The sequence below is a fragment of the Streptosporangium nanhuense genome (genome assembly GCF_059358815.1).
Genome location: NZ_JCADBG010000016.1, coordinates 171,434 through 228,945, shown reverse-complemented (window position 1 = coordinate 228,945; position 57,512 = coordinate 171,434). Strand labels below are relative to the sequence as shown.

Sequence of the window (57,512 nt, the reverse complement as noted above, 5' to 3'; positions counted from 1 at the left end):
CTACGACACTCACCAGCCCCAGCGGCTCCTCGCCATCCCCCGCGCGCCTGTCGGCTCAGCCTTGGTTCTGCCTGGCTCCCGGCCTCACGTTCTTTACCACACCTTTCACGACTGCCTGGCCCTGATAGCCGATACGCATCTGGCAGAGCATTGCGGGCACGGAACCCGAGTCACCGTGTCCAAGCTCAGCCTTCTCCGTACGATGGACGATCGGGTCGGATGTGTCCTGTGTCTGCCCTTGGAAACCGACTACACGAAGATCAAAAACTGCTTGATATCGACCGGCTCGGGATCCAAAGAGGGCATGCTCCTGCAATGGCGGAAAGACCGAACGGGGCGCTGGCACGGGATCGTGGCCTATAAGCGGCGAGCTCACCTCGTCGCAGACATCTGGGCGGCTGAAAAGCTAAAACTGGCACCGGATCCGCAGTAGCCGGACGGCTACTGCGGCATCGGAGCGAGAGTGGTGCAGCGACGCGTGGACCGCACTACTGCCGCGCAGGACATACCCGTGGCAAGGATCATCGAGGTGACCTTCGCCAACCCGGATCGAGTCGACGACGCCATCCACGACTTCGGCACCCACAGACCGGCTCGCTGTGGCCCGGACACCGGGGTGGACGCCTGAAAGCCTCCATCCCCGGGTGGGGTGTGCACCCTGGTCTCCATCGAAGCCGGAACACCTCAGCCCCGGCCAGACACGTGCTTGCCCTACTGAACGGCTTCGAAAGCGTCCTCAGACGCGCCAGGGCATGTACTAAAGGGTCCAGGTGTTGCCGTCCGGGTCGGCGAAGGCGGCGTAGTGGACGCCGCCCCGGTCCTCGACCGGGCCCACGTCCACACCGCGTTCGATGAGTGCCGCGCGGGCCTCCTCGATGTCGCTCACCACCAGGTGCAGGCCGCGCAGCGTGCCGACCGTCATGTCGTGGGCGACGTTCGTCACATCGTCAGGTCGCGGGCTCTGCTGTCCTGCGGCGCTCGCTCCGCCGGGCTCCAGCTCGCCGAGCAGGGCGTCCAGCCTCTGGTAGCTCTCCTCCCAGTAGGAGCGGTAGTTCGCCAGCCAGTCCACGGCGTCCCTGAGCGGGGCGGCCTCCAGGCGGCAGGGTCTGCGCTGCGCGTCGCGGCCGCGGGAGATCAGGCCGGCGCGCTCCAGCACCCGCAGGTGTTTGGAGATGCCCGGCTGGCTCATCGCGAAGGGCGCGGCCAGCTCGGTCACCGTGGCCTCGCCCTCCATCAGGCGGGCCAGGATCGCTCGCCGGGTCGGGTCGGCCAGCGCGGCGAACGTCGCGTCGAGAACGTCGGCAGCTACTTTCATTACCTTTCGGTTCTATAACTAGGTGGTTTTCCACCGTGCCGGGCTCGGCCCCGACAAGGGCTCTGGACCTGGTACGACAGCGGTAGGCGTTCGCCGGCCCAGGGGGTGGCGCCGGGGATCCCGAACCGGCGGACACCGCTGATCGTTGGTCGCCGACCGGTTGCCGTGTGATCACTCTTTTGACCTGGTGCTCGGGCGCCGTAACCATCCCGTAGCAGTCCAGCACCGGTCCCGTGTTCCCCCATGGCACACCGATGGATAGTCGGATCGTCCAGCCATACCGCCGTTTCCACCATTCCTGCGGCTCCCGGCTGGACTCATAGTTACCTCACCCGAGCGAATACGCCATGGTGACGTCCAGTCCCTCGTCCTGACCGGAGGCGAGATGCCGCAACGAACCGGGCCTCGCCGCCCAGTCCTGGTCGCCGTGGCGGCCAGGACGGCGATGCTCCTCGACCTTCCGGCGGAACCCCCGGGTGGGGCGACGCGGCCGGACGCCGCCCCACCTGAACCGTCGAATCGTCCATCCCTTACCTACAAAAGCCCATTTCACGAGGAATTACCCGGCCGATAGCGTCATTGATATGTGGCGGTGGCTCTGCACCGCTCAAGCAGCTGGACGGCATCTGATGGAGAACGTGGTGACCGACGAAGTACGCTCCCGACCCGCGGCGAACGCGGGTCCGGTCGACGCCCGGGTCGAGAACACCGGCGCGGGAGTGCGGTTGACCGTCACCTGGCGGGAGGAGATCGTCCTCGACGGGGTCCGGCTCGGGTTCGTGCTCGACGGCACGGAGCTGGGGACGGCGGACGCGGAGCTGACGCGTGTCTCGGAACGTACGGTCCGCGACCGGTTCCGCGCCCGCTCCGGCAAGTCGGCCGGCGAGCACGACTACGAGCACCGCGAGAGCGTGTACGCCTTCCGCGAGGCGGGCGGCGTCGAATGGCAGGTCGTCCTGCGCGTCGCGCGCGACGGCGTCGCGATCCGCTACGCGCTGCCCGCCCTGGACGGGACCGCCCGCGTCACGGGCGACCGCACCGCCGTCACGCTCCCCCCCCGGGTCGCGGAGCTGGGTGCTCGACTACCAGACCTGGTACGAGACGCCCCGCTTCGGGGCCGGCAGCGCCGAGCTGGCGAGCGGCGCGTACGGGCTCCCGTTCCTGGCCCGGCTGGACGGGACGAAGCACGTGCTGATCACCGAGTCGGGGATCGACGGCCGGTTCGCGGGCGCGCACGTCGAGGCGGACGAGCCTGAGACAGATGGCGGGCGGACGCTGCGGTTCACTCTCGCCGACGAGAGTGTCGAGGTCACCCGGGGCGTCGTCACGCCGTGGCGGGTCCTCCTCGTCGGGACCCTGGCGGAGCTGGTGTCCTCGCTGCTCGTCGACGAGCTGGCGCCCGCGGCCTCCCCCGAGCTGGAGGAGGCGGCGTGGGTCCGGCCGGGGCGGGCGGCCTGGTCGTGGTGGTCGGACTTCTACTCGGGCGCGCAGCTGGACAAGCAGCGGCACTTCGTCGACGTCGCCGCCGACCTCGGCTGGGAACACCTGCTCATCGACTGCGGGTGGGAGGAGACCTGGGTGCCGGAGATCGTCTCCTACGCGGCCGGCCGGGGTGTCCAGGTGCACCTGTGGACGATCTGGCGCGACCTGAACAGCCCGGAGGACCTGCGGAGGCTGGCGCTGTGGCGGTCCTGGGGCGTCGCGGGGATCAAGGTCGACTTCATGGAGTCGGAGTCGAAGGACCGCTACCGCTGGTACGACACGATCCTCGCCGAGACCGCGCGGCTCGGCCTCATGGTCAACTTCCACGGCTCGGTCATCCCGCGCGGCTGGTCGCGCACGTTCCCGCAGGTGATCGGGTACGAGGCGATCCGCGGCGCCGAGTACTACGTGTTCTTCGAGAACCAGGCGCTCACCGCCGCGCACAACGTCGTCCAGCCGTTCACCCGCAACGTCGTGGGCGGCATGGACGCCACGCCGGTCGCGTTCGGCGCCGCGAACCGCACGACCAGCGACGGGCACGAGCTCGGGCTGTCGGTGGCGTTCGAGTGCGGGATCACCCACTTCGCCGATCATGTCGACGCCTACGCCGGCCGCCCGCTCGCGGCGCGGTTCCTGGCGGAGCAGGCGCCGTACTGGGCGGAGACGGTGCTGCTGGCGGGCGACCCCGACAGCCACGCGGTCATCGCCCGCCGCTCCGGCGACCGGTGGTTCGTGGGCGGCATCGCCACCGGTGAGGCCCGTACGATCCACGTGCCGCTCGACGCGCTCGGGGTGGGGGCGGACGCCCAGGTGTGGATCGTCGGCGACGCGTCGCCCATGACCGGCGAGGTGCCCGCGACCGGGCTCGTCGAGACGACCACGACCGCCGGCGGGGCGATCGACGTCGAGGTCGCCCGTGACGGCGGATTCGTCGCCGTCGTCGCCCCGGCGGGCACCGAGCTGTTCCGGGCCGGGCCCCGGCCGCGCCGTGCCCTGCCGGCCGCCTACCCGGCCGTCGCCGAGGTCGGCGCGGACGGGACCGCGTCGATCACGACCGACGCCGGTGTCCGGTTGCGCCTTCCCCCCGGCTGGTCGGCCGGCCGCGTCGGCGAGACCGGCTGGGCCGTCCGCCCCGACGCCTCGCTGCGCCCCGGGCGTCTCGGCGTCGTGACGGTCGAGCGGGACGGCGAGCGCGGGGAAAGCGGCGGCGACGCTCAGGTGCCTGTCGTGTCGCACGTGCGTGTCGTACGACCCCTGACGCCCGGCGACCACGCCCTGTCCGACCTGCCGATGATCGCCTTCGTCAACGACGACGGACCCGTCGAGCGGGACCAGTCGAACGGGGCGGGCAACCCCGGCGACGGCCGCCCCATGCGGGTGGCGGGGCGGGGGTTCGAACGCGGGCTCGGCACGGCGCCGTACTCGGAGGCGCGCTTCCACCTCGGCGGGCGCGTGGGGACGTTCACCGGCGCGGTCGGGGTGGACGACGAGTCGACCGGCGGTGCCAGGGTCCGCGTGCTCGGTGACGACCGTGAGCTGTTCACCGCCGTCGTCGAGGCGGGCAGGCCCGTCACGGAGTTCAGCCTGGAGGTGCCGGGCGTCCGGACCCTGTGCCTGCGCAGCGAGACGGCCACACCGGACGACGCCGGTGTGCACGTCGACTGGGTCGACACGACCCTGCACGTCCCCCCTACGAACCGATGACGCCCGGCCGGCAACAGCACGGCACGATCAACGGCACAACCAGAGGAACACCATGAAAAGCACGTGGATGGCGGCCGTGGCGATGGTCACGGCGACGACACTTCTCACGGCCTGCGGGTCCGGATCCGGGTCGGGATCGGCTGCCGCGCCGGGCGAGAAGGTCACCCTCACCTACGCCAACTGGAGCGAGGACCAGACCCCCGCGATGGAGCAGATCGCCGCGGAGTTCCAGAAGGCGAACCCGGACATCACCGTCAAGGTCCAGACGCTGCCGTGGACCGAGTACTGGTCCACGCTCCAGGTCGGCGCCGCGGGCGGGACCGCGCCCGACGCGTTCTGGATGCTCGCCGACCACTTCCGCGAGTACGCCAGGGGCGGCCAGCTGCTCGACCTGTCGGAGACGGTGAAGGCCGGTGGCATCGACACGGGCGTCTACCCCAAGGCGGTCACCGACTCCTACACCTACGAGGGCAAGCTGTTCGCGCTGCCGAAGGACTTCGACACCAACGGCATCTGGTACAACAAGGCGCTCTTCGACGCCGCCGAGGTCGCCTACCCGGACGACACCTGGGGCTGGCAGGACGTGCAGGACGCCGCCAAGAAGCTGACCGACAAGGCCAAGGGCGTGTGGGGCGTCGCGGCGCCGATCGACCCGCAGGGCGGCTACTACAACACGATCCTGCAGGCCGGCGGGTCGATCATCAACGACGAGGGCACCGCGTCCGGCTTCGCGAGCCCGGAGAGCGTCGCCGGCCTGAAGTTCTGGACCGACCTGCAGGCGGCCGGCTCGTCGCCGACGCTGCAGCAGCTGTCGGACACCGAGGCTGTCTCGATGTTCGAGAACCAGAAGGTCGCCATGTACTTCTCCGGCGCGTACTGGGCCTTCCGCTTCCACAAGAACGCCGGCCTGAAGGGCAAGGTCGACGTCGCGCCGCTGCCGCAGGGCGTCAAGCGCGCCACCGTCACCAGCGGCATCGGCAACGCCGGGTACGCGGGCAGCAAGCACCCCGAGGAGCTGAAGAGGTTCCTCGCCTTCCTGGGCGGGACCAAGGCCGCCGAGATCCAGGCCGCCACCGGGACGGTGCTCCCCGCGTACAAGGGGACGCAGCAGCCGTGGCTCGACGCGATGCCCGAGTTCAAGCTGCAGGTGTTCATCGACGCCATCGAGTACGGCGTCCCCCTCCCGGTCGCCGGCAACGCGTCGGAGTGGCAGGGCCTCGCCGCGCAGTACCTGGCCCCAGCGTGGGAGGGCAAGAAGCCCGTGCAGGAGGCGGCCACGGAGTACCAGGCCGCCGTCGACGAGGTGCTCGCGAAGCGATGACGTCCGTGACGACGAAGCCCGTGAGGGCGACGGAGCCCGTGCGGCGGCCGGCCGGCCGCCGCACGGGCGTCGGTCAGCCCAGCGGCTGGTGGGCGGCCGCGTTCGTCGCCCCGGCGGTGATCGGCCTGGCCGCCCTCTACCTGTGGCCGTTCCTGTCCACCATGATCAAGAGCTTCCAGGACGTGCCCGCGTTCGGGCCCGCCACCTTCGTGGGGCTGGACAACTACGCGAACCTCGTCGGCGACGAGGACTTCTGGAAGGCGTTCGGCAACTCCGCCCTCTACACCGCGATCATCCTGCTCGGCATCCCGGTCGCCATCGTGCTGGCGGCGCTGGTCGAGCAGGTCGGCCGGGGGCGGGCGGTCTACCGGGTGCTCTTCTTCCTGCCCGTGGTCACCCTGCCGGTCACGATCGGCATGGTCTGGCGGTTCATCTACAACGGCGACTTCGGGCTGCTGAACTCGGTGCTGTCGTGGTTCGGCGTCTCCGGGCAGTTCTGGGTGGCCGACCCCAGGTTCACGATCTACGCGTTCGGCGTGGTGGGCATCTGGATGGGCCTCGGCATCAACCTGATCATCCTGGGCGCCGGGCTGCAGGCCATCCCGAAGGAGCTCTACGAGGCCTCCGCCCTGGACGGCGCGGGCCGCGTGCGGCAGTTCCGGCACATCACCGTGCCGCTGCTCAGCCCGAGCATCTTCTTCGTCACGATCCTCAACGTGATCGCCGCCCTGCAGATGTTCGACCTGATCTTCGTCATGTTGCGCGGGGTGAACAACACCGCCCTCGCCGACTCCAAGACGATCGTCTACCTCTTCTACGAGAAGGCGTTCGTCCAGTTCGACCAGGGCTACGGAGCCGCGATCGCGATCGTGCTGCTCATGGTGATCATGATCGCCACGGCCCTGCAGTTCCGTCTCCAGAGATCGTGGGTGTTCTATGGCTGAGACCACCACCCTTTCGAAGCCACGCCGGAAGAAGGCCACCACCTGGCCGATCCACGTCGTTCTCGTCCTCGCGGCCGTGATCATGGTGGTGCCGTTCGTCTGGCAGATCCTCACCCTGTTCAAGTCGACCGCCGAGGCGACCAGGATCCCGCCGGCGATCCTGCCGGAGAGCTTCGGCCTGGACGCGTTCGCGACGTTCTTCACGACCGTGCCGTTCTGGTCGATGTTCGCGGTCTCGGTCGGATCGCTGGTCCTGCGGGTCGCCGGTCAGCTCGCGGTCGCGGCGCTCGCCGGGTACGCCTTCGCCCGCATCCCCTTCCGCGGCCGCGGCCCGCTGTTCGGCCTGTTCATCGCGATGCTGATGGTGCCGAGCCAGCTGTTCCTGATCGGCCAGTACGAGCTGATCCGGGGCATGGGGATGCTGGACACCCTCCCCGCGCTCGCCGTTCCCGGCCTGTTCTCGGCGTTCGGCACCTTCCTGATGCGCCAGGCCTTCCTCACCATGCCCAAGGACTACGAGGAGGCCGCGCGGCTCGACGGCGCCAACACCTTCCAGGTGTTCTGGTACGTCATGCTCCCGATGGCCAGGCCGATGCTGGCCGCGCTCGCCGTGCTGACCGGCCTCTACTCGTGGAACGACCTCCTGTGGCCGCTCATCGTCTCGCCCTCGGGGGAGAACCGGCCGCTGCCCGTCGGGCTGGCGGGGCTGCAGGGACAGTTCGGTACGGACTACCCGACCCTCATGGCCGGGGCGTTCGTGTGCTCCGTCCCGCTCGTGATCGTCTTCCTGCTCCTGCAGCGGCAGTTCTTCGCGGGCATCGCGAGCAGCGGGCTCAAGGGATGACAGTGAAAACAGGGAAGATCACACAGTGAACAACGAAACGAACGACGTACCGGTGCACCTGCGCGCGGGAGGCACCAGCCTCGTCGTCGCCGTCGACGGCGGACGGCTCCCGCGCGTCCTGCACTGGGGAGCGGACCTCGGCGCGCTGGCGGACGGCGCCCTGGCGGACCTGCACCGGGCCGCGCTCCCCGCCATCGGCGACAGCGCGGTCACCTACCCGCAGCCCGTGCCGGTGCTCCCCCAGCTGGCGGAGGGCTGGCTCGGGCGCCCGGGGCTCGTCGGCGACAGCGACGGCCGCCGCTGGGCGCCGAAGTTCCGGAACGCGACCTACCACCTCGACGAAGACGGCGCGGCCACCGGCGGCCCGGTGCTGCGCTGCACGGCGCGCGACCCGGAGTACGGCCTGAGCGCCGACATCGAGATCCAGGTGCTCGCCGCCGGTGGCCTCGTACGCCAGCGGGCCCGGATCACCAACGACGCCGAGACGCCGTACCGCGTCGGCGGCCTGGAGACGGCCCTCCCCGTGCCGTCGGACGCGTCGGAGGTCCTCGACCTGACCGGCCGCTGGGCGCTCGAACGCGTGCCGCAGCGGCGCCCGTTCCACGTCGGGGAGTGGGTCCGGGCCTCGCGGGGCGGCAAGCCGGGCCTCGAACACACGCTGCTGCTCGTCGCCGGACAGGAGGGGTTCGGGTTCCGGCACGGGGCGGTGTGGGCGACCCACCTGGCCTGGAGCGGCAACCAGGTGCTCGCCGCCGAGCGGACACCGGCGGGCACCAGGCATCTCGCGGCGGGAGAGGCGCTGCTCGCGGACGAGGTGGTGCTCGGGCGGGGCGACTCGTACCTGAGCCCGTGGCAGTACGGCTCGTGGGGCGTGGGGCTGGACGACCTCGCCTCGCGGTTCCACCGGTACCTGCGGTCGCGGCCCGAGCATCCCCGCTCGCCCAGGCCCGTCGTGCTGAACACCTGGGAGGCCGTCTACTTCCGGCACGACCTCGCGACCCTGGCCGCGCTCGCCGAGCGCGGGGCGGAGATCGGCGCCGAGCGGTTCGTGCTGGACGACGGCTGGTTCCTCGGCCGCAGGGACGACACCACCTCGCTGGGCGACTGGACGGTCGACCCGGCCGTCTGGCCGCAGGGCCTCGAACCGCTCGTCGCCCGCGTGCGCGAGGCCGGCATGGACTTCGGGCTCTGGTTCGAGCCGGAGATGGTGAACCTCGACTCCGACCTGGCCCGCGAGCACCCGGAATGGATCTTCGACGCGGGGCACGGCCCCGGCCTGCCCTCCCGTCACCAGCACGTCCTCGACCTGGGCCATCCGGACGCGTACGCCCACCTCCTGGAGCGGATGAGCGCCCTGATCGGCTCGCTCGGCATCGCCTACGTCAAGTGGGACCACAACCGGTACCTGCTCGACGCCGGGCACGGCCCCGACGGGCGGCCGGGGGTGCGCGAGCAGGTCCGGCAGGCGTACCGGCTGATGGCGGACCTCAAGGCCGCCCACCCTGGGCTGGAGATCGAGTCGTGCGCCAGCGGCGGCGGCCGTATCGACCTCGGCGTGCTGGAGTACGCCGACCGGGTCTGGCCGAGCGACTGCAACGACCCGCACGAGCGGCTGGAGATCCAGCGCTGGACCGGGCTGCTGGTGCCCCCGGAGATGCAGGGCACGCACGTCGCCGCCGAGGAGACGCACACGACCCACCGCACGCATCCGCTCGACTACCGCGCGGAGAAGGCGCTGTGGGGGCACCTCGGCGTCGAGGTCGACCTGCTCGGCATGGACGACGGGACCCGCGCCGCGCTCGCGAGGTGGATCGCGTTCCACAAGGAGCACCGGGAGTTGTTGCACTCGGGGGAGGTCGTGCACGCCGACCTCTCCGACGCGGCGCTGCGCCTCCAGGGTGTCGTGGCGGCCGACCGGAGCCAGGCGCTGTACGCCTTCAGCGTCGTCGAGCGCCCGTCGACCTGGCCGCCGGGACGCGTCCGGCTCCCCGGGCTCGACGACGAGCGGACCTACACCGTCGAGGCCGTCCACCCGGGCTCCCCGCCCGCGCCCGGCACCGTGCTCCCGCCGTGGCAGCGCGACGGGGTGACCCTGCCCGGCCGGGTGCTGCGGCTCGCCGGTGTCGAGGCGCCGTCGCTGGACGTGGACCGCTCGGTGCTGATCCGCGTCACGAGCCGTCCGGTGGCGTCGTGACCCGGGCGTGCGGCCGGGCTCGCGTCGTGAGCCCCGCGGCGGCGTCGTGACCCGGGCGGCGGTCTCGCCTCCCGAGCTCGCGGCGGCGTCGTGACCGGGGCCGGCGCCCGGGCTCAGCCCTTGGCGCGGTTGCGGTACTCGGTGGGGCTGGACTCGTGCATCCGCTTGAAGTGGCGGGAGAAGTAGAACGGGTCGGGGTAGCCGACCTCGCGGGCGATGGTGGCGACGGTCGCGTCCGTCGTGTCGAGCAGGTGGCGCGCCTGCGCCATCCGCAGTGCCGTGTGGTGCGCGAGCACCCCGCCCCCGGTCGCGTGGCGGAACATCGCGCTCAGGTGGGAGGGGGAGACGCCGACCAGCGACGCCAGGTCGGCGACCCGGACCGTGCTGTCCAGCCGCTCGGCGAGGTAGGCCATCGCCCGCTGCAGGGGGTCGCCGGGCGCCGGCATGGCGCGGTCGACGACGATCTGCGTGAGCAGCTTCCAGGCCGCGCCGGCCGCTCCCATCCGGCTCGCCGGTGAGTGGTCGCGTTCGAGGATGGTGACGATCTCGTCCAGCAGCGCGACCGCCCGGTCGAGACGCCGGATGGGGACCAGCGGCCTGGACGCGCTCGCGCCGATCTCCTCGACGAGCTCGGCCAGGTCGCTGCCGCGCAGGTGACACCACCAGATCGTCCAGGGGTTGTCGGCGGACGCGCCGTAGGAGTGCGGGACGCCGCGCGGGATCACCAGCGCCGTGTTCGACCCGACGCGATGCTGGGCGCCGCCGACATCGGCCCATCCGGTGCCGGCCACGCACAGGATGAGAACGGTCTCCTCGGTGCCGTTCGGCCTAGCCATCAGGTGGTCCGCCGCCTTGGGGTAGTAACCGCAGTCGGTGACCATGAGGCGTCTGGTCACCGGGCCGACGTGTGCCTCGGCGACGACGCGGCGCGGCACGACGGTGAGCCGCTGGTTGAGGAACCCCTCCTGGATCGGCATCGAAGCAGTATGGCACACGCCGTCGGATCGTCCAGGCAGTACCGCGCAATGGACATTCCTCGCGGCCGGTCGCCGCGTGTTGACTGGTCCGCAGTGAACGACGACATGACTGGTCCGCGACGAACGACCGCTCGCGTGCCCGGCCGATCGTGGAGGTCGCCCGGCCGGGCGGGCTCCACACCATGTGGGGGATGTAGATCATGGGACGGGGATTGCTGTCCGGGAAGGTCGCCGTGGTGACCGGCACGGCCTCCGGCATCGGCGCCGCGGTGGTGGACCGCTTCCTGGACGAGGACGCGCGCGTGATCGCGGTCGACCTGGCGGGACAGGGCCCCGGCCGGCCCGGGGTGCTGGCGATCACCGGCGACGTGGCCGACGCCCGCACCTGGCGGCGGGTCGCGGACACGGCGCGGGCCGGGTTCGGGCGGCTCGACGTGCTGCACAGCAACGCCAGCACGGTGACGCGGGCACCCGCCCACGAACTGGCCGAGGCCGACTGGGACCGGCAGATCGCGGTCAACCTCAAGGCGACGTACCTGGCGGTCAACGCCTGCCTCGGGCTCCTGCGGGCGAACCGGGGCGCCATCGTGCTCAGCTCCTCCGTGCACGCCCTGGCAGGCCTGCCCTCGCACCCCGCCTACGCCGCGGCCAAGGGCGGCCTGGTGTCGCTGGGCCGCCAGCTGGCCGTGGAGTACGGCCCCGAGGTTCGGGTGAACACCGTGCTCCCCGGGCCGATCCTCACCCCCGCCTGGGACGACATCGGCGAGGAGGACCGTCTCCGCAGCGTGGCCGGCACCGCCGCCGCGCGCTTCGGCAGGCCCGAGGAGGTGGCGGCCGCGGTGACCTTCCTCGCCTGCGAGGAGAGCTCGTACGTCACCGGGACGTGCCTGGTCGTGGACGGCGGCTGGAGCGCGGTGAAGGACTCCGCGTGACCGGACAGAGCGACGAGAGGCTCCGCACGGCCGGCCCGAGCGGTGAGGAACTCCGCGCGGCCGGCCCCGGCGGCGAAGAACTCCGCGCGGCCGACCCGAGCGACGAAGGCCCCCGCCTGCCCGGCCGCGATCGGGCGGGAGACCGGGGCGACCGGGTACGCCGGAAGGTGGCGGTCCCGGTCCCGCTGCGCCCCCTTTTCGATCTCGGACGCGGCGGCAGATGGACCTCGCTGGCCGGTGGCGGCCGCGAGTGGCTGTGGTCACGCCCCGACCCGGCCAGGGAGAGCGTGGTTCCCGGCGCGGACTTCGTCGACGCGGGCGGCCTGGAGGAGTGCCTCCCCACGGTGCGCGGCCTGCCCGACCACGGCGACGCGTGGAGCCGCCCCTGGAGCGGGTCGGCGGGCGAGGGCTCCGTACGGGGCGACGGCTTCGAGCTGCGGCGCGTGGTCACCCGGGAGGCCGGGGCGGTGGTCGCCGAGTACCGCCTGTCGGCCGACCCGGGGTACGCGTTCGTCTGGGCCGCCCACGCCCTGCTCGACCTCGGCGACGGCGCCCGGCTCGTCGCCCCAGCCGGGACACCCACCCGGATCTTCCCCGAGGCCGCGGGGATGCTCTCCCGTCCCTGGCCCCCCGGCGCCCCCTACCTGGAGGGCCGCTGGCCCGACCCGCTGGGCCTGCCGCTCGGCCGCTTCGGCCCCTGTGACGGCACCGCGGCCGGAGCCGTGCTCCGCTGTGCCGCCGTCCGGGTGGTGGACGGCCCCGACGTCCTCCACCTGCGCGTGGAGGCGCCCGAGGGGGTGCCGGTGTCCACCGCCCTGTGGCGCAACCTCGGCGGGTTCCCCGCCCGCGCGCCGTACCGCAGCATCGGGGTGGAGCCGATGCTCGGCGCGGTCTTCGACCTGGCCGAGGCGGGACCCGGGGACGCCGCGATGGTCCCCGCCTCCGGGGAGCTGACGTGGCGGCTGGTGCTGGCGGCGGAACGGACGAGCGAGGACTGAAAGCCCTGCGGGGGCGCCCTCAGGACCGGGGAGCGGGCTCCTCCGCGGCTGCGGTGGTCATCGACGCCAGGATTTCTCGGCGGCAGTTGAGGTCGTCCTCGGTGAGCGCCGTCACGAACCGCTCGTCCCCGGTCACCTCCACCAAACGCAATGTCGCTGGTCGCCGGGAAGCCGGTCCTCGATCGCCGCCGCCACGGTGGTCCCCACCATCGTCACGATCACCAGGACGAATCCGAACAGGATCCTTGTCGTCGCCGGCCTCATGTCTCCTTCCCCGGACAGCCGTGCAGCTCTCCCCCCTCATCTCAGGATGGTCCCGGCGCCTCCGGCGGGAACAGGGCTGTTCGGCGTATTGGATCAGGACCAAAGTCCTTCCCCGAAAGGCCGTACGCCAGGTGATCCGCTCCCGCCGGTTCTCGTCTAGGCTCTCGAACGTCCTCTCCGGAAAGGATCGCCATGGCCGACCGCACCCCCGTCGACGCGTTGCAGGAGGCCGAGCGACGCCTGCAGGCGGCACAGCTCTCCGGGGACGTCGAGGCGCTGGACCGGCTGCTCGACGATCGGCTCGTCTTCACCGGACCGCCGGACGGTGCGTGTCATCCGGGGGCCAAACAGCTCGATCTGCACAACCACCGCTCGCGGACCCAGATCATGACGAGACTCGTCCAGGAGGACCTCACCGTGCTCGTCGAGGGGAGCACGGGTGTCACCTGCTTCCTCGGCACGCTGGAGGGCACGTTCGCCGGTGAGCCGTTCGCGGGACGGATGCGCTACACCCGGACCTGGGTGCACACGGACGAGTACGGCTGGCGCGTCCTGGCCGCCCACGCCGGCCCGGCCTGACGGCCACGGTCTCCTTCGCGATAAGTCCCGTTGTTCGGGAAAGCGGCCCGGAAGGCCTCCGCTCGGGTACGTTGGGGCCGATGAACGATCAGCACGCGGAGGTTTCACGGCCGGAGCGTGGCCACCGGCCGGGCGGGCGGACGACGCCCGCGCAGCCGGACGTCCCGGAGGGCGGGCCGCCGGGCGCGCGCACGGGCCGGTCACGTGGCAGGCCGGTGGTCGCCTCGCTCGTCGGCCTGGTCGTCGCGATCTCAGGCTGCGCCACCTCGCAGGGCGCCACCTCGCAGGGCGACGCCTCCCAGAACGCCGCCTCACGGAGCGGCGCCTCTCAGGACGCGGCCTCGAAGAGCGGTGCCGCACCGGCGACTCCCGCCCCGAAGAGAGAGCCGCTGTCGGCGACGGACCCCGCGGGGCAGACCCCAGCCGGACAGGCGGCCCCCGCCCTGCCCGCCCCGGACGCGGCGATCCCCTCCGACCCGTCGCGGCTGGCCCGCTCCCTCGTCAGCACCACCGCGGAGCTCCGGCGCGCCATCGACACCTGGAGGCGCGAGGGCGACCCCTCCAAGGGGCAGCCCCCCGAGCCGGTGGTGCTGCTGGCCCTGCACCAGCAGCGCATCTACCGCCACCTGGTCCTCAACCCGCAGGTCGCCTCCCGCACCTACGCCAGGCTGCCGAAGGCCCTGGCCGCGGAGGCGAGGGACAACGTGACGGCCGGCCGTGGCCTGCGCTCCCTCGTCAAGCCCATCAGCGGGGCGGCGAAGTTCCGTGTCCAGCCGGCCAAGCCCGCCGACTTCCTGCTCGGCCACTTCCGGTACGCCGAGCGGAAGTTCGGCGTCGACTGGGAGGTGCTGGCGGCGGTGATGTTCGTCGAGACCAAGTTCGGCCGGGTGCGGTCACCGAGCCACACCGGCGCCAAGGGGCCGATGCAGTTCATGCCGCGCACGTGGGACGCGTACGGGATGGGTGGCGACATCCAGGACACCCGTGACTCCCTGCTCGCCGCCGCCAACTACCTGCGCGCGTCGGGCGCGCCGCGCGACTACCGGCGCGCGTTGTACGCCTACAACCACTCCTACGCGTACGTCGACGCGGTGCAGCTGCACGCCCGCCAGATCAAGCGGGACATCAGAAACTACTACGCCTACTACAACTGGCAGGTGTTCGTGGTCACCACCCGTGGAGACCGCCGCCTCACCGGGCCCTGACCTTCTCCGGCGGGCGAGGTTCGTCACTGGTGGTCGCGGCTCCGCTGGAGTTCGCTGTTGATGCGCAGGGCCTCGGCGAGCTGGTCCTCCAGGATGATGATGCGGCAGGCGGCCTCCAGGGCGGTGCCCTGGTCGACCAGCTCGCGGGCGCGGGCGGCCAGACGGAGCTGGTAGCGCGAGTAACGGCGGTGGCCGCCCTCGGAGCGCTGCGGCTCGATCAGCCTGGCGGTGCCCAGGTTGCGCAGGAACGCCGGGGTGACGCCGAGCATCTCGGCGGCCCGGCCCATGCTGTAGGCGGGATAGTCCTCGTCGTCGAACCGGTTACCGGAGGTGTCACCCGAGCTCATCGGCCCTCCCCGCGCTGGTGACCCGGCGGGCCGTCTCAGCCTTGCCGGTGGTGCCGCGGAGCTTTGGCTCGACGCGGACGGCCACCGTCGTCGGTGCTTGGTCCATACAACCTTCCCGTAATGCCGACAGGGGCCCCGGCGCCTTGAAGCGCCGGGGCCCACGAGGTTCAACACCATCTATCGGCCCTGGGGGCCGATCCGTTTCTTCCGCTTCGGCCGTCCGATGGGACGGGGATGCGGGGATCGCGTATGCGTGACCGTAGACCACCTTCCAATCCGTGGGACTGCGGTACCCGTGCGGCGGAACATCAGCCGGCGACGGGCGATCCTGATGGCGTTCAACACTCCCTTCGCTATGTGTACTTCTTCGACCTCATGCGTCCGTGCAACGACTGCGCGTCCACGGCCGGGACCCTTTCACCTGCGCTGGCCCTGGCACGTCCGACGTCGCACGTCGTTCACCTCTACAGCTGTGGCAGCGCGTCCACGGTCAGAACCCTTCAACCGCCCGGTCCTGGCACGTCCGACCTTCTGCCCGTCTTTCCACGTCGTCTTCCACTGTCCACGCTCGTCCGGGCGGCTCTTCGTGATGCCTGCTTCCTGCGCCGCCCTCGTGGATCCGTTCCTTGCGATGTCAGAAACCATACCCTCACTCAACATGAATGTCTACATCGACCACTGCAGATTTTCTATCCTCATGAAGTCGTCATGAAGGGGGGAGCAGTTCGGCGACGGCCTCTTCGAGGTCGTCGCGCAGCTCCAGGCGGAGCAGCAGGCCGGTGCGTCGCAGCAGATGCCGCAGGCCGTCGGGGACGCCCACGAACAGGAGCCGGCCGGTGGCGGCGTCTTGGATGCGCTGGCGGGTGCCGGCCAGGATCCCCAGGGCGGTGGAGTCGTAGAAGGTCAGCTGCGACAGCTCCAGCACCAGGCGGGGACCGGCGCTCAGCTCCCAGACCTCGTTGACATACCCGGTGAGCGTGGGGGCGGTGATGAAGTCCAGGTGCCCGCCCACCTCCAGCACGCTGCAGTGCCCGTGATGGGTCACCCGCACCGACAACGCCTGCCTGTGTTGATCCACCTCAGCCCTCCCTGGCCGCGCACCGATGGCGGATCCCCGCGATACCCCGACAGCGGGCGGCGATGCCCTTTTTCGCGGATCAAACACGGCCTTTCTCGCGGACCGAACGCGACCTGGTCCACGCATGCCCTCAACCGGCCGCCGTGAACGTCCCCGACGGCACGACCGGACACGGGGACGGGGTCCCGCTCCAGGCGAGGAGCGGACACCGCGACGAGTCCGCTCCAGGTGGGGGCGGGCTGTATAGGCTTACGTGGCGAAGACTATGAAATATCCGAAATATCCCCTTTCCCCGACGAGCTGGTGATGGGTGAAGTGATGCGCCATGTCAAGGACGTGAAGCTGGGTGATCACCTGTGTCTGGCGTTCTCGCATGAGGACGAGCAGCGCGAGGTGGCCTCCGCCTTCGTCTCGGCGGGCCTGGAGCGCGGGGAGCGGGTGGTGTACTTCACCGACGGCCCGGCACCGGGGCGGGTGCGCCACTGGCTGGAGGACGCCGGGGTCGACGTGACCTCGGCGATGCGGACGGGCCGGCTCGACGTCGTCTCCAGCGACGACGGCTACCTGGCCTCGGGCCGGTTCGACGCCGACACGATGATCACCACGCTGCGGCGCGAGATCGAGGCCAGCCTGGAGGCCGGGTTCACCGGGTTCCGGGTCAGCGGGGAGATGAGCTGGGCACTTCGCGACACACCGGGCGTCGAACAGCTCGAGCAGTACGAACGCCGCGTCACCGCCCTGTTCGCCGAGGGGCTGTCGGCCGCGATCTGCCAGTACGACACGCGCCTGTTCCCCTCCGACCGGCTCGGCGCGCTGGTCGGCAGCCACCCGGACGACGTGCGGATGAACGCCCTGTTCCACGACGGCCAGCTCCGGGTCATCCCGTCCTTCGACGCCGCCGGGGGCCGGGTGCTGCGGGTGATCGGCACCATCGACCACAGGAACACCACGGTGCTGAGCGGCATCCTGGACGCCGATTCGAGCGCGGACGTACGCTTGGACATGGCCGGCCTGGAGTTCATCGACGTGGCGGGCCTGCGCGACCTGGCACAGACGGCCGCCCGTCTTCCTCGAGGACGGCGCCTCCTGGTGCTGAACCTGGCCCCCATGCTGGGTGAGGTCGTCCGCCTGGTCGGCTGGGACCGGACACCCGGCCTGATAATCGCCCCGGAGGCCGTCCCCGCATGAGCAGCACCACCGCCCAGCCCGTCGACGCGGCCTCCGGGCTGATCCACCAGGCACTGATCTACGACACCGACCAGGCCTTCCTCTCGGCCACCACCGCCTTCTGCCTCGACGGCCTGGCGCGGGACGACAGGGTCCTCGCCGTGATCACCGAGGCCAACATCGAGCTGCTGAGAGCCGGTCTGGGCGGCGCGGCGGACCGGGTCGAGTTCGTCGACGCGCGGGGGTGGTACGACACGCCGGGCCGGACCCTGGCCGCCTACAACTCCTACGTCGACACCCACTCTCCCGCCCACCGGCGGATCCGCGTCATCGGCGAGCCCGTCTGGCACGGCCGCGACGAGCGGCAGGAGGCGGAGTGGACGCGTTACGAGGCGATGCTCAACCTCGCCTTCGCCGGCAGCCCCGCCTGGATCGTCTGCCCCTACGACACGCGGACGCTGCCCGAGCGTGTCGTCGCGGACGCCCGTCGGACCCACCCGGACCTGCTGGTCGGCGGCGACTCGCGGGTGAGCCCGGAGTACGGCGACCCGGCGGCCTTCACCCACGCCGCCGACCACCGTCCCCTGCCGCCGCCCGCCGGGGCGGAGGTGACCGTCCGGTTCGACGCCGACCTGTCCGGGATGCGGCAGCGGGTGAACGCGTGGGCGGTCACGTCCGGCCTGCCGGGCGAGCAGATCGAGAAGCTCCTGCTCGCCGTCAACGAGGTCGTCGCCAACGCCGTCGAGCACGGCGGCGGGCACGGCGAGATCCGGCTGTGGACCGACGGCCCGGCCGTCGGCTGCGACGTCACCGACCCCGGGCACATGGACACCCCGTTTCCGGGCTACCTGCCGCCCGACCTCACCGGCCTGCGCGGCCACGGCATGTGGGTGGTCCGCCAGATCTGCGACCTGGTGGAGATCCGCACCGGCCTGCCCGGCACCCAGGTCCGTCTGCACCTGCCCCGCGCCTGACCCCCATCCGGCGCCCCGGGATCAGCGGGTCAGGGGATCAGGGGTTCGGCGGGCGCCACATCGGATACATCGGCGGGCCGCCGGGCAGGTCCAGCGGCTCGCCGCGGTCCTCGTAGCCGTGGCGCAGATAGAGCCTGCGGCTGCGGGTGCTGCTGGCCTCCAGGTACGCGGGTATCCCCGCCTCGTCGAGCCCGCGGTGATACTCCTCCAGCAGCCGGGTCCCCGTCTTCCGTCCCTGATGTCCGGGGAGCACCGCGAGGAACGCCAGGTAGTGGTGCGGCTCGTGGGGATGGCGCCTGTCCATCTCCTCGCCCATCAGCTCGATGCGCTCCGCGTGGAGACCGGCGAACGCCTTCACCCGGGCGGCCCGGCCGGGGACGTCGGGAAGCGGCTCGACCCCCTTGTGGTACCACACGGCCACGGCGGACATGTCGGCCGTCGCGTGGACCTCGCCGTGGACGAGGGCGCCCTCGGTGAGCATGGAGAAGAAGGGGGGCATCACCCGGCGGCGGTCGTCGTCCGGCGGGATCATCCAGGCCGAGACCTCCTGCTCGTGGAAGGAGGTGGCGATGATCGCGCCGATGGTCTCGGCGGCTCCGGGAGCGTTCCGGATGCGGATGATCTCGGTCATTCCTTCCCTCCCACGGCCGCCTGGGCGCCCAGCCCGATGTTGGCGTACACCTTCGGGCGGCCGGCCCGCAGGGCGAGTCCCCACAGGACGCCGAGTCCCGCGGCGACGAAGTAGATGGCGGGCATGATCCAGCGGAGCGGGGAGTCGGGGGCCACCCCGAGCACGGTGTCGAAGTTGAGCAGGACGAGCACGATGACGACGAACAGCAGGACGGAGGAGATGACCGGGGCGACCCGGGTCCGCCAGGCGTTCTCCTCGTGGGGGTTCCTGGAGAAGAAGACCAGCACGGAGATCGAGGTGGCCGCCAGCATCATGAGCAGTCCCAGGCCGCCGAACGACCCGACGGTGAAGAACAGCTGGATGACCGGGTCCAGGTCGAAGATCGCGTAGATGACGATCGTGACCAGCCCGATGACGCTCTGCGCCACCGAGCCGTTGACCGGGGCGCCGGTCCGGGGGGAGGTACGGCCGAAGGTCTCGGGCAGGACCCTCTCCCTGCCGAGGGCGAAGACGTAGCGGGAGATCGTGTTGTGGAAGGCGATCAGCGCGGCGAAGAGGCTCGTCACGAAGAGGAGGGAGCCGATGGTGGCGACGGTCGCCCCCAGGTGCTGCCCGGCCAGGTTGAACAGGAGGTTCGAGCTCTGCTCGCGCGAGGTCTCGACGATCTTGTCCGAGCCGATCGGCACGGTCATCGCCCAGGAGGACAGGGCGTAGAGCCCGGAGATGACGGCGAGCGCGACGTAGGTCGCGATCGGCACCGTGCGCCTGGGGTCCTTGGTCTCCTCGGAGAACACCACCGAGGACTCGAAGCCCGCGAAGGACGCGATGCAGATCGCGACCACCGCTCCGATGCCGGGGACGAAGAGGTTCGACGGGTCGAAGACGTCGAGGCTGTAGCCCGAGGCAGACGGGTTGATCAGGTCCGCGATGTCGAACAGGACGACGACGGCTATCTCCGTCAGCAGCAGGACCGACAGGACCTTGCCGTTCACGTCGACCCGCATGAGGCCGAGCGCCCCGGTCAGCACCCAGGCGACCAGCCCGATGACCCACCAGGGCGGGGAGCTGCCGAACCAGTCGGCGATCAGCGGCTGGGCGGCCGCGCCGATCATGCCGTAGAGGCCCACCTGGAGCGCGTTGTAGGCCAGCAGCGCGACCCACGCGGTCGCCACCCCCACCGGCCTGCCGAGCCCTTTGGCGGTGTAGGCGTAGAACGCCCCGGCGTTGACGACGTGGCGGGCCATCGTCACGTAGCCGACGGCGAACAGGCCCAGGATGGCTCCGAGCAGGAGGAAGGCCAGCGGCACGCCGGTCACGCCGGTCGCGGCGTAGGCGGCGGTCACCGAACCGCCGATGACGGTCAGCGGTGCCGCGGCCGAGATGACGAAGAAGACCACGGAGGGCACGCCGAGGCGGTCCTGGGCCAGCGCGGCCGAGACCGCGCCGGTTCTGCTCTCTGTCACGGACATCGGGGGACTCCTTGGAGTGAGGGGGGTGGGCTCACCGGCGGGTGATGACGGCGTCGCCGACGGCGGCCTCGGTCTGGGCGATCAGTTCCTTGAGCGGCGCGGGGAGGGCGGCCATCGCGGCGGAGAGGTAGGCCGGGTTCCGCTCCCACAGGACGACCTGGTTGCCGCCGGTCGCGGCGAGCAGCCCCAGCAGGACGCGGTCCTGGAGGTTGAGCGGCTCACGGCGCTGGATCGCCAGGTTGACGCGTCCGACGGGCCATCCCGCGACGTTCACGTCGACCGGTACCCGCCTTCGCGACGGGCGCCTGCCGGGCGGGCGCAGCAGCCCCTCGCCGGTCATCCGGTCGGCCACGTCGGCGATCGCCGTACGGGCGAGGAACTGCAGCCAGGTACGGAAGCGGTGCGAGGGTTCGGCGACGATGTGCCCCAGGGCGGTCCGGGTGAGCGGGTCGCGGGGCGGCGCCGTGTCGAGGACGACGAGCCGGATCCGGCCCGCCTCCGATCCGACGGTTATCCGCCCGGCGAGCATCAGTTCTCCCAGTACGGCGGCGGCCAGCCCCAGACCGGTCAGGCGGGCGTGAAGCCTCATCCGGCCGGTCGCGTTGTCGTGCATGACAAAGAACAGGTCGTTGGCCAATCGGGTTCCTGAAAGATCAACTCCAACCACGAACGGCGATCGTATAGCTAAATCATTAAATTTGTCATTATGCGAACAAAATTCTGGCGACGAACTTGATGGGATCGATGAGAATCGAAGAAGCGGGCAGATAGCCAAGAACCCGGAGCTGTGCCGCAGACATCTCGAAGATCAGCAAATCAAGAAATTTACTTATTTTTGGCCACCTGCGGCGAGGCGCCGGGAAGTGCTGGAGCGGGGGCCGCCGAGGCCGGAACGGTCCCGGTCAGGCGACTCCCGAAAGGGGAAGTCCAGAAATCCCGATGAATCGCCATCGGACTTTTGTACAGTCATTTTTGGCATTTTGGGACCGACGTAATGCCGTCGCGGCTTCCACATTCCCGCCGACGGTGATAGCGGGAGGCGCCCGCACTTGCACAGGGCAGGCTCGACCGCTTCATGACCATCGGCGGCCACGTGCCGGTTCACCCGGGATCCTCAAGTTCGATCATCAGATGTGTCACCAGCCGGTCCTGTGGCGTGGTGGCGGGGTTGGAGACGTACACCTCGCGCAGCGGGCCGCGGGGCGTGTGCCCCCGCTCCCCCACCCAGGCGAGCAACGCGTGCGTGGTGAGGGGAATCTGGTCGTACGCCCCGACATGGGTCGCCGACGCGTACAGGCCGCCCGGCAGGACGTCCGAGGAGGTCCCCGGGACGTCCCCGGACGTCTCCAGCGCGACGGCCACGGCCACCTCCTCCGCCATGTCGAGCGGGAACAGGCCGACCAGCGGCCCGTCCGGCGCGCCCGCCGCCGCGAGCAACCGGGCCACGCACGCGGAGGTGACGGCGCCGATCCGCTCCCGGGGCGCGGTGTCCCGCACGACGGCCACCCGCCGGGCGGGCTCGCGGACGACCGTCACCTCCGCCCGGGGCAGGCCCTCGGACAGGATGCGTTCGAGCGCGGCGAAATTGCGCTCGCGGCGTGCCAGGTCGGCCTCCATGCGGTCACGCACACCGCCGAGCACGCCCGCCTCGCCGGACAGCACCCGCCCGACCGAGGAGAGGGGTACGTCGAGGGAGCGCAGCAGGCCGATCACCATTGCGGGGCGCGCCTGTTCCGGCCGGTAGTAGCGGTACCCGGTGTCCGGATCGACGTGGGCCGGAGTCAGCAGGCCCAGTTCGTCGTAGTGGCGCAGTTGCTTGACGCTGAGCCGGCACAGCCGCGCGAACCGCCCGATCGGCAGGTGTTCCTCGTTCACGCCATCAGCATGGGGGCTACCGCCGGGGGAGGGACCGGCGGGATCCCCGTCTTCCCCGCGGACCGCCAGGACCGGCACGGGGACAGAGCGGGGACAGGAGCAGGTTTCGGGCCGGACAACGAGTGTGGCCGGGACCCGTGTCACGGGTCCCGGCCACGCCGGGGTTCTTTTCCGATCTCTCGACCGGGTCGCCGTCACCTCTCGGTCAGCGGCGGCACCGGCCGTCTCGTGCTATCTCAACGGCCGTCGCAGCCCCGGGCGGCGAAGGCGAGGAACTGGGTGGCCTCGTTGCTGTCGAAGTTGTCGTCGGAGCCGACCACCAGCGTGCACTCGCCGTTGCGCAGGCGAGGCCCCCAGGCGAGGCTCTCCAGGTTCTGCGTCGGTGTCCGCACCGTGCTGAGATCGGAGACCAGACGCTTGGAGACCGGGCGGTACGGGCGTCCGGCCAGGCTGTCGCGGTTCAGCACGTTCGTGGCACCGCGCAGGTCGATCTCGTAAAGCTTGGCCTTGTAGCCGACACCCTCGATCCAGGAGCGCTCAAGGGAGAGGTAGCGGTTGTCGTCGATCGCCAGGATCTCCGAGACCCCGCTGTCGGACTTGCCGGTCGGCGGGATCGGCGCCGCCGGAAGCTTGTCGACCGGGTAGGCGTACTGCCCGCGCGCCCGGCCGTCGCGGCCCCACACGGTGATGCGGGCCGTGGCGCCCTGGCTGACGGTCGGCAGCGGGCCGTCCTCGTACCGCGGGCCCTCCGTGACGGCCGCGATGGTCCGCTCCGTGGAGGTCAGCCCCTCGAACCCGAAGTTGCGCCGGGGGCCGTTGTCGGTGGCGGTCGTCTTGAGGTTGCGGGGAACGGGCAGCTCCCCGAGGTAGCGGCCCTCGGTGCTGGACCAGCGGACGGACAGGTCGGACACCGGGATGCCGGGGTTCGCCGCGTCCGGCCGGTCGCCCTCGTTGGCCCACAGCAGCCTGCGGCTCCACCGGTCGTAGCGGATCGACTCGGGATCGGCGGACCTGGGCCGCCCGTAGGCCGGGTAGGCGCCCCCGCCGGGACGCCGCAGGGTGGTGACCCCGGTGAGGTTCACCCCGGTGAACGCTCCGGTGACCGGGTGGATGTCGAAGCGGCCGGTGTAGAAGCGGGCCGGGTTGTAGCGCCACCGGTCGTCGGATATGAGGTACCAGGTGCCGGTGCGGGGGTCACGGTCGATGCCTGAGAGACCGCCGACGGTGGTCCCCCGGAACCGCAACCTGTGCGGCAGGCGCTGCTCGCCGAGGAAGCGGGTGATCCGGAGCTCCTGCGCCGGGGGCGCGGCCACCGCCGACGACCGCTCGGTCGTCGTCGACGCCTGCGCACCGGCCACCCCGAGGCTGACCGCCGTCGCGAGTGCGGCCGCGAGTGCCATGATTCTTCGCGAATTGGTCATATGACTCTCCTCTTTCCAGAAATGATCCCGAAAGAACTGGCTGGAATATGAGACCGCGGATTGCGGAAAATTTCCACGAGAATCAATGATTCAATGCTCAATGGCCGCTCAATGACAGGCGGGAACACCTCATTTGCCACGCATTCCAATCACCAAGTCGGCGATCGGGACAAGCCCTTTCAAAGCATGCGGGCCCGGACGTCGCGGACGGCGTCACACGGAGGGCTCGCACCCCGGACACACATCAGGCCGAGTCGTCGAAGGCCGTACAGCGACGGCTCGCGTCATTTTCCCGGCGCGCGAATCGCACCGGATTGGATGGCGATCGGCCTTTCATGACGCGCGAAGGTCGCCCTGGGACGCGAAATCCTGTTCCGGGTTTCGTTTCTCGATCGCGGTAACGCGTACATGAATGCGATATGCCGTGGACGGATCCGGCCCGATGACTTTCTTGTCCCGATTCGGGAGCACGAGGGGTGGGGATCGGCCGGGCTCCCGATCGGCGGCTCAGGAACCGAGCGGGTGATCATGGCGAGCGTTCGCCCGCGCGGGGTGGCCTCGGGCGTGAGGAGTACGCTCGATGAGACGCCGACAACTCCGCCGGGTCTACTCCATATGGACATCTGGACGGCGAAACATGGCGGACACCGATACCGAACCCGCGTGCGAGCTGCACCTGCGAATCGCCGGACAGCCCCACGACCTGATGCTGCGGCTGCACGGCCACAAGCCCACCGAGGACGAGGTGGCGGGCTGGATGCGGGCCGGGTCCGTGGTCAGGCTCCAGGTCACCGAAACGGCCGGACGGACACCACACACCATGCTGGTGAATTTCGGCAGCGTAGTTTTTGCCTGGCTCTGTCCTTACCAGTCCGGCAGAGGGGTGAATCTGTGAGGTCGCGGGAGGACCGGAGACGCACACCTCGTGCGCAGCCACCTCGACCGGCTTTCCCGGCCTTCGCGGACCACTGCCGCGCTCAGGCCGAACGCAGATTCGGCGCGGAGATAATGATGACTAATTATTTACGCATCTACCGCGACATAGTGGACCGAGCGTAATCCCCTGATACTGTCAGGGTGACGTAGCCCCCGCGGTCCTCTGCGGGGTCGCGGCAGCCGGGCCCCGATGAGGACGGCCCCCGGCGTCAGGCTTCAGCTCCATCCGTCACCACGCTGACCGATGGACGTCTTCACCGCGTGAGGCCCGCATCCGTGAACCGGGGCGGCCGATGACCGGAAGGCATGGCGTTGGCCTGTACATATGGATTTCTCAGCACCCACCCGCCCACACAGTGCGGGCTGGCGACCTTCAACTCCGCCCTGGCGGCCCAGCTCACCGAGGGCGGCACCCGCGGCGGGATCGTCCGTGTCACCACGGAGGCCGACGACGAGCGCCCCGTGCCCGGGGTCGTGCACACCTGGGCACCCGGCGGGCGGGAGAGCGGGCAGGAGAGCTGGAAGGCCGCGGCCTCCGCCCTGGAGCGGTACGACGTGGCGGTGGTCCAGCACGAGTACGGCATCTACCCCGGCACGGACGGCCAGGACGTCCTGCCGCTGCTGCGGCACCTCGCGGTGCCCAGCATCGTGGTCCTGCACACCGTGCTGACCAGGCCGTCCCCACGGCAGCGAAGGCTGCTCGAGCAGATTGTGGACGCCGCGGGCGCGGTGGTCACCATGACCGGCACCGCCCGTGACCGGCTGCTCTCCGGCTATCACGTCGACTCGGGCAAGGTGTCCGTCATCCCGCACGGGGCCGCCGACCACATGCGCGTCCCGGCCCTGCGCCACCCGCGGCCTCACCTGCTCACCTGGGGTCTGATCGGCCCCGGCAAGGGCATCGAGTGGGCGTTGCGGGCGCTCGCCCTGCTGGGGGACCTCTCCCCCTCGCCCACGTACACGATCGCGGGCAAGACCCATCCCAAGGTGCTCGAACAGCACGGGGAGGCCTACCGCGACCGGCTGCAGCGGATGGGGGAGCGGCTCGGCGTGTCCGCCTCCGTGCGGTTCGACCCGGTCTACCGCGACCAGGCGTCGCTGATCCGGCTGATCCGCTCGGCCGACGTGGTCGTGCTGCCGTACGACTCGCACGAGCAGGTGACCTCCGGTGTCCTGATCGAGGCGGTGGCCGCCGGGGTGCCGGTCGTCGCCACGTCCTTCCCGCACGCCGTGGAACTGCTCACCGACGGCCCCGGCCTGCTCGTACCGCACGAGGACCCCGGGGCGCTCGCCGCGGCCGTGCGCCGGATCCTCACCGAGCCCGGCCTGGCCGAGGACCTGAGGAACCGTACGCACGCCCTGGTCCCGACCCTGCTGTGGCCCGCCGTGGCGGCGCGCTACGAGGACCTCGCCCGGGGCCTGCTCACCGGACGCCCGGCAGCCGTGGCGGCGGCCCTGTCGTGACCCCCCCGACCCCCATGCCCCCCGCGGTCGCCTCCGCCATGCCCGGCTTCCGGCATCTGGCGCGGCTGAGCGACGACACCGGCCTGTTCGAACACGCCAGGCACGCCGTCGTCCGCCGACAGCACGGCTACTGCACCGACGACGTGGCCCGGGGACTCGTCGTCACCAGCCGCGAGCCGGCGCCGACCACCCAGGTGCGGCGGCTCGCGGAGTGCTACCTGGCCTTCCTCACGCACGCGCAGGACGGCTCCGGCGCCTTCCACAACCGGCTCTCCCACGACCGGCGCTGGACCGACGAGCCCGGCCTCGGCGACTGGTGGGGGCGGGCGCTGTGGGGCCTGGGCACCGCGGCGGCCCGCAACCCGGCCCCGTGGATCCGCGACGAGGCCCTGAACTCCTTCGCCCTCGGCGCCACCAGGCGGTCCACGGACCCGCGCGCCATGGTGTTCGCCGGGCTCGGCGCGGCCGAGATCCTGCGCGTCCTGCCGGACCACGCCCCGGCCGCGGACCTGCTCGCGGACGCCGCCCGCGCGGTCGGCGTCCCCTCCGCCGATCCCGGCTGGCCGTGGCCGCAGCCCGAGCTGACGTACGCCAACGCCGCCCTCGCCGAGGTGCTCATCGCGGCGGGCCACCTCGGCGGCGACGGCTCGATGCTCGCCGACGGCCTGCGGATGCTGGCCTGGCTCCACGACATCCAGACCAGGGACGGGCGGCTGTCGGTCGTACCCGTGGCCGGCTGGCGGCGGAACGCGCCGCGGGACCGCTACGACCAGCAGCCGATCGAGGTCGCCGCGCTCGCCGACGCCTGCGCCACGGCGGGCGCCATCACCGGCGACCCCTCCTGGCAGGTGGGGGTACGGCGGGCGTGGGCGTGGTTCCAGGGCGCCAACGACCGCGGGGCGACGATGTGGGACATCGCGACCGGAGGGGGCTACGACGGCCTGACCCTCTACGGGCCCAACCTGAACCAGGGCGCGGAGTCGACCCTCGCGCTCATCTCCACCCTGCAGCACGCCGAGCACCTGGCGCGCGAACGGAGTGAGGTCGTCTGAGGGGCGCCCTGCCCTGGTCACGGGACCGGTGGGGTGATGTCATGGATGTCATGACGGGATATGGCGCGACCGTCACCCGGCGTCGCGTCCCGACCTCGCTCCCCGGAGGACGCCGCGCCCCTGCCGCGCCCCCCTCGGGGTTCCGTGCCCCGGCCGCCTTTCCCTCCCGGGCGGCCCTCCCGGGAGGGTGCCGCTCCCCGGCCGCCTTCCCCTTCCAGGCGGTCCTCCCGGGAAGGTGCCGCTCCCCGGCCGCCTCCTCCGCGGGAGACCCCGCCCTGGCCGCCTCCCCCGGAAAGCGTGGCGTCCCGGCAGGGAGCCGCGCCCCGGAGCCGAGTCCCCCGAACGGGGTGTCATGACCATCCGAGACCTGGCCACCCGGCTCGACCAGACCCTCGCCGCCGACCCGCGGCGAGTGATCATCAAGCTGTTCGTGCCCGGGGAGGACGTCGCCCTGGCGCGGAGCCGGACCGCCGCCCTCATCGACCGCATCGCGCTGCTCGGCCACGACGAGACCGCCGCGCTCCTGGAGGAGACACTGCGGGGGTTCGGCGACCGGCACCGCGACCTCGCGACGACCTTCCTGCACCACTACGACGTGGTCCGCCACCGGGTTCCGAGCCATCTCGACCTGCGACCGGCGGTCCGCCTCCTGGTCGGCGCCTACTTCAGCCACGAGTACTCCGTGGAGGGCGCCGCGTTGTGCAACCCCTCGATGGTCGCCCACCCCGACCAGTCAGGGCTGGACCCGGGGCGGCTGCGCGTGGTGATCAGCACTCGGCAGATCGGCGAGGGCCACCTGTCGTCCATCGGCTTCGCCACGGCGGTGCTCGGCCCCGGCGACGAGCTCGCCGTCGCCGACCGCTCGGGACCGCTGACCACCGGGCCCCGGCACGGCCTCTCCCACCGGCGTGACCTGCTCGCCGCCGCGTTCGCCGACGAGGGCTGGGACAACGAGGTCTCCGCCACCGTGCTGGGCTCGCTGCCCGAGCTCTTCGACGAGGACGACTTCGAGCGGGCGGTCGCCCGGCTCCCCGCCGACCTGCTCGGCCGCACCACCACGCACGGCATCGTGGAGGATCTGCGCCGGGCGACCGCCTCCGACTACGCCGTGACCTTCCCCGCCGACGTCCCGATCGAGCGGCGGGTGCTCTGGCCCGCCACCGCGGCCGAGAGCAACGGGATGGAGGACGCCCGTTTCGTGAGGATCGTCGACGAGGACGGCACGCCCTCGTACCGCGCCACCTACACCGCCTACGACGGGCGGCACATCCGCTCGCGCATGCTCGCCAGCGACGACCTGCGGACCTTCGAGGCCACCTCGCTGCGCGGGCCCGCCGCCACCAACAAGGGGATGGCGCTGTTCCCGCGTCCGGTGGGCGGGCGCCGGCTGGCGCTGTGCCGCTCCGACGGCGAGACCCTCGGCCTGACCTCCCTCGGCGAGGACAGCAGGTGGCGGACCCCGGTGCCGCTCCACACCCCTCGCCGCGGCTGGGAACTGATCCAGGTCGGCAACTGCGGATCCCCCCTGGAGACCGAGTCCGGCTGGCTCGTCCTGACCCACGGCGTCGGCCCGATGCGCCGCTACGCCATCGGCGCGCTGCTGCTCGACCTGGACGAGCCGCACCGCGTCGTCGCCGAGCTGCCCGGCACGCTCCTCACCCCCGGCGACGCCGAGCGTGAGGGATACGTGCCCAACGTCGTGTACTCCTGCGGGGGCCTGCTGCACGCGGGCGCCCTGTGGCTGCCGTACGGGGAGAGCGACGCCCGGATCGGATTCGCCCGCGTGTCCCTCGCCACCCTGCTGGGGACGATGCGACCGCCCCCGGCCGGCGGGTAGGCCTCCGCGCCATCCATCCGTCCGGCCTGCTTCCGCTCCATTGACAAAATAGTTTTTTACGTACAAGGTTGATTTTGCGATGAGAGACGTCCTGTATCTGGAGCAGATCGAGCAGGCCGAGGCCCTGCTCAAGCCGCAGCGCATCGAGGTGCTGCGGCAACTCGCCGAGCCGCGCTCGTGCACCGAGGTCGCGGCCCTGCTCGACCAGACCCCGCAGCGGGTCTACTACCACGTCAAACGCCTGGTCGAGGCGGGTCTGGTGACCCAGGTGACCGAGCGCAGGGTGCGCGGCATCCACGAGGGCGTCTACCAGGCGAGCGCCCGTTCCTACTGGCTCTCGCCCCGTCTCGTCGGCCGGATCGGGCTGCGCACGACCCAGGACGAGCTGAGCCTGGGTTACCTGCTGGATCTCATGGAGGAGGTCCAGGCCGACATCGGCGCGCTCGACAGGACCGCGCCGGAGCTGCCGTCCATCGGCGTGTCCGGCGAGATCCGCGTGCCCCCCGAGCGGCGTCAGGAGTTCCTGAACGACCTCCAGACGGCACTTCAAGATCTTTTCACCCGTTACGGCGGCGCCGAAGGGGACGCCTTCAAGCTCGCCGTCGCCTGCTACCCCAAGGGAGACCCCCGTGAGTGAGCCGATGAAGCTGAGCGCGCGCGTGGCCGCACCGCTCAAGAAAGTCCACCACGCCCTGACCGACCCGGGCGAGCTGCGCGTCTGGCTGGCCGAGCACGCCGAGGTCGAGCTGCCGCACCGGTACGAGTTCTGGGGGCGCCACACCCCCGACGGGGAGACGCCCCGCCAGCGCCTGCTGCACGTCGACGACCACACGCTGCGCTTCTCGTGGCCGCTCGGCGGCGAGGAGACGACCGTCGAGATCACCCTGGAGGAGGAGGGCGCGGAGTCGACCATCGTGTCGCTGACGCAGACCCACTTCGACCAGGAGGCCGCGATCGCCGACAGCGGCGTCCTGGGGACGCTGCAGACGTTCTGGTACCTGTCGAGCGCGAACCTGGTCGACCACCTGGAGGGCCGCGAGCTCACACCGAAGGCCGACTTCACCTCCCCGGTCATGCGGGAGGAGCTCGTCATCGGCGGCTCGCCGGAGGAGGTGTTCGACTCGCTCGTCAACTCCGAGAAGTTCAGCCGGTGGTTCGGCTACAAGGTCGACGTGGAGCCGTACGTCGGCGGGCGGTTCGCGATGGGCGGCTTCGAGGCCAACGACGCGCCCGCGAAGGTCGTCGCGCTGGAGCCCGGCCGCGGCCTCTCCCTGGAATGGCCGGGCCTCGGCGTCTCCAGCTGGGAGCTGGAGGGCTCGGGCGGCGCGACGCGGCTCACCTTCGTGCAGAGCGGCTTCGACGAGAAGAACCCCCCGTACGCCGGATGGATGGGCTGGCTCAGCGGCCTCGCCGAGCTGCGCCGCTTCCACGAGCTGAGCGACTGGCGCCCGATCTGGCTCGACCCGGCCGCGCCCGACGCCACGGAGGGAGCCACGGTGAGCGGCTGAGCGCGGGGCGGGGTCGGGCGGGGTGTCGTCACACCGCCCGGTCACGCGCCCCCGTGGAGCCTGCCTCCTTCGTCGCCTTCCTCCTCACGACGGCCACCCCCGCCAGGAGGGCGACGGCGAGCACGAGGCAGACGATGAGCACTTCCACCGGCCAGTCCAGCAATCGCGGCAACGCCATCACGGCGAAGGCGAAAGCGGAAGCCAGCAGGGTCCATGCGTGCGTTCTCACCGGAAACGCCCGCTCCCCTTTGGTGGACAGGGGAGGAAACCGGCCTGTCACCAGCGTGTGAACACCCTGAGCGGCCATCACGAACGCGACCCCCAGAAGACCCCAGCTGACCACTGCCAACACCGTTTGCGTACTCATCAGGATCGCTCCCAGTCCTCGTCTCCGGCGAGTGGAAATCCCCTTCAGATAGGCGGGCCCTGCCCTGGGAACGGCGAGGAAAACCATTCACTCGAATGACGGCGCGCGGTTCCGGCCCGCCTTTCCCGCTCGGAAAAGTTCGTTCAGAAAAGCCCGCCGCGAGAATCCCGAGAATCTAGCTGACGCAGAACTCGTTGTCCTCGTGGTCGAGCATCGTCACCCCGTAGAAGTCGTCGTTCTCCTCCACCGTCAGCGCTTTCGCCACGGTGGCGCCCAGCGCCGTCAGCCGGGCGACCTCGGCGTCGACCCGCTCCCCGCGGACCGCCATAGGCGCCTTGCGGTCCTCGTTGGCGCGCAGGTCGAGGTGGAGGCGGTTCTTGGCCACCTTGCCCTCGGGCACCTGCTGGAACCACAGCCGGGGCCCGACGCCGTCGGGGTCGACGACGGAGTCGTAGCCGTCGAAGAGCTCCTCCTCCGGCAGCCCGGCGGCGCGCCAGTAGTCGTTCCAGCTCTCGAACCCCTCGGGGGCCTCCTCCAGCCGGTAGTGCAACGCCTCGGCCCAGAACCGCGCCAGCCGGTCGGGGTCGGCGCAGTCGAAGGTCACCTGAAACCTGACCGCCATGATCGTCTCCGTGTCGCCGTCGTGTCGCCACCTCGCCGGCGCGTCGCCGGCGCCGACGATCCTGCACCACCCGTACGACAGTTCCCGGCCCCCGGCGCTCACCAGCACATGACGGCCGCCTGGCCGGGCCCCCAGCAGGAGTGGACACGCGCGCGCAGGACGTAGCGGCGGCCCCTGCGCAGATGGACGCGGAGCGACGCGTTGCGCGGGCACCCGCCGTCGTCGTCGCCCGCCAGATAGCGCGGGTCGCCGCCGACCTCCTCGAACAGCGCCAGCACCGTGTCGCACTCGCCGAAGACGCCCACGGTGTAGTCACGGGTGGCACGAGGCGCGATCACGAAGTCTCGCTGCTCCCCCGCCCCGGTCCCGAGCGGGGCCGAACGGAACGGCCGAAGCTCGGGCGGCGGCTCGGCCCCCGCCGGCGGGTACCAGCGGCGGGCGAACGCGGCGTCGGGCTCGGAGACGGTGCCTGGCGGCACGATCCCCGCCCGGTGGCACGGGGGTTCCAGGATGAGCCCCGGGCCGAGCCGGTACCCCATGACGGACAGTGGATCCCACACCGGGCCGTTCGCCTCGCTCTCGTCGAGCCTGCGGATGACGTTGTGGAACGTCCGCGACCTCGGCCAGAGATTCGGCGGCCCCGCGAAGTCCTCGTAGACGGCCTCCTCGTCCCAGAGGATGCCCGAGTACGGGCTCTGGTGCTCGTGGACCATGCCGATGACGTGGCCGATCTGGTGCAGCACGGTGCCCCTGCCGGACGCCCCGGTGAGGTCCCAGCCGAAGTTCACCGTGCGGGAGGCGGTCCCGACGCGCAGCGCGTCACGTCCCACGGCCGACCACGATCCGGCGTCCCGCCGGAACCCGATCCGTACCTCCGCCTCGGTACGGTCGGCGACCTCGGCGAACTCCAGCCCGATGCCGAGGTCCTTCCACTCCTGGAAGCCCCGGCGCACGGCGTCGCGCTGCCCGCCGTCATGCCGCTCGCCCAGGAAGCAGTAGTGCAGCACCGTACCGTTCAGCCAGGCCCTCCGCCCCGAGAGCAGGGCCGCGCGGCGCCTCCCCTCAAGCCCGTCCGGCGGCCTGTGGGCGGGGTACGACGGGAGCGAGCACTGCCGGCCGCGCTCGCCGTCGTCCGCCCTCATCGCGGTCCTCGCGGCGTGGGGGCCCCCGCCCGCGGGCATGGTGAGGAGATCAAGGAAACCGTGTCCACATGCCACGAGACTGGGGACGGAATCCCGGCCACGCATGAGTAGGGCCTACTCAATTCCCACTCGATTCCCACGGAATCCCGGGCGCGCACGGGTGAGACCCGCTCGATCGCCGGGGAGTCCCGGGCGCGCACGAGGAATCCCGGGCTCGCGCGCGGAGGGCTGCCCGATTCCACAGGGTCCCGGACGCGCATCAGGAGGATCCGCTGGATTCCGCCTGTATCAGGAACGCGCGGCCCGGCTCATACCGCTGTGAGAAACCCACGGTCCCCCTGGCCCTTCACGGCCAGGACTGAGGAACTCGATCTCGTACGGCGAAGCCTGGCGGCCGGTCGCCGGGGCGTCGTCGTGACCGGTGCGGCGGGGAGCGGCAGGAGCCGCCTGGCCGCCGAGGCCGTAACCGTACCCGTACTCGTACCCCTGCCCGTTCCCGAGGCCGTGACCGAGCCGGTTCACGCGCGGGTCGCGGGAACGCAAGACACCCAGAACACCCCGTTCGCCGCCTTCGCCCATCTCCTTTCCCGCCTCACGCGTGGAGCGGGGCTTTCCACCTTCCGTGATTCCGCGAGGCCTCCCGTCCCCCCGTCCCTCACGGGGTCCTCCCCGCGCCCCGGGGGGCTTCTCTGCCCGCCGGACCCGGTCGAGGCGCTGGACGGGGTGCGCGTGCTCGTCGTGGACGACGCCCACCTCCTCGACGACTCCTCGGCGGCGCTCGTCCACCGCCTGGCGCTCAAGGGACGTACCCGCCTGCTCGTCACGGTCAGGGAGGGCGTGCCCGTGCCGGAAGACGTCTCCAGGCTCTGGAAGGAGAACCTCCTGCCGCGCGTCGCACTGGCCGCCATGACGGAGCGCGAGTGCGGCGAGCTGCTGTCCCGGGCGGTGGGCGGCTACGTGGACACCCTCACCGTCCGGCGCCTGCACCGGGCGAGCCGCGGTGACCTCCGCCTCCTGCGCGAGCTGGTCGTCGCCGTCCACGCCGGAGGGGACCTGAGCAACGTGTCGGGCACGTGGACCTGGCGGGGCACTCCCCCGATGACGGCGCGCGTCAGGGAGCTGGTCGAGGACACGATCCGCGACGTCGACGGGGAGGAACGGGAGGCGCTGGAGCTCATCGCGTCCGGCAGGCCGCTGAGGCTCATCATGTCCGGCGAACCAGCGGAACCCACCGCGTTTGGCACGTTCCAGGATCTCGGCGCGTCCGGCGGGCTGCCGGAATTCTCCCCGTCAGGTGAACCGCTGACCCAGAGCACGCTGTCCCCGGGCACGCCGGCTTCGGGCACGCTGTCTTCGGGCACGCCGGCCTCGGACTCCCCGTCCCCGGGCACGCCGGGCGCCGGGACGGCCTTCGGCGTTCTCGAACGCCTGCGGACGAAGGGGCTGGTCACCGTGGACGACCGGCTGTCGGTCCGGCTCGCCCACCCGCTGCACGGCCCGGTGCTCAGGGCCGCCGCGAAGCGCCCGGGGACGGGCGGGCCGTCCGGCGCGCACCGGGCCCCGCAGGCCACGGCCACGGGCGCGGCGCTGGCGGGCGAGTGCGAGGAGCTGGCCGCACGCGCGTACACGGGACACCTCTCGGGGATACCGCGCGGCGTCGGCGAGCGGATGGCCGAGGACGACACCGGCTGGGACGAGCCCGCGATGCCGGAGTTCTGCGCGCGGCGCGCCCGAGTCGCCCGGCTCTGCGGGGAGACCCGCGAGGCCATCGCCTGGAGCCGCGAGGGACTGCGCCGCTCCCCCCACCACCACGCCTGCCTGGCCGAACTCGCGCACGCCTCCGCCTACATCGGCGACCTGACGACCGCGCGGCAGGCCCTGTCGCGCGGTCCGGCCCTCGGCGAGGACGCACGCACACGCGGGCGGCCCGCTTCCCAGGCCCGGCCCCCGGCCTCCCCACGATCCCCGGTCTCTCCGGTGCCCCCGGTCTCCCCGGCACCATCGGCGTTCCCGGGATCCCTCGCGTTCCAGGCGTTCCCGGCCTCCCCGATCTCCCCGGCACCGCCGGAACCCACCGCGGACGCGCGGTCGTGGGCGCTCGCCGCCGAGCGGGCACGGACCTGGACGCTCGCCGCCGAGGGAGACCTCGACGGGGCCCTGCGCTCCGCGCTGCGCGCCGCCGGAGACGACCCGCTCGGAAACGGTCCCTTCGGGAACGACACGCTCGAAGACGACTCACCCGGAGACGACCTGTTCGCGCTGCACGACGTGGTGCGGCTCGGGACCCCCGAACTGGTCGTCGACCGGCTCGGGAGGCTGGCCGAGCGCGCGGAGGGAGACCTCGCCCCCCTGCTGGCGCGGCACGCCCGAGCGCTGGCCGGGCGCGACGGTGAGGCCCTGGACAAGGTGGGGCGGGGTCTCTCCGACCTCGGCCTGCTGCTGCACGCGGCGGAGGCGTTCGCGCACGCGGCCCTCATCCACGAGGACCGGCGCGCCTCACAGGCCTCCAGGAACCGGGCCTCCGCCCTGGCGAGCGCCTGCCAGGGGGCGCGCAGCTCCGCCCTGGTCAACCTCGCGCTGCCGAGACTCACCGCACGCCAGCGGCAGATCGTCAGCCTGGCCGCGGCGGGCCTGACCAACCGGCAGATCGCCGAGCAGCTCACCGTGTCGATCCGTACGGTGGCCAACCACCTGTGCGACGCCTACGCGCGGCTCGGCAGCAGCGACCGCGCCGGGCTGGGCAGGCTCTTCACCGTCGGCTGACGCGGCGGGCCGGCCGGGCGCACCGGGCGGCTCGCCCAGCCGGGTGCCGGACCTCACCCGGCCAGGGGCACCGGGTTCCGCCCGGCCGGAAGCACCCGGCCTCACCCGGCCTCACCCGGCCTCACCCGGCCGCACCCGGCCGCAAGCAGCGGACCCCGCCCGGCCGGAGGCGTCAGGTACCGCCGACGGCGGAGGTCAGGCCCCGCCGATGGCGGAGAAGGACCAGCCGGTCGCCCGGTTGAGGGCGTCGCCCGGCATCGCCAGCCTGGCGTCGCGCAGGGCCTCGGCCATGCTCAGGCCGCGACGCAGCCCCTCGTGCAGGGCGAGCATCAGCGGCACCACCGCCTCGTCGTCGACGGGCACCGAACTCGCCACGATCCCGGCCGTGCCCAGCGGCAGCAGCGCCGTGGCGAGGCCGAGCAGCTCGTTCGCGCCGACCGGCTGCAGCCTGCCGGAGTCGCAGCTGGACAGGACGATGCGGTACGGGGCGCTGTGGAGCCGTTCGAAGTCGTGCACCGTGAGAGGGCCGTCGTCCATCCTCAGGGAGGAGAACATCGGGCTGTCGGAGCGGAAGGTGCCGTGCGCGGCGATGTGGGCGAGCCTGCTGCCGTCGAGCGCCGCGAGCACGGCCGGGGCGACCGCGGTGCCGGACCCCAGCACGGTCGCCTCCCCGTACCGCGCGGCCAGCAGCGGGACCTCGGCGCCGCCCGTCGCCAGGCCCGGCCCCCTGACCAGCACGACCCGCTCCTTCGACGGCGACGGCTCGATCCGCCGGGCGCGGAGCCAGGCACTGGCGGAGGGCGACACGCTCAGCACCCGCTCGCCCAGCGCCGGCAGCAGCGCCCAGGGGACGCCGTGCAGCCTGCCCGGCGGGACGACGACCACGGGGCCGTCCCCGAGGTGGCGTACGGCGGGACCGAGCAGCGACTCCTGGAGGCGGCGCCCGCCCGCCTCCAGGACGGGCAACCGGCCCTCCGAGCCTCCGTACGCGATCCGTCTGAGGCCCGCGCGGGCGTGGTCGGCGTCGATCGCCGCGTCGGCCAGCCGTCCCGCGGCGAACCTGCGCACCCGGCCCCGGCCGCAGAGCAGCACGTACAGCTCGCCGTCGACGGCGACGATCTCGATCAGCCACCCGTCGCCGAGCCCGTCGAGCAGGGGGCCCGCGTCGAAGCGGTGCCCGTCGAAGCCGCCCTCGCTGCGGGTGCGGAGCGTCCGGGCGCGGATCTCCTTCTCCAGCCGCCGCTGCTCGCGCTCCAGCGCGGGGACCGGCACGCCTCCCGGCCTCGCCGTGTCGACCCGGCTGCTGATCTCGCGGAAGGCCGTCACGTCGCGCAGCAGCTCGGGGTCGTCCGGGGGCCGGGTGGGCGGGACCGCGAGCACGGTGGCGCGCCAGCGCTCGCTCCAGCCGAGGAACCGGCGGGGGCTCCCCCCGGCGAGGGTCGCCCGCTGCGCGAGCACGGCCAGCTCCGCCCCCTGCGCGCTGGCCCGCGCCCGCAGCTCCGAGGCGCCCAGGGTCATCCTGTGCTCGTCCAGCAGGTCGAGCCCCCGGCGGCAGGCGTCCAGCACGCCGCGCGTGCGACCCGCCGCGGCCGCCCGGAGCGCCTGCGCCACCCAGCCGTCCACGCGGGCGAAGGCGGGCCCGCGCCCCCTGGTCCTGGCCGCGGCGGCGAGGTGCCGTTCCGCGTCGGCCTCCCAGCCGAGGGCGAGGGCGGTGCGTCCGGCCAGCAGCGAGGCCTGGACCGCCTCGGGGGAGCGCAGCTCCGCCAGCCGTACCGCGACCTCGGCGGCGTCGCGCACCGAGCGGCCGGAGACCTTGCCCGCCGCGAACCTGGCCTGCACCAGCACCAGCCGGGCGTGGACCTGCCACCAGTCGCGGCGCTGGCTGGAGAACAGCCGGATGGCCGCGCTCGCGCGGGCGATCGCCGCGTTCGGCTCACCCGCCGCGATCGCGGCCCGCGCGGCGATCAGGAGGAGCTCGGCGCTGCGGGTCGTCTGCCCTCCCATGCGGTTCAGCTGTTCCGTGGCGGCGTCGGCCTCCTCCAGCGCCTCGCGCGCCAGCCCTGCCGCCAGAAGCACCCCGCACCGCCGGATGTGCAGCACGAACATGGGCGTGCCGAGGGCCTCGTAGCGCCCGGCGGCCTCGTCGAAGAGGCGCAGCGCCGCGGGCAGGTCGCCGGACCGGAACGCCGCCAGCCCGCGGCTCTCCACGGCGTCGGCCTTGTCGTGCTCCTGGTCGGTGGTCTCCCACAGCCGCTCGGCGGCGACGAAGTCGGCCTCGGCCCGTTCGACGGACCCCATGGCCAGGTGGACGGTCGCCCTGAGCGTGAGGGCGCGCGCGGTCCAGATCGTGTCCTGGGCCCGGCGCAGGGTGGGGATGGCCCGCCGCAGGTCGTCGAGCGCCTCGCGGTGCCCGCCGAGGACCCACCAGGCGTAGCCACGGCGGAACAGCACGCGGGCCCCGGTGACCCCGCTGCCCCTCTCGACGGCGGCCTCCAGCGCCGCCATCCCCTGTCTGGTACGGCCCGCGTGGATGAGGGCGGCGCCCAGGGTCGCCAGCACGTCGGCCTCGCGGTTCGGGGAACCGGACCTGGCGGCCAGCGCGCGGGCCTGCCGCAGGTGGCGGATCGCCACCCCGAGGTCGCCGAAGTCGCGATGCCAGATGCCGATCACCTGGTGGGCGACGGAGGCGTCGTGCGGGGAGGGGGCGCCCGGCGACCCCAGGGACCCCGGGGACCCCGGGGACCCCGGCGACCCCGGCGACCCCGGCGACCCCGACAACACGGCCCGCGCTCCGGCCAGCGCGTCCGCCGGGCGGGCGAACACCAGGGGCAGCAGGGAGAGCGGGTCTCCCGTGGGCGGCGGGATCCGCGAGCTTCCCCCGGTCACGGATCGATGTTAGACGTGGTGTGTTCAGGGCGTCCATGCCGAGGAGCCCTCCGAGGGCGCCCCCTGTCCGGCTCCGGACCTCCGTTCCCGCCACGGGATCCGCCCGGGGGGTGTATCAGTGAGGCACCCCGCGACTCTTAACCCATGGCGACGTCAGGACATCTCGGAGACAAAGGACGGCGAATATGTCACCAGACAGGTTCCAGGAACAGTTCGATCAGATCCAGGCCGCCATGGGGGACGAGATCGTGCTCGCCGCGGGCTACGAGGATTCGGAACGCATGTTCCTCTACCAGAAGGGCTACATCCTCGCCCGCGAGGACGACGCCGACGAGGTCGTCTCAGCGGTGAGGAACGCGTTCGTCCGGGACCGCGGCGACGACTACCAGGCCGACAACGTGAGGGTGGAAGGGGACAACAGTCCGGGCGGCGTGCTCAGGATCCGGGTCGGCGAGCCGGACAGGAGCGAGCGCTCCCGCGACCGGGACGTCTCGGACGCGCTGAGGGCCGTCGAGGGCCTGGAGCGTCACAACGAACGTCGCATGGTCTCCAGGAACCACATCGTGTCCATCGCGGTGAACTGCTGTCCCGGCGACGAGCCGGTGCCGGTGCCCCGGGACAGGTCGCCCAACCCGGGGGTGGTCGCTTTCTCCGGCGAGGGCGCCGTGCCCGTGTCCGTCCTCGTGGTCGACACCGGCCTGGTGGAGAACTACGCGTCGCACACGTGGATGAGCCGTGTCCGGGGCATGACCAAGGAGGTCGAGTTCGACAAGGAGGGCATCCTCAAGCAGTACGTCGGGCACGGCACCTTCATCGCCGGGCTGGTCAGCGCCGTCGCGCCCGGTGCCGACGTCGAGGTGCACGGGACGCTCGTCAACGCGGGCGCCATCTGCGAGAAGGACCTGGGCGACAAGCTGCTCGGCGGAATGCTGCCGACAGGCAGGTGGCCCGACATCATCAACCTGTCCGCGGGGACGCCGAGCACGTGCGCGCAGACGCTCCTGGGGCTCGAACGCTTCATGGACGCGCTGATGGATCACCCCGAGACGCTGCTCGTGGCGGCCGCGGGCAACAACGGCAACAGCGTGAGGTTCTGGCCCGCGGCCTACGCCGACCACCCTCGCTACGGCGAGGCCGTGGTGTCGGTGGGGGCGTTGAGGAGCGACGGCACGGGTCGCGCCTGCTTCAGCGACTACGGGCCGTGGGTGAAGACGTACGCGCCCGGTGAGCGCCTGGTCAGTGCTTTCACCGCGGTGGACCCCACTCCCGCCGAGTACGACTACCAGCACTCAACCTTCCCCGAGTGCCGGTACGGCTACGACTACGACTGCACCTGCCAGTTCCCGGAGCACCGGGGCGAGCTCAGCGAGAACGCGAAGGGGTCGCCGGCCGCCCTGCCCGAACGCGTCGTGTTCGACGGCCTGGCGGAGTGGAGCGGCACCTCCTTCTCCGCGCCCGTGGTGGTCGGCATGATCGCCGACTACATGGCGCGGAACAAGGGGGTCGGTTCCCGGACCGCCGCCGAAAGGCTTCTGAGCGAGCCCTCCGGCGGCACCCTGCGAGGGGTTCCCGTCCCGGCCCTCATCCCCTGCTCCTGGACACCGGCGAGCGTGCGAAGTGTCACGGGGCCCTGAAAACCACTGCGGGTGGATCGGCCCTCCGTCGTACGATGACAGTCCCGAAAGCAAGGGGACGTCACCGTGGACCGAGAATCGATCGGCATCCTCTTCCGCGCCGCGGTGGACACCGACGACGCCGCGGCGTGGAAATCCCTGGTGGAAGGTCTCAGCCCCCTCGTGTGGTCCGTCGTGCGCGCCCACGGGCTGAGCGACGCGGACGCGCAGGAGGTCTACCAGACGACCTGGTTCCGGCTCGCACAGAACCTCACGCGGATCCGCGAGCCGGAGAAGGTCGGCGCGTGGCTGGCCAGCACGGCGCGCAACGAGTGCATCAAGGTGATCAGGGCCGCCCGGCGGGTCTCGCCGAGCGGCGACCTGGAGGCGTTCGACCGCGCCGCCGACGACCGCACCCCGGAGCAGGCGGTGATCGACTCCGAGGACGCCGAGCGGGAGCGGGAGCGGGCACGGGCGACCTGGCAGGCCTTCCAGGAGCTCGGTGAGAGCTGCCAGCGGTTGCTGCGCCTGCTCACGGCCTCGCCGCCGTTCAGCTACCAGGAGGTGTCGGCGACGCTCGGCATCGCCGTCGGGAGCATCGGGCCGATCCGGCAGCGCTGCCTGCGACGGCTGCGCGTCCTTCTGGACAGGCGAGGTTTCCAATGAGCGCGGGGTTTCCGATGAGCGACGACGAGCTGGAGGCGGAGCTGCGCCGCGCCGTCGAGCTGTTCGATCCCGTTCCCTCGCATCTCATGCAGGTCGCGGTCGAGGCGTACACGCTGCGCACGCTCGACGCGGAGCTGGCCGAGCTGGTCTTCGACTCCCTGAGCGGGTCCTCGCAGGTGCGGGGTGAGGGGCAGCCTCGCATGCTGACCTTCCAGGGCGCGGGGCTCACCGTCGACCTGGAGATCACCGTGACCGCCGGCGGCGGGCGGGTGGTGGGCCAGCTGATGCCGCCGCGCCACCTTGAGGTCGAGGTCCTGGGCGGCCGGCCGGTCACGCTGACGGCCGACGACCTGGGCAGGTTCATCTACGACGATGTTCCCGCCGGGCCGTTCAGCCTGCGCTGCCGTCTCGGGGACGCGACGGTCGTCACCGAGTGGATCACCGTCTGACGCCGGCGCGCCCGGCGTGCCCGGGTCGCGCTCGGGTCCCGGGGCTCGCTCGGGTCCCGGGGCTCTGGTCCCAGGTCCCGGGAGGACGTGCGCGCGTCCGGGTGGAATCGCCGTCTGACGGAGGCCCGCGCGATGGGCACGGCTCCCGACGTACGCTCGTCCGCATCCCCTGACGAACCTTGGGTTTCGGTGCCCAGGTGGGGGTAACTGGCCTGGTAGACGACAGGGGGACTCATGAGTGACCGCCGGACCGTGCCCGAGTTGATGGGTGAGAACGACGTCGTGGACCTGCTGGTGCGCCAGCACGCGATGATCAGAGATCTGTTCGACGAGGTCGAGGAGTCTCCCACCGAAGCGCAGCGGGCCGAGGCCTTCGAGCGTCTCGTGCGGCTGCTGGCGGTGCACGAGACCGCCGAGGAGGAGGTCGTACACCCCTACGCGCGCCTCAGGATCCCGAACGGGGACGAGGTGGTCCGCGACCGCCTCGCGGAGGAGAGGGAGGCGAAGCAGATGCTCGCCGACCTGGAGAAGCTGGGCACCGGCCATCCCGGCTTCTCCGGGCATCTTCAGATGCTGCGGGCGGCGGTGCTGGCCCACGCCCGCGCCGAGGAGTGCTACGAGTTCGCCCAGTTGCGCGCTCGGACGAGCGTGGCCGAGCGCCGGGCGCTGGCGGCCGGGGTGAAGGCGGCCGAGGCGCTGGCCCCGACCCACCCGCACCCGGGTACGGAGTCGATGGTGATGAACCTGCTGTTCGGGCCGCCCCTGGCGGTCTTGGACCGGACGTGCGACGTGATCCGCCAGGCCATGCGGATCGCGGGGCCGCTGAGGTAGGCGCCTCCCCTGCCGCTTCCACCGGCGGTGACCGGCCGTGAAACCGGGCCGGGACGGGCCGGCGGGGCCCGGACGGGGAGCCGAGGCCAGGGCCGGGACGGGGGGCCGAGGCCGGGGCGAGGTCCTGGGATCGAGGCCAGGGGCGGCAGGGGCTGGACGGCGGGGTCCGGGAGGGGCTGAAAGGCGGGGTCCGGGAGGGGCTGGGGCCGGTCACGACCTCGCCGCCGTACCCGCCTCCCGCAGCGAGGAGGCGCCGCGACGCCAGTGGCTCATGACGTGCTCGGCGAAGAGCCGGTCCAGGGTCAGGGCGCAGGCCGCCCCGTACAGGACGTCACCGGCCCGCGAGGGGTACCGCGTCGCGAACCTGCCGCACATGTCGTCGGCGGCGATCCGCTCGTGTACGGCGTCGGCGCGCGCCCGCTCGTCGTAGAAGCGCCTCGCCGCCTCGTCGCCGCCCAGCCTGCGCAGGCCCAGGGAGTACAGGTGGCAGGACGCCGAGGAGGTCATCTCGACCGCCGCCAGGTGGCCCAGCAGCGCTCCGAGGTGGCGCCGGTGCAGCCCGAACAGCGACATGGCGTTGGAGACGGCCAGCGTGACCGCCGGGACCCGGTCGAGATAGGCGCCGTAGGAGTCGTCCATGCCCAGCCCGCGCAGGGTGGCGCGGAACAGCTCCGAGCGCATCCGCTCGGCCCTCCCGCCGCCGTACGCGTCCGCCTGGATCTCCACCAGGGCGGCCTTGGGACGGTCGCTCAGCCGGGGGATCGCCCAGGTGCGCGGGTCGGACTCCTTGAGGTGATGGATCGACCGGTGCGCGGCGAACTCGCGGAACTGCTCCGGGCCGGCCCGTTCCCGGAGGAACCCCGCCAGATCGGGCCCGTCCACGGCGGCGGCCACCAGCTCGGCCAGGGCCTGGCGCGTCTGCTCCGGCCGCGAGCCCGGCGGGTACCGTACGGCCCGCGCCAGCCCCTCCTCGAACCGCGCCTCCAGGATCTCCCGCACCTCCAGCAGGGAGGGATTCCACTCCCACCGGTCGTCCACGCCCTCGAAGCCCTGGTAGTGCAGCTCGTAGCAGACGAAGAGGGCCAGCTGCACGTCCTCGTCCTCAAGGACCGGGCCCGCGAACCGCGCCGGGAACGACAGGAGCGGGAGCGAGAGGAGTCCGAAGCGGTGCGGCGGGCGCACCAGCCGTTCGAAGAGCAGGGAGGTGATCGGCCCTCGCACGGCGGGCAGCGCGGGAGCGCCGCCGGGAACCCGCGAACCCTGCGGGGCCGGGAGGGTCCTCTTCGAACGCGAGGGGGACGACGAGGCCGACGGGGGCGGCGAGGGCCGCACGGCCGACGGGGACGACGGGGCGCTCATGGAGCCCGTGGAGTTCAGGGACGGCGGGAACGGCGGGGACGGCGGGAACGGCGGGAACTCGGAGGCTGCCGGAAAGCCGGGAACCGTCGGGGGCGGGAACCCGGGAATCGCCGGGGGCCCGCTCGCGCTCTCGGGGGGATCCTCCACCGTGACGCCGTCGTCGTGGACGTCGGCGGTGCGCCGCCCGTAGTGAGCGGACGCGTCGAACCCGCGCGTCATGCGTCCCCCCGTTCGATGACCCTCAGACCGGTCCGATGCCCGCCCCGGAGCCCTCGAAACGCCCTCAAGATCGCTGCTTCCTCCCGATGAGCTGCGGAGACGACAAAATACGCCGATGTCGCGGTGGCTCCGGAGGTACCCCTGCCGTCCAGGCGATCCCCCATCCCGGAGCCGGGGTCGCCTTCGGACGAAACCGCACCGGTGGAACAAGACATCGATTCGGGATGTTTGGCAAGACCGTTTACGGTCATTCGTGGAGAACCCTGACGTCCCGTGGTTCCCGCCCGTCCCCCTACCGGAAGCGGTCCTCGTGTCTGCCTCTCCATCCGCGTCGGCGCCCGCCGACCCACCCGCCGTCGCGAACGGCGGACCGTCCCCGGCCGCGTCCGCCCCCGGAGACGAAGCGGAGACCGTACGCCCGGCTCATCCGAACAGCACCGGCACCGAAAACCCACGCGAACGGCCGGCTCCCGATGACGACGCCGGAACCGGGCGACCGGCCGTGCCGCGGTGGCACGAGATCCTCGGCGCCCCCTCGGACGGAACCTTCGACGAGATCGTCAAGCTGGCCGCGACCGTGTTCGACGCCCCCGTCGCCACGGTCAGCGTCGTCGACACCGACCGGGTGTGGTTCGCCGCCGCCCACGGGCTGGACGGGGTGGAACAGGTCGGCGTCGAGCCCGGCCTGTCCGTCTCGGCGGTGCTGTCGGACGGCCCGTACGTCGTGGAGGACGCCGCGCTCGACCCGCGCACCCTGGACCACCCGCTGGTCCGCGGGGAGCCGGGGGTGCGGTTCTACGCGGCCGCCCCGATCGTCACCGCCGGGGGAGATCGGCTGGGCACCGTGGACGTCGTCGACCGGCGCCCGCGTGAGGTCACCGCCGCGCAGACGGCGGTGCTGACCGGGCTCGCCGCGCTGGTCGCCCGGCACCTGGACCTGCGTCTGGAGACCGTCCACGCCATCCGGGCCGAGCGGCGGCTGCGCGAGGACGCCGACGAGCGCGGCACCGTGACCGCCGCGCTCGCCGAGCGGCTGCGCCAGGTCGCCGCCGAGGAACGCGAGACGGGCCGTCCGGCACTGTGCCAGCTCGGCGGCTCGGGACGGCAGTGCGCCGAACCCGCCGAGCTCAAGATCGCCGATGGCTGGGGCGACTCGGCGTGGGCCTGCACCATGCACGCGGAGGAGGCCCTCTTCGTGGCCGCGGTGTTCATCGCCAACAAGGACCTCGGCGGCCTGAAGGCCTATCTCGACCGCCCCTGACCCGCCCAGCGCCGCTCCCGGTAACGCTCCCGGACGGATCCCGGCCACCCTGTGCCCGGATCGCCCTGGAAGCGCGCTCGGGCGCGGACCGTCGAAGGGGCGGACCGTCGAAAGGCGGTCAGGCGTTCACCCCTGCCCGGCGGGCCTCGATCGCCTCCAGTCCCACCTGGTCGTCGGGGAGGGCGTCGGGCATCTCGGTGTCGAGCCGCACCAGCCTCCTGACCCGCAGCGAACCGGCGACAACCAGCGCCATCCCGAGGGCGCAGACCAGGTAGAGCAGCCCGATCCCCCGGCCGGGCCCCACCCCGATCACCGCGCCGACCGTCGAGGCGAGCGGGCCGCCGGGGACGAGCAGCGGGTCGAGCAGGGCGGTGCCCAGCGGGGCCACCAGCCCCATGCCGATCGGCAGTGTCGACCAGGCGACCAGGGTGTTCAGCGCGAAGACCCGGCCGTGGTAGCGGTACGGCACCTTGATCTGGACGATCGTGGTGTAGATCGAGTTCATGACCGTGAGGAAGAAGGTCAGCGCGAACGCGCCGATCCCGATCGTCACCAGCGACGGGCTGACGCCGACGACCACGCTCCCCGCGGCCATCGCCAGCGTCGCGACCAGGACCCCCCGGAAGCGCCGCTTGGGCGGCCCGCCCCACAGCGCCATGGTGAGCCCGCCGAGCAGCACGCCCAGGCCGCTCACCACCGAGACGCGGCTGACGTCGGCGAGGGTCGCGAAGGAGAGCACCAGCGGTGACACCAGCAGCAGGAGCGGCGACAGGAAGATGTTGAGCACCGCGAAGAAGACGAGCATCGAGCGCAGGCCCCGCTCGTTCCAGGTGTAGCCGAACCCCTTGGCGATCTCGGTGGTCAGCGGCTCCCTCGGCCGCCACGGCAGCGTGTCGGGGAAGCGGACGAGGAGCACGACGGCGATCGCGAAGACGTAGCTGATCACGTCGATGGCGACGATGCCGCCCAGCCCGATCCAGGCCAGCAGACCGGCGGCGATCAGCGGGACGACCAGCTGCGCCACGCCGCCCGCCATCTGGGTGACCCCGATCGCGTGGCCGAGGTAGTGCTTGGGGACGAGCTGCGGGACCGCGGAGTTGTAGGCCAGCCGCTGGAAGCTGCTCGCGACCGACAGCGAGATGACCAGCAGGTAGATCTGCCAGAGCTGGAGCTCACCGAACAGGATGATCCCGGCGAGCACCGCCTGGATGGCGGCCGAGGCGCAGTCGGCCAGCAGGATCACCCGGCGCCGGTCGCCCCGGTCCACGATAGCCCCGGCCAGCGGCGAGATCAGCAGCCCGGCGAGGTTGAGCACGGCCAGGATCGAGAACTGCGTCACCGAACCCGAGTCGACCAGCACCGTGAGCGGCAGCGCCCACCCGACGAGCGCGGAACCGATCATGGATATCTGCTGGCCCGCGGAGAAGGTGAGGAAACGCCCCATGCTGGGCTGCACGGCTTCCTTCGCGGGCTTCGGGTCCGACGTCCTGGCGACCCCGTGCACCCACCAGGTGTCGTCGGGCCCGCGTTCCGGGGGCGCGTCCAGCCGTTCGTGGACCCGCAGGATCCCGGCCAGCTCCTCGGCCCGGTAGCGCAGGAAGAAGTGCCCGCCCTCGTCGAGGACGACCAGGGCCGCGGTGTCGGCGATGAAGTGCCACTCCCTGAACCGCTCCTCGTAGAAGTCGGTCGCCGGGTCGCGCTCGCCGATCACCGAGACGACCGGGGCGCGCAGCCGGACCCGGTCGGGGGTGTCGAACAGGTCGGTGAAGTACTTCTCGGCCGCCTTGCCGTCGTGGCGCATCGTGCGGATGATCCGGTCGGCCACCCCCGGGTCGAGCTCCTCCAGGTCGACGCCCCGGGCCTTGAGCCAGTTGATGTCGCCCTGGCTGCGGCGCAGGCTCTCGAACTCCCCGATGCGCGACAGGGTGCGCATCAGGCCGCGGGGACGGGCGAAGGGGAAGATGGCCCCGATGTAGACGGCCTCGACCTCGCGTCCGGCCGCCTCCACGCGCCTGGCCAGCTCGGTGGCGAGACCGGCGCCGACCCCGCAGTGGCCGTAGATCACCACCGGGCCCTCGACGGTCCGCAGGATCTCCTCGGTGCAGCGCCTGGCGACCTCGTCGAACTCCTCGGGCTCCTCGTCCAGCCCGACGTCGTTGCCCGGGATGGCGACGGCGTAGAGCGCCTGGTCCTCGGGGAGCGCGTCGGCGAGCGGCTGGTAGACGATCGCGCTGCCCGAGCCGTACGGGACGCAGACGTAGCTGCGCGTCACCGCGCGGCGGGGGGTGAGCCGCTGGAGCAGCGGGCGCACCCCTCCGCCGCCGGGGCCGCCGACGAACCCGGCCAGCTCCCGCACCGTACGGAAGGAGAACAGGTCCACCAGGCCGACCTGCAGGCTGCCCTCGGGCAGGGCCCTGCGCAGCTTGGCCACGACCTGGATCGCCAGCAGCGAGTTGCCGCCCAGGTCGAAGAAGTCGTCGCCCGCGCCGACGCGCTCCACCGAGAGCACCTGCTGCCAGACGGCGGCGATCGCCCGCTCGGCGTCGTTCTCCGGCTCGGCGTACTCGGCGGCGCCGGGCTTCTCCGGGGCGGGCAGGGCCTTGCGGTCCAGCTTGCCGTTCGGCGTGAGCGGCAGCGCGTCCAGGGTGACGAACAGCGAGGGGACCATGTAGTCGGGCAGGGTGCCGCCGAGGGCGACCCGCACCCGGGCGGTCTCCGGCGGCTCGTCCGCGACGAGGTAGGCGACGAGCCGCCGGTCCCCCGGCACGTCCTCCCTGACGATCACCGCGGCGTCGCGCACCCCCGCGCGCTCCCGCAGCGCCGTCTCGATCTCTCCCAGCTCGATCCGCAGGCCGTGCAGCTTGACCTGGTCGTCGAGACGGCCGAGGAACTCGATCGTGCCGTCGGGCAGCCACCGGGCCGCGTCGCCGGTCCGGTAGACGCGGTCGTCGCCGAGGGGGAAGAACCGCTCGGCGGTGAGCTCGGGCCGCCGGTGGTAGCCGAGGGCGACGCCGACCCCGCCGATGTGCAGCTCGCCGGGTACGCCCACCGGCACCGGGCGGCGGTGCGGGTCCAGCACGTGCAGCGCGATGTTCTGGATCGGCGCGCCGATCGGCACGCTCGTCCGGCCCGCGAGCGCCTCGGCGGTGCAGTGCCAGGAGGAGACGTCGATGGCGGCCTCGGTGGGACCGTAGAGGTTGTGCAGCTCGGCGCCCGGCAGGGTCGCGAGGCAGCGCAGGGCGAGGTCGACCGGGAGTTCCTCACCGCTGCAGACGACGCGCCGCAGCGAGGTCAGGTCCCCCACGCCGTCCTCCGACAGGAAGATCCCGAGCATCGAGGGGACGAAGTGCGTCGTGGTGACGCCCTCCGAGGCCACCAGTTCGCGCAGGTAGGCCGGGTCGCGGTGCCCGCCGGGCTCGGCCAGCACCATCCTGGCGCCCGTCGTGAGCGGCCAGAAGAACTCCCAGACCGACACGTCGAACCCGGCGGGCGTCTTCTGCAGGACGACGTCGTCCGGCGTCAGGCCGTAGCGCTTCTGCATCCAGTCGAGGCGGTTGACGATGCCGCGGTGGCTGTTCGGCACCCCCTTCGGCCTGCCCGTCGAACCTGAGGTGTAGATCATGTACGCGGCCGTCCCCGGCTCGCCCGCACTCCCCTGAACATCCCCGGTGGCGGCCCAGACGGCGGGGTCGTCCAGCGCGAGGACCGTGGCGCCGTGCCCGGCCAGCCGGTCCGCCAGGTGCCGCTGGGTCAGCACCACGGCGGCGCCCGCGTCCGAGAGCATGAAGGCGAGCCGGTCGGCGGGATGGTCGGGGTCGAGCGGCACGTAGGCCGCCCCCGTCTTGAGCACGCCCAGCAGCCCGGCCACCAGCTCCGCGGACCGCTCCGCGCAGACCGCGACCAGCGAGCCCGGCCCCGCCCCCGAGCCGCGCAGCACGCGGGCCACTGCGGCGGCCCGCTCGTCGAGCTCCCGGTAGGTCAGCGACTCGCCCCTGAAGGTGACGGCGGGCGCGTCGGGGGTCCGCGCCACCTGGGCCTCGACGAGGCCGTGCAGCGTCGCGCCGGCGGGGAAGTCGGCCGCCGTGGCGTTCCACTCCTCGGTGAGGAGGCGGCGCTCGGCCTCCCCCAGCGGGTCCAGCTCGCTCACCGGGACGCCGGGTCTGGCGACGGCGTCCCGCAGGAGGTTCTCCAGGTGCCCGGCCATGCGCTCGACGGTCGAGGCGTCGAACAGCGCGGTCCGGTAGGTGAAGGTGGCGGTCATGCCGCCGTCGGCGGCCGGGACCAGGTAGAGCTCGACGTCGTAGCGCGCCGAGCCCGGCGCCATCGCGAAGTCCTCGGCCCTCAGCTCACCGGCGGCGTTCGCGGAGACGGCGAAGTCGTGCATGGAGAAGAGCGCGTCGGCCAGCGGCTGCCTGCTCGGGTCGCGGGGCACGTCGAGCGCGTCGACGAGCCGCGTGAAGGGCAGATCCTGGTGGTCGAGGGCGTCGACGACCACGTCGCGGGTGCGGGTGACGAGGTCGGCGAAGCCAGGGTCGCCGTCGAGGCGGGCGCGGAGCACGAGGGTGTTGACGAACATGCCGACCACGTCGTCCAGCCCGGCCTTGGTCCGCCCGGCGACCGGCGTGCCGACGGCGAGGTCGTCCCGGCCGCAGTAGCGGGCGAGCAGCACCTGGAAGGCGGCGAGCAGGGTCATGAAGCGGGTCGCGCCGCGCTCCGCGCCCAGCCCGGTCAGGGCGGCGACCAGCTCGGGGTCGAGCCGGTGGACGTGGGAGGCGCCGTCGAAGGTCAGCCGGGGCGGGCGCGGCCGGTCCGAGGGCAGCTCCGCGTGGGGCAGCCCGGCCAGTTCCCCGCGCCAGAAGGCCAGCTCGCGCTCGAACGACCGCCCGCGCTGCCAGAGCGCGAAGTCCCCGTACCGGACGGCGGGCGCGGCGGGGGCGTCTCCCCGGTACAGCGCGAGAAGGTCGGCGAAGAGCAGCTGGGTCGACTGCCCGTCGGCGGCGATGTGGTGCACGAACAGCGCCAGGACGTGCTCGTCGTCGGCGATCCTGATCAGGGTGGCGCGCAGCAGCGGCCCCTCGGCCAGGTCCAGCGGCTCGGCGCTCTCCGCGCCGATCAGCTCGGCGGCCTCGGCGTCCGTGGCGGCCTCGGCCAGGCGCAGCGGCACCGGCGCGGCGGGAACGACGTGGACCGCGGGCCGCCCGTCCTCCGTGGCGGGGAAGCGGTGGCGCAGGCTCTCGTGCCGGTCCGTCAGCGCTGCCAGCAGGTCGCGCAGCCGGTCGACGTCGAGCGGGCCGCGCAGCCGCACCGCGACCGGGATGGTGTACGTGGAGGTGCCCGGGTTGAAGTGCTCCATGAACCACACGGGCTCCTGGACCGGGGAGAGCGGGGGAGGCGTGCCCTCGGGCCTGCGCGGGATCTCGGGACGCTCGGTGTCGACGGCCTCGCCACGGAGCCTGCGCCTGAGCAGATCCCGCCTGGCGTCGGACAGATCGGCGACGGACATGGCCTCATCCCCCTGTGACGATGTCTCCACGGGTACGCCGGGACAGCGCGGCGCCGGGGCGAGGGGGCGCGGCGCGCTCACGATGAATCCACAGAAACCATCGGATGCGCACCCCAGTGTGCGCAGAACAGGAAGGAAGGTATCCCAAAGGAATCCACGACTCCATCGAGGTCCACTGGCCACTTCCGGCAGCAGGAAAGGGGTGACGGCCCCCACCACGAGCCGACGGGAACACCGCTGAGAGCACCGGTGGAAACGTGGTGAAACCATGGGGAGGGCACCGGGAGAGCAGCAGGAGAACACGGCACCCGGCGCGCGGGAGCGGGGGAAGCACCGGTCTCCCGGTACGGGAAGGTACGGTCAGCTCATGTCCGAGCGCAGCATGCCGCACGACCTCGCCGCCTGGGCGTGCCCCCACGGGCAGGACGCTCGCCGGGGTTGCACGACCTGCTACGAGGAGTCCAGCGACCCCGACACGTCGAATCCCTTCTGGGAGGTCGCCGCGTGGTTCACCACCTCGCGGCCGATCCCGATCAGAACGCTCCAGGACGCGCACCACCACGGCCGCCATTTCGCCCTCGACCAGCCGTCCACACCGCTGGTCTACCTCCTGACCGGCCGCGCCCGCGCGGGCGACAGCGTGCAGGCGATCGCGGGCGTCGTCGGCTTCCTGCTGCACAACCGGCACGTGGTGGCCGACTTCACGGTGACCGAGACCCGCGCCACCCGCCGCTCGCCCGGCACTCCCAGCAAGCCCAACGCGACCCGCCAGACGGACAAGTGGCTCCAGGACCAGCGCCGCCCCGACGGGCGCTCGCGGTGAGCGCTCCGCGCGGCGAACGGGCGAGTGCCGGCGACCTCCCGCTCCCTGGATGACAACATACGGCGGCAGTCCCTAAGCTCGACAACACCATTGTCGAAACGGCGAGCCGGGAGGCGATCGTGACGGCCGACCCGCCGGGCTTCGAGCTCCCGCTCCGGCTCTTCCTCGGCTTCCGGGTGCTCATCGACGAGCTCCACGCGGAGCTCGCCCGCCAGGGGCATCCCGACATGCGGCCGATGCACGGTTTCGTCCTGCAGGCGATCGGCCCCGAGGGCACCACGGCCGTGGAGCTCGGACGGCGGCTGGGCGTCTCCAAGCAAGCGGCGGGCAAGACGGTCGACACCCTGGAACAGCTGGGCTACGTCGAGCGAGGCTCCGACCCCGGCGACGCCCGCCGCAAGATCGTGCGGCTCACCGAGCGGGGCGTCGACAGCCTCGTCCGGTCGGCACGGATCTTCGAGGACCTGCGCGCGGGCTGGGCGAGGACCCTCGGCGAGGACCGCCTGCGCGCCCTGGAGTCCGACCTGCGCGCCGTGACCCCCCAGGACGTCTTCCGCCTCGACGTCCCCGGCTGGTTCGGCGGCCACTGACCGCTCGCGAGGGCGGACGACGCCTACCGCGACATCGCGGGGCGGCGGAGTGCGACGCGAACGCCGTGCCCGGTTGGTAACAATGGCGGGTATGCGAATCCTGATCGTCGGCGGCACCCGGTTCGTCGGCCGGCACATCACCGGGGCCGCGCTCGCGGCCGGGCACGAGGTCTCCCTGCTGCACCGCGGCCGGTCCGGCCCCGGGCTGTTCCCCGAGGCCGAGCACCTGACGGCCGACCGCGACGCCGACCTGTCCGTCCTGCACGACCGGCGGTGGGACGCGACGATCGACGTCAGCGCCTACTTCCCGTCTCAGGTGACCTCGCTCTCCGGCGCGCTCTCCACCGGCCAGTACGCCTTCGTCTCCAGCACCGCGGTCTACCGGACGCCCGAGAAGCGCGGCTTCACCGAGGACTCGCCGCTGGCGGAGACCGACGGGCCGGTCCCCGAGGAGGTGACGGACGAGACGTACGGGGCGCTGAAGGTGTTGTGCGAGCGGGCCGCGGCCGAGGCGTTCGGGTTCCCGACGCTGGTCGTGCGGCCCACGTACGTCATCGGCCCGCACGACCACACCGGCCGCTTCACCTACTGGGTCAACCGGATCGCGCGGGGCGGCGAGGTCCTCGCGCCCGGCGACCCCGGCGACCCCATCCAGGTCATCGACGCCCGCGACCTGGCCACCTGGATCGTCTCCATGGTCGAGGAGACGCGGCCGGGCACCTTCCACACGGTCAGCCCTCCCCCGCCGTTCTCCTTCGGCGACATGCTGGAGGCGATCGCGGCCGAGGTCGGACCGCCGGGAACCAGCCTGACCTGGGTCGGCCAGGACTTCCTGCTCGCCGAGGGCGAGACCGGCCGGTCGCTGCCCCTGTGGTCCGAGGGCGATCCGTGGATGTCGGTCAACACCGCCGACCCCGCCGCCGCCCGCGCCGCGGGGCTCGACCCGCGCCCCCTGGAGCGGTCGATCCGCGAGATCCGCGAGGCGGAGTCGTCCTTCTCGACGGACGCCGCCATCACCCCCGCCAGGGAGGCCGAACTGCTGTCCCGCTGGTCCGCACGCGACGCCTAGGACGGGCCCGCGGCCGCCGGCGCCCGGTCGCGTCCCGGGGTCAGCCTCCCAGCCGTGACGGCCGGAGCGGGTTGTGCCCGACCTCCAGCAACGCCCGTCGCCGGTCGTCGTCGTCCTCGTCGACCGCCCCCTCGGCCAGCGTGTCCTCGACGCGGTCGACGGCCTGCCGCATCGTCTCGACGTCGTCGGCGGTCAGGTCGGCCTTCCGCTTGCCGAGAACCTGGAGCACCTGGCGCCCGAGCGGCGGCATGGCCGCCTCGGGGCTCACCACGTCACCCCCGTTCGCCGACGCCGAGGCCAGCAGGAACGCTCTCAGCTCCTCCGACGTCATGTTCACGACCTCGTGGAACTCCTGCCACACCAGGTCGAGGATCAGATCCGACTCGTCGGCCATCGTGCTCTCCTCTCATGCCGGGCCGGTACGGCCACGCCCCGGACACGAACCGGCCACCGGCGGGAGTACGCGCGGCGGCGGGCGCACGGCCCGCCCTACCCCGGCTCACACACGGTTAACACGGGGGCCGGGGCATGGGTGGGGAAAGGACCTCCATGACCGGACGAGAGGCCGGACGAGAGCCTCCGGGCGAGAGGCCGGACGAGAGCCTCCCGGCGGGACCGTCCTGCGAGCGCACGCCCCGGCCCGGACAGCGTCGGCCACCGGCCGGGCGGTCCTCCGAAACAGAACTCTCCGGACAGGATTTCCGGAAAAGGCCATCAAAAGAGGTATGACGGCCCCAGCGGAGAGTGATCTCATGCGGCCAAAGCCGTTCAGTCGCCATTTTCTCAAATGTCAGCATTTAAGGTGAGATTCACGGAAGAGGCGGGCCGATAATTTCCATCCCGGCGTAATCCCGGCCCTTCTCTTCGGCGGCGATCCCGGACCAAGGCTTTGTCTCATGCGGGGCGAACACCCGGATATCCCTGAACTAGCGTTTTGCGTGACGTCGATTCCACATATTTCTGGAAACCGAAGTGGCGCCCTGCAGGACCAGGCGGCATGCCGGACTGACACATCAGATACATAAGGATGGAGTGACATGTTCAAGCACGTTCTCACCATCGGCACATTGGCCGCCTCCGGCCTCATCGTCGCCATGACGATTCCGGTTCAGCCCGCTGGGGCGAACACGACACCCCAGGAAGCCGCTTCGGTATCCGTACTTTCGAGTGATCCGTCCCCCGGTGGTCACCGGCAGCAGCGCTCCTCGCCCGACCGTCACCAGCCCCGCTCCTCACCGGACCGCCCGCAGCACCGATTCTCACCCGGCCGCCAGCAGCACCGACCCGAATCCGGACGCCAGCAGCACCGACCCGAATCCGGACGCCAGCACCGCCCCTCACCAGACACCCAGCAGCAACAACCCCAATCCGGACGCCAGCACTACTCCGTGCGCGGTAACCAGTACACCTGGCCCGGCAGCCCCTTCTAGTCGAGAGGTTCCGGAGCGGGGCGGTGGCCGGGGCGCCGGTCCTGTCGTCGTGCCGGATCACCGCGCCATCTCCGGGACGCGCCGAGCGGGGCGGCCAGCCGAGGCTCCGTGTTCCTACGCTCCTGTCGCCGGTCATCACATGGGGTGTGTCGCGAGGGTGTCCAGGCCGGTCGCCACGAACCGGTCTTCGACACCCTCGTCCTGTCCCGTGGCCGGTTCCGCGACGTTCGGGGAGGGGCCGGGCCGGGGTGAGCTTCGGGCTCATCACCGAGGCGTGCGCTCCGCGGGCGGGCCGGAAGCGGCCGGCCCGGCGCGGCCGACCATCGGCCGCGCCGTCACGCCGGGACTTCCCTGCCCGGACAGGGCCCTCCACGACAGGCCCGGCCGGCCGGGCTTCCCTCAGGCGGGGTTGTCCACCGTGAAGCGCACCCCGGAGAAGCGGCTCCGCCACTCGGTGACCTCCGGCGCCACGGTGCCCGGGTCGACGTTCTCGTCCAGGCCCCGGGCGATGAACGCGGCCAACTCCGGCATGTCCGCCTCGGTCATCCCCAGCCTGACGAGCTCCGGCGTACCGACGCGCAGGCCGTTCGCGTCCCCCTCGACCGGCTCCGACGGCAGGCCGATGCCGCAGGCGAGAAGGTTGGCCTCGCGCAGCCGCCGGGCGGCCCGCTGGCCGCCGCCGTAGCGGTGGGCCAGGACGGCGAACTGGTGGGAGCGGGTGCATCCGCGCTCGGCGGCGAAGACCGGGACCCCCAGGGCGAGCAGCTCGTCGGCCAGCCGCCGCGCGGTGGAGACCATCGCCCGCGCGTAGGCGGGTCCCGCGGCCTTCCAGTCGAGCATCGTCATGGCGAGCGCCGCGGTCTTGCCCGCGTCGAAGTTCGCGGTCAGCCCCGGGTAGGCGATCGCGTCGAGCCGCTGGGCCAGCTCGGCGTCGTCGGTCACGATGAGCCCGCCCGCGGGACCGCCCAGGCTCTTGTACGTGCTCATGGTGATCAGGTGGGCGCCCTCGTCGAGCGGCTGCGGCCAGACCCTCCCGGCGATCATCCCGCACAGGTGGGCGGCGTCGAAGAGCAGGCGGGCGCCGACCGCGTCGGCGATCTCGCGGATCCGCGCCACGGGGTGGTGGAACAGGTTGAGGCTGCCACCGATGGTGATCAGCTTCGGCCGTACCCGCCCGGCGAGCTCGCGCAGGGCGTCGACGTCCACCGTGTAGCCGTCGGACGTGACGGGCGCGGGAACGATCCGCAGCCCGTACAGGCCGGCCGCGCCCGGCTGGTGGTGGGTGACGTGGCCGCCGATGCTCGCCGGAGGGGCGATGATCGTGTCACCGGGCTCGCAGGTGGCCATGAACGTGTAGAGGTTCGCGAGTGCCCCGGAACCGACGCGCACCTCGGCGTAGCCCGCGCCGAACACCTCGGCGGCCAGCTCGGCGGCGACGATCTCGATCTGCTCGATCGCCTCCAGGCCCATCTCGTACTTCTCACCCGGGTAGCCCAGCGACGGCCGCGACCCGAGGTTGGCCGAGAGCAGGGCCTCGGCCCTCGGGTTCATGATGTTCGTGGCCGGATTCAGGTTGACCGACTCTATGTCGTGGATGCGGTGGTTGTCGGCCACCAGCCTTTCGATCTCGTTCTGTACCGAGGACGCGGTCTGGTCCGTCACGGCCTTCAGGACGGACTGGACGCGGTCCTCGGTGGCGGCGGGTACCCAGGGGCGATGGGCGAGAGCACGGGGCATCAGGTGGTCTCCTGGCCGACAGGCAGACGGCTGTCGCGATGACGTCATGTGTGTCTGCCACACGACGTTAGATCTCGGACGAAGCCCGGCGCATCGGGTGAAAGATGAGCTTTCTAGCTGCTTTTTCCTACATTTGCCGGAAAAAGAACCTGAACTTCCCCGGAAAAGATCACTTCTTCCACAGGGACCCCAGACACACCTCCCGACCCCGAACCGGCCGCTCCGCGAACCGTGAACGACCAGACCTCCGGGACCGCACAACCAGGCCTCCGGGGCCGTGCGCCTGGACCGATTTAAATGAGTGAGCGACTCACTCACTCCTCGGCTAGGATGCCCGACGTGACCTCGACCTCACAGCGGGCAGCTCCCCTTCCCCCCGACGAGCGGCGCGCGGCGCTCGTCGCCTCCACCCTGGCGCTCGTGCTCGCCGAGGGGCCCGACGTGAGCACCCGGCAGATCGCGCAGGCCGCGGGCGTGGCCGAGGGGACGATCTTCCGGGTCTTCACCACCAAGGACGAGCTCGTGGACGCGGCCGTGGCCAGCGCCTGCGACTCCTCCCCGATGCTGGGCGAGCTGGAGGCCATCGACCGTACGGCCCCCCTGGACGTCCGGCTCGTCGAGGCGGTCGAGATCCTGCAGCGGCGCACCGCGCGCATCTTCCGCCTGGTGGACGCGATGGGGCTGAAAGCCGTCGAGGCGAGTCGCGGCAACCAGAACCTCGCCGAGGAGAGCGCCCTCATCGGGCAGGCGCTCACCGACCTGATCGAACCCGCCCGCGAGCGGCTGCGGCTCGAACCGCGCGAGGCCGCGCGCAGGCTGCACCTGCTGACCTTCGCGTGCACCCATCCCCGGCTCGTCCAGAACGACCCGATGGCCGCCTCGGAGATCGTCTCCATGCTGCTCGACGGCGTACGCCTGCGCCCCGGCGCCCCCGAACGACTCCCCTGACCCCGGCGCCGACCCTCCGGCACCCTCGACCCCCCGCCCCGATGTCCTCCTTGACCTCAACCAAGGTTCACATCGCAGGCTGATGCCCACACCCCTGGAGGAAATCCCCATGATCCCGGTTAACGGGGCGACGGACGAGACCGGTCAACGGCCGGGTTCCCGGCGTGACGCCCCTCGCCCGGCCGTCCCACGTGAAGAGCCGTCATGCTGACCCGCCTGCTCCGCACGTACCTGCGCCCCTACTCGTGGGCGCTGACCGCCGTGGTGGTGCTGCAGCTGGTCGGCACCATCGCCTCCCTGTACCTGCCCAGCCTGAACGCCGACATCATCGACCGGGGCGTCGCCACCGGCGACACCGGCTACATCCTGTCGGCGGGCGGCTGGATGCTGCTCGTCTCCCTCGTGCAGATCGCCTGCGCGGTCGCGGCGGTCTACTACGGCTCCCTCGCGGCCATGGGGTTCGGCCGGGACGTCCGCTCGGCCGTCTTCCACCAGGTCGGCGGGTTCTCCGCCAGGGAGGTCTCCCACTTCGGGGCCCCCTCGCTGATCACCCGTGGCACCAACGACGTGCAGCAGGTCCAGATGCTCGTCGTGATGACCTGCACGATGCTGGTCGCCGCGCCGATCATGGGCGTCGGCGGCATCATCATGGCGCTGCGTCAGGACCTCGGCCTGTCCTGGCTCATGCTGGTCTGCGTCCCCGCCCTGCTGGTGTC

Annotated in this window: 48 protein-coding genes and 1 pseudogene (1 of these 49 cut by a window edge); 30 read left to right on the top strand and 19 right to left on the bottom strand. The window is 72.0% G+C overall.

The window, feature by feature from the left end; translation table 11 throughout:
- Window positions 1-757 precede the first annotated feature (757 nt).
- On the bottom strand, window positions 758-1,315 hold the full coding sequence (locus AC5L38_RS28860; protein ID WP_495245974.1) for a metalloregulator ArsR/SmtB family transcription factor: 558 nt from the start codon (window positions 1,313-1,315) through the stop codon (window positions 758-760).
- A gap of 584 nt (window positions 1,316-1,899) precedes the next feature.
- On the opposite strand from AC5L38_RS28860, the pseudogene AC5L38_RS28855 reads away from it, so the two are divergent.
- The 6 genes and pseudogenes from AC5L38_RS28855 to AC5L38_RS28830 form a co-directional block, all read left to right on the top strand.
- A pseudogene (locus tag AC5L38_RS28855) lies at window positions 1,900-2,358 on the top strand (glycoside hydrolase family 97 N-terminal domain-containing protein); the annotation flags it as partial.
- A 31-nt stretch (window positions 2,359-2,389) separates the two neighbouring features.
- The gene (locus tag AC5L38_RS28850) at window positions 2,390-4,501 is read left to right on the top strand and encodes a glycoside hydrolase family 97 catalytic domain-containing protein (protein ID WP_495245973.1); all 2,112 of its coding nucleotides are present in this window, start codon (window positions 2,390-2,392) and stop codon (window positions 4,499-4,501) included.
- Between the two features lie 52 nt (window positions 4,502-4,553).
- Window positions 4,554-5,822, top strand: a complete 1,269-nt coding sequence (locus tag AC5L38_RS28845) for an ABC transporter substrate-binding protein (RefSeq protein ID WP_495245972.1) — start codon at window positions 4,554-4,556, stop codon at window positions 5,820-5,822.
- Window positions 5,819-6,766 carry a carbohydrate ABC transporter permease gene (locus AC5L38_RS28840; protein WP_495245971.1) on the top strand — a complete coding sequence of 316 codons (948 nt, stop codon included), beginning with the start codon at window positions 5,819-5,821 and terminating at the stop codon, window positions 6,764-6,766. The genes AC5L38_RS28845 and AC5L38_RS28840 overlap by 4 nt, the downstream gene beginning before the upstream one ends.
- Window positions 6,759-7,610 carry a carbohydrate ABC transporter permease gene (locus AC5L38_RS28835; RefSeq protein WP_495245970.1) on the top strand — a complete coding sequence of 284 codons (852 nt, stop codon included), beginning with the start codon at window positions 6,759-6,761 and terminating at the stop codon, window positions 7,608-7,610. The genes AC5L38_RS28840 and AC5L38_RS28835 overlap by 8 nt, the downstream gene beginning before the upstream one ends.
- A gap of 25 nt (window positions 7,611-7,635) precedes the next feature.
- Window positions 7,636-9,804 carry an alpha-galactosidase gene (locus AC5L38_RS28830; protein WP_495245969.1) on the top strand — a complete coding sequence of 723 codons (2,169 nt, stop codon included), beginning with the start codon at window positions 7,636-7,638 and terminating at the stop codon, window positions 9,802-9,804.
- A gap of 113 nt (window positions 9,805-9,917) precedes the next feature.
- On the opposite strand, the gene AC5L38_RS28825 is transcribed toward AC5L38_RS28830, so the two are convergent.
- Window positions 9,918-10,781: a helix-turn-helix domain-containing protein gene (locus AC5L38_RS28825; protein ID WP_495245968.1), complete on the bottom strand. Its 864-nt coding sequence runs from the start codon at window positions 10,779-10,781 to the stop codon at window positions 9,918-9,920.
- 200 nt (window positions 10,782-10,981) lie between these two features.
- On the opposite strand from AC5L38_RS28825, the gene AC5L38_RS28820 reads away from it, so the two are divergent.
- Window positions 10,982-11,713: an SDR family NAD(P)-dependent oxidoreductase gene (locus tag AC5L38_RS28820; protein WP_495245967.1), complete on the top strand. Its 732-nt coding sequence runs from the start codon at window positions 10,982-10,984 to the stop codon at window positions 11,711-11,713.
- Entirely contained in the window at window positions 11,710-12,711 is a 1,002-nt protein-coding gene (locus tag AC5L38_RS28815; RefSeq protein WP_495245966.1) for a hypothetical protein, read from the top strand. The genes AC5L38_RS28820 and AC5L38_RS28815 overlap by 4 nt, the downstream gene beginning before the upstream one ends.
- A 19-nt stretch (window positions 12,712-12,730) precedes the next feature.
- Here the strand turns inward: AC5L38_RS28815 and AC5L38_RS28810 are convergent, their stop codons facing one another.
- Complete coding sequence (locus AC5L38_RS28810) at window positions 12,731-12,853, bottom strand: hypothetical protein (RefSeq protein ID WP_495245965.1); 123 nt, start codon at window positions 12,851-12,853, stop codon at window positions 12,731-12,733.
- Window positions 12,844-12,975, bottom strand: a complete 132-nt coding sequence (locus tag AC5L38_RS28805; protein ID WP_495245964.1) for a hypothetical protein — start codon at window positions 12,973-12,975, stop codon at window positions 12,844-12,846. Before AC5L38_RS28805 ends, AC5L38_RS28810 begins: the two co-directional genes overlap by 10 nt.
- A gap of 192 nt (window positions 12,976-13,167) precedes the next feature.
- On the opposite strand from AC5L38_RS28805, the gene AC5L38_RS28800 reads away from it, so the two are divergent.
- Window positions 13,168-13,554 (top strand): nuclear transport factor 2 family protein, encoded by a 387-nt coding sequence (locus AC5L38_RS28800; protein ID WP_495245963.1) that lies wholly within the window; start codon window positions 13,168-13,170, stop codon window positions 13,552-13,554.
- Between the two features lie 80 nt (window positions 13,555-13,634).
- Entirely contained in the window at window positions 13,635-14,759 is a 1,125-nt protein-coding gene (locus AC5L38_RS28795; protein WP_495245962.1) for a lytic transglycosylase domain-containing protein, read from the top strand.
- Window positions 14,760-14,782: 23 nt separating this feature from the next.
- On the opposite strand, the gene AC5L38_RS28790 is transcribed toward AC5L38_RS28795, so the two are convergent.
- Both AC5L38_RS28790 and AC5L38_RS28785 read right to left on the bottom strand, forming a co-directional pair.
- Window positions 14,783-15,106, bottom strand: a complete 324-nt coding sequence (locus AC5L38_RS28790; RefSeq protein ID WP_495245961.1) for a MerR family transcriptional regulator — start codon at window positions 15,104-15,106, stop codon at window positions 14,783-14,785.
- Window positions 15,107-15,812: 706 nt separating this feature from the next.
- A complete protein-coding gene (locus AC5L38_RS28785) occupies window positions 15,813-16,184 on the bottom strand; it encodes an STAS domain-containing protein (RefSeq protein WP_495245960.1) in 372 nt (123 codons plus the stop codon).
- A 306-nt stretch (window positions 16,185-16,490) separates the two neighbouring features.
- On the opposite strand from AC5L38_RS28785, the gene AC5L38_RS28780 reads away from it, so the two are divergent.
- Entirely contained in the window at window positions 16,491-17,372 is an 882-nt protein-coding gene (locus AC5L38_RS28780) for an MEDS domain-containing protein (protein ID WP_495245959.1), read from the top strand.
- The gene (locus tag AC5L38_RS28775; RefSeq protein ID WP_495245958.1) at window positions 17,369-18,325 is read left to right on the top strand and encodes an anti-sigma factor RsbA family regulatory protein; all 957 of its coding nucleotides are present in this window, start codon (window positions 17,369-17,371) and stop codon (window positions 18,323-18,325) included. Before AC5L38_RS28780 ends, AC5L38_RS28775 begins: the two co-directional genes overlap by 4 nt.
- Window positions 18,326-18,362: 37 nt before the next feature.
- Here AC5L38_RS28775 and AC5L38_RS28770 read toward each other — a convergent pair whose 3' ends face one another.
- The 5 genes from AC5L38_RS28770 to AC5L38_RS28750 all read right to left on the bottom strand — a co-directional run bounded on the left by AC5L38_RS28770 (window position 18,363) and on the right by AC5L38_RS28750 (window position 23,721).
- Window positions 18,363-18,956: a GNAT family N-acetyltransferase gene (locus tag AC5L38_RS28770; RefSeq protein WP_495245957.1), complete on the bottom strand. Its 594-nt coding sequence runs from the start codon at window positions 18,954-18,956 to the stop codon at window positions 18,363-18,365.
- On the bottom strand, window positions 18,953-20,425 hold the full coding sequence (locus AC5L38_RS28765) for an APC family permease (protein WP_495245956.1): 1,473 nt from the start codon (window positions 20,423-20,425) through the stop codon (window positions 18,953-18,955). The genes AC5L38_RS28770 and AC5L38_RS28765 overlap by 4 nt, the downstream gene beginning before the upstream one ends.
- A 31-nt stretch (window positions 20,426-20,456) precedes the next feature.
- Window positions 20,457-21,062 carry a GOLPH3/VPS74 family protein gene (locus AC5L38_RS28760; RefSeq protein ID WP_495245955.1) on the bottom strand — a complete coding sequence of 202 codons (606 nt, stop codon included), beginning with the start codon at window positions 21,060-21,062 and terminating at the stop codon, window positions 20,457-20,459.
- A 464-nt stretch (window positions 21,063-21,526) separates the two neighbouring features.
- Window positions 21,527-22,300: a MerR family transcriptional regulator gene (locus AC5L38_RS28755; protein WP_495245954.1), complete on the bottom strand. Its 774-nt coding sequence runs from the start codon at window positions 22,298-22,300 to the stop codon at window positions 21,527-21,529.
- Window positions 22,301-22,536: 236 nt separating this feature from the next.
- On the bottom strand, window positions 22,537-23,721 hold the full coding sequence (locus AC5L38_RS28750) for an esterase-like activity of phytase family protein (protein ID WP_495245953.1): 1,185 nt from the start codon (window positions 23,719-23,721) through the stop codon (window positions 22,537-22,539).
- Window positions 23,722-24,358: 637 nt separating this feature from the next.
- On the opposite strand from AC5L38_RS28750, the gene AC5L38_RS28745 reads away from it, so the two are divergent.
- From AC5L38_RS28745 to AC5L38_RS28720, 6 genes are all read left to right on the top strand, one after another.
- Window positions 24,359-24,616, top strand: a complete 258-nt coding sequence (locus AC5L38_RS28745; protein ID WP_495245952.1) for a hypothetical protein — start codon at window positions 24,359-24,361, stop codon at window positions 24,614-24,616.
- A gap of 347 nt (window positions 24,617-24,963) precedes the next feature.
- Complete coding sequence (locus AC5L38_RS28740; RefSeq protein WP_495245951.1) at window positions 24,964-26,121, top strand: glycosyltransferase; 1,158 nt, start codon at window positions 24,964-24,966, stop codon at window positions 26,119-26,121.
- The gene (locus AC5L38_RS28735) at window positions 26,118-27,173 is read left to right on the top strand and encodes a glycosyltransferase (protein WP_495245950.1); all 1,056 of its coding nucleotides are present in this window, start codon (window positions 26,118-26,120) and stop codon (window positions 27,171-27,173) included. The genes AC5L38_RS28740 and AC5L38_RS28735 overlap by 4 nt, the downstream gene beginning before the upstream one ends.
- Before the next feature lie 352 nt (window positions 27,174-27,525).
- Complete coding sequence (locus tag AC5L38_RS28730; protein WP_495245949.1) at window positions 27,526-29,010, top strand: glycoside hydrolase family 130 protein; 1,485 nt, start codon at window positions 27,526-27,528, stop codon at window positions 29,008-29,010.
- A gap of 79 nt (window positions 29,011-29,089) precedes the next feature.
- A complete protein-coding gene (locus AC5L38_RS28725; RefSeq protein WP_495245948.1) occupies window positions 29,090-29,647 on the top strand; it encodes a helix-turn-helix domain-containing protein in 558 nt (185 codons plus the stop codon).
- Complete coding sequence (locus AC5L38_RS28720; protein ID WP_495245947.1) at window positions 29,640-30,518, top strand: SRPBCC family protein; 879 nt, start codon at window positions 29,640-29,642, stop codon at window positions 30,516-30,518. The genes AC5L38_RS28725 and AC5L38_RS28720 overlap by 8 nt, the downstream gene beginning before the upstream one ends.
- A 28-nt stretch (window positions 30,519-30,546) precedes the next feature.
- On the opposite strand, the gene AC5L38_RS28715 is transcribed toward AC5L38_RS28720, so the two are convergent.
- The 3 genes from AC5L38_RS28715 to AC5L38_RS28705 form a co-directional block, all read right to left on the bottom strand.
- Window positions 30,547-30,885: a hypothetical protein gene (locus AC5L38_RS28715; RefSeq protein ID WP_495245946.1), complete on the bottom strand. Its 339-nt coding sequence runs from the start codon at window positions 30,883-30,885 to the stop codon at window positions 30,547-30,549.
- Between the two features lie 175 nt (window positions 30,886-31,060).
- Window positions 31,061-31,507, bottom strand: coding sequence for a VOC family protein (locus tag AC5L38_RS28710; protein WP_495245945.1), 447 nt, complete (start codon window positions 31,505-31,507; stop codon window positions 31,061-31,063).
- Between the two features lie 98 nt (window positions 31,508-31,605).
- Window positions 31,606-32,649 (bottom strand): M12 family metallopeptidase, encoded by a 1,044-nt coding sequence (locus AC5L38_RS28705; protein WP_495245944.1) that lies wholly within the window; start codon window positions 32,647-32,649, stop codon window positions 31,606-31,608.
- A 318-nt stretch (window positions 32,650-32,967) separates the two neighbouring features.
- Between AC5L38_RS28705 and AC5L38_RS28700 the strand changes: the two genes are divergently transcribed.
- Complete coding sequence (locus AC5L38_RS28700) at window positions 32,968-35,412, top strand: helix-turn-helix transcriptional regulator (RefSeq protein WP_495245943.1); 2,445 nt, start codon at window positions 32,968-32,970, stop codon at window positions 35,410-35,412.
- 195 nt (window positions 35,413-35,607) lie between these two features.
- On the opposite strand, the gene AC5L38_RS28695 is transcribed toward AC5L38_RS28700, so the two are convergent.
- Window positions 35,608-38,298, bottom strand: coding sequence for a CHAT domain-containing protein (locus AC5L38_RS28695; RefSeq protein WP_495245942.1), 2,691 nt, complete (start codon window positions 38,296-38,298; stop codon window positions 35,608-35,610).
- 185 nt (window positions 38,299-38,483) lie between these two features.
- On the opposite strand from AC5L38_RS28695, the gene AC5L38_RS28690 reads away from it, so the two are divergent.
- From AC5L38_RS28690 to AC5L38_RS28675, 4 genes are all read left to right on the top strand, one after another.
- Window positions 38,484-39,932, top strand: a complete 1,449-nt coding sequence (locus AC5L38_RS28690) for a S8/S53 family peptidase (RefSeq protein ID WP_495245941.1) — start codon at window positions 38,484-38,486, stop codon at window positions 39,930-39,932.
- A 66-nt stretch (window positions 39,933-39,998) separates the two neighbouring features.
- A complete protein-coding gene (locus AC5L38_RS28685) occupies window positions 39,999-40,577 on the top strand; it encodes an RNA polymerase sigma factor (protein ID WP_495245940.1) in 579 nt (192 codons plus the stop codon).
- A gap of 14 nt (window positions 40,578-40,591) precedes the next feature.
- Window positions 40,592-41,026, top strand: a complete 435-nt coding sequence (locus AC5L38_RS28680) for a hypothetical protein (RefSeq protein ID WP_495245939.1) — start codon at window positions 40,592-40,594, stop codon at window positions 41,024-41,026.
- Window positions 41,027-41,260: 234 nt separating this feature from the next.
- The gene (locus AC5L38_RS28675; protein ID WP_495245938.1) at window positions 41,261-41,857 is read left to right on the top strand and encodes a hemerythrin domain-containing protein; all 597 of its coding nucleotides are present in this window, start codon (window positions 41,261-41,263) and stop codon (window positions 41,855-41,857) included.
- A 210-nt stretch (window positions 41,858-42,067) separates the two neighbouring features.
- On the opposite strand, the gene AC5L38_RS28670 is transcribed toward AC5L38_RS28675, so the two are convergent.
- Window positions 42,068-43,078 (bottom strand): iron-containing redox enzyme family protein, encoded by a 1,011-nt coding sequence (locus tag AC5L38_RS28670; RefSeq protein ID WP_495245937.1) that lies wholly within the window; start codon window positions 43,076-43,078, stop codon window positions 42,068-42,070.
- Here AC5L38_RS28670 and AC5L38_RS28665 point away from each other — a divergent pair.
- Window positions 43,062-43,406 (top strand): hypothetical protein, encoded by a 345-nt coding sequence (locus tag AC5L38_RS28665; protein WP_495245936.1) that lies wholly within the window; start codon window positions 43,062-43,064, stop codon window positions 43,404-43,406. The two genes, AC5L38_RS28670 and AC5L38_RS28665, sit on opposite strands and share 17 nt — an antisense overlap.
- 531 nt (window positions 43,407-43,937) lie before the next feature.
- Entirely contained in the window at window positions 43,938-44,696 is a 759-nt protein-coding gene (locus AC5L38_RS28660; RefSeq protein ID WP_495245935.1) for a GAF domain-containing protein, read from the top strand.
- 118 nt (window positions 44,697-44,814) lie between these two features.
- Here AC5L38_RS28660 and AC5L38_RS28655 read toward each other — a convergent pair whose 3' ends face one another.
- Window positions 44,815-50,199: an amino acid adenylation domain-containing protein gene (locus tag AC5L38_RS28655; protein WP_495245934.1), complete on the bottom strand. Its 5,385-nt coding sequence runs from the start codon at window positions 50,197-50,199 to the stop codon at window positions 44,815-44,817.
- A 367-nt stretch (window positions 50,200-50,566) separates the two neighbouring features.
- On the opposite strand from AC5L38_RS28655, the gene AC5L38_RS28650 reads away from it, so the two are divergent.
- The 3 genes from AC5L38_RS28650 (at window position 50,567) to AC5L38_RS28640 (ending at window position 52,681) form a co-directional block, all read left to right on the top strand.
- Window positions 50,567-51,022, top strand: a complete 456-nt coding sequence (locus tag AC5L38_RS28650; RefSeq protein WP_495245933.1) for a hypothetical protein — start codon at window positions 50,567-50,569, stop codon at window positions 51,020-51,022.
- A gap of 119 nt (window positions 51,023-51,141) precedes the next feature.
- Window positions 51,142-51,612, top strand: a complete 471-nt coding sequence (locus AC5L38_RS28645; RefSeq protein WP_495245932.1) for a MarR family winged helix-turn-helix transcriptional regulator — start codon at window positions 51,142-51,144, stop codon at window positions 51,610-51,612.
- Between the two features lie 91 nt (window positions 51,613-51,703).
- Complete coding sequence (locus AC5L38_RS28640; RefSeq protein ID WP_495245931.1) at window positions 51,704-52,681, top strand: NAD-dependent epimerase/dehydratase family protein; 978 nt, start codon at window positions 51,704-51,706, stop codon at window positions 52,679-52,681.
- A gap of 40 nt (window positions 52,682-52,721) precedes the next feature.
- Here the strand turns inward: AC5L38_RS28640 and AC5L38_RS28635 are convergent, their stop codons facing one another.
- Window positions 52,722-53,075: a DUF3140 domain-containing protein gene (locus tag AC5L38_RS28635; RefSeq protein WP_495245930.1), complete on the bottom strand. Its 354-nt coding sequence runs from the start codon at window positions 53,073-53,075 to the stop codon at window positions 52,722-52,724.
- 1,435 nt (window positions 53,076-54,510) lie between these two features.
- Window positions 54,511-55,848, bottom strand: coding sequence for a serine hydroxymethyltransferase (glyA, locus tag AC5L38_RS28630; RefSeq protein WP_495245929.1), 1,338 nt, complete (start codon window positions 55,846-55,848; stop codon window positions 54,511-54,513).
- A 339-nt stretch (window positions 55,849-56,187) separates the two neighbouring features.
- Between glyA and AC5L38_RS28625 the strand changes: the two genes are divergently transcribed.
- Together AC5L38_RS28625 and AC5L38_RS28620 are read left to right on the top strand one after the other, a co-directional pair.
- Window positions 56,188-56,796, top strand: coding sequence for a TetR/AcrR family transcriptional regulator (locus tag AC5L38_RS28625; protein WP_495245928.1), 609 nt, complete (start codon window positions 56,188-56,190; stop codon window positions 56,794-56,796).
- A gap of 204 nt (window positions 56,797-57,000) precedes the next feature.
- On the top strand, window positions 57,001-57,512 hold the 5' end (the start) of the coding sequence (locus AC5L38_RS28620; protein WP_495245927.1) for an ABC transporter ATP-binding protein. The gene runs 1,222 nt beyond the window's last position; only the first 512 of its 1,734 coding nucleotides appear in the window; the start codon lies at window positions 57,001-57,003; its stop codon lies beyond the right edge, outside the window.

Excerpts from the sequence above, each read along its gene's own strand:
- AC5L38_RS28860 (WP_495245974.1), bottom strand. The coding sequence starts at position 1,315 with ATGAAAGTAGCTGCCGACGTTCTCGACGCGACGTTCGCCGCGCTGGCC.
- AC5L38_RS28845 (WP_495245972.1), top strand. The coding sequence starts at position 4,554 with ATGAAAAGCACGTGGATGGCGGCCGTGGCGATGGTCACGGCGACGACA.
- AC5L38_RS28840 (WP_495245971.1), top strand. The coding sequence starts at position 5,819 with ATGACGTCCGTGACGACGAAGCCCGTGAGGGCGACGGAGCCCGTGCGG.
- AC5L38_RS28835 (WP_495245970.1), top strand. The coding sequence starts at position 6,759 with ATGGCTGAGACCACCACCCTTTCGAAGCCACGCCGGAAGAAGGCCACC.
- AC5L38_RS28825 (WP_495245968.1), bottom strand. The coding sequence starts at position 10,781 with ATGCCGATCCAGGAGGGGTTCCTCAACCAGCGGCTCACCGTCGTGCCG.
- AC5L38_RS28820 (WP_495245967.1), top strand. The coding sequence starts at position 10,982 with ATGGGACGGGGATTGCTGTCCGGGAAGGTCGCCGTGGTGACCGGCACG.
- AC5L38_RS28805 (WP_495245964.1), bottom strand. The coding sequence starts at position 12,975 with ATGAGGCCGGCGACGACAAGGATCCTGTTCGGATTCGTCCTGGTGATC.
- AC5L38_RS28800 (WP_495245963.1), top strand. The coding sequence starts at position 13,168 with ATGGCCGACCGCACCCCCGTCGACGCGTTGCAGGAGGCCGAGCGACGC.
- AC5L38_RS28795 (WP_495245962.1), top strand. The coding sequence starts at position 13,635 with ATGAACGATCAGCACGCGGAGGTTTCACGGCCGGAGCGTGGCCACCGG.
- AC5L38_RS28790 (WP_495245961.1), bottom strand. The coding sequence starts at position 15,106 with ATGAGCTCGGGTGACACCTCCGGTAACCGGTTCGACGACGAGGACTAT.
- AC5L38_RS28780 (WP_495245959.1), top strand. The coding sequence starts at position 16,491 with ATGGGTGAAGTGATGCGCCATGTCAAGGACGTGAAGCTGGGTGATCAC.
- AC5L38_RS28775 (WP_495245958.1), top strand. The coding sequence starts at position 17,369 with ATGAGCAGCACCACCGCCCAGCCCGTCGACGCGGCCTCCGGGCTGATC.
- AC5L38_RS28770 (WP_495245957.1), bottom strand. The coding sequence starts at position 18,956 with ATGACCGAGATCATCCGCATCCGGAACGCTCCCGGAGCCGCCGAGACC.
- AC5L38_RS28765 (WP_495245956.1), bottom strand. The coding sequence starts at position 20,425 with ATGTCCGTGACAGAGAGCAGAACCGGCGCGGTCTCGGCCGCGCTGGCC.
- AC5L38_RS28750 (WP_495245953.1), bottom strand. The coding sequence starts at position 23,721 with ATGACCAATTCGCGAAGAATCATGGCACTCGCGGCCGCACTCGCGACG.
- AC5L38_RS28745 (WP_495245952.1), top strand. The coding sequence starts at position 24,359 with ATGGCGGACACCGATACCGAACCCGCGTGCGAGCTGCACCTGCGAATC.
- AC5L38_RS28740 (WP_495245951.1), top strand. The coding sequence starts at position 24,964 with ATGGCGTTGGCCTGTACATATGGATTTCTCAGCACCCACCCGCCCACA.
- AC5L38_RS28730 (WP_495245949.1), top strand. The coding sequence starts at position 27,526 with ATGACCATCCGAGACCTGGCCACCCGGCTCGACCAGACCCTCGCCGCC.
- AC5L38_RS28725 (WP_495245948.1), top strand. The coding sequence starts at position 29,090 with ATGAGAGACGTCCTGTATCTGGAGCAGATCGAGCAGGCCGAGGCCCTG.
- AC5L38_RS28715 (WP_495245946.1), bottom strand. The coding sequence starts at position 30,885 with ATGAGTACGCAAACGGTGTTGGCAGTGGTCAGCTGGGGTCTTCTGGGG.
- AC5L38_RS28710 (WP_495245945.1), bottom strand. The coding sequence starts at position 31,507 with ATGGCGGTCAGGTTTCAGGTGACCTTCGACTGCGCCGACCCCGACCGG.
- AC5L38_RS28705 (WP_495245944.1), bottom strand. The coding sequence starts at position 32,649 with ATGAGGGCGGACGACGGCGAGCGCGGCCGGCAGTGCTCGCTCCCGTCG.
- AC5L38_RS28690 (WP_495245941.1), top strand. The coding sequence starts at position 38,484 with ATGTCACCAGACAGGTTCCAGGAACAGTTCGATCAGATCCAGGCCGCC.
- AC5L38_RS28680 (WP_495245939.1), top strand. The coding sequence starts at position 40,592 with ATGAGCGACGACGAGCTGGAGGCGGAGCTGCGCCGCGCCGTCGAGCTG.
- AC5L38_RS28675 (WP_495245938.1), top strand. The coding sequence starts at position 41,261 with ATGAGTGACCGCCGGACCGTGCCCGAGTTGATGGGTGAGAACGACGTC.
- AC5L38_RS28655 (WP_495245934.1), bottom strand. The coding sequence starts at position 50,199 with ATGTCCGTCGCCGATCTGTCCGACGCCAGGCGGGATCTGCTCAGGCGC.
- AC5L38_RS28650 (WP_495245933.1), top strand. The coding sequence starts at position 50,567 with ATGTCCGAGCGCAGCATGCCGCACGACCTCGCCGCCTGGGCGTGCCCC.
- AC5L38_RS28640 (WP_495245931.1), top strand. The coding sequence starts at position 51,704 with ATGCGAATCCTGATCGTCGGCGGCACCCGGTTCGTCGGCCGGCACATC.
- AC5L38_RS28635 (WP_495245930.1), bottom strand. The coding sequence starts at position 53,075 with ATGGCCGACGAGTCGGATCTGATCCTCGACCTGGTGTGGCAGGAGTTC.
- glyA (WP_495245929.1), bottom strand. The coding sequence starts at position 55,848 with ATGCCCCGTGCTCTCGCCCATCGCCCCTGGGTACCCGCCGCCACCGAG.